A 48623-nucleotide genomic window follows, 5' to 3' on the forward strand; every position below is an offset into this window, starting at 1 on the left:
CCGAGCAGGTCTGGATCAACCGGCCCGACCAGGAAACCCAGCCCCAACCGCAAGCCGCTTAACTCCCGTTGGCCTCAATCCCTTGACACGTTCCGACCGTCGACGAGACGGCCCACCAGGTCGTCACCGCCGTTGGAGAAGGTCATCGGCAGGACGGCCGCCTTCGGCACGACACCCGCGGCGGTGCGCTTCAACGTCGTGTCGACCGGTACCCAGGAACCGCCTTGGCGTACCCGCTGCGGCTCGACGCTCTGCTCAAGCGTCCGGGTACCGTCGGCGTTGGCGAAGACCTGCGAGTTCTCGGTCCGCTCCGAGAGAATCTCCACAGGACGACCGCAAATCGCCGCCATCCGGTTCGCAGCCGTGGCGTCAGCCTGCTCCGCGACACACAGTGGAGGCGCGGCCAACGCTGGCAGCGAACCTTGAACAACCTGCAGCCCTCCCGCAGCCATTGTCGCAGCACAAAGTACGGCCACACGCTGCAAAGCCCGCAGATGGGCAGCAATCATCGTAAATCCCCCGCGGGACTAGGAGCACCCGAAGCAACCGAGAAATTGAAACAGGCAAGATCAGCGATGTAAAGAAGGCTTTCGCCGCGTCGCTCAGGCCGCACGCTGACACAGTTTCGGAGGTGAATGTCACGTCGTCGCGAGTGGCGCTGTGCCCGTTGTGGGAGTCTGGGCAGCCGGGGCCGGGCCAGCTCGGTCTACTAGGCCTGCGCCTGCTGAGGACAGCAGTGGCTGCCTACCTCAGCGGCAACAGAGTCACACGTCTCGGCAGTACGGGTTCTGGGCCGAGCTGGCTCGAGCCGCTCGCACCCAATCCACGCCTTCCGATATTGTGTCGACCACTCATGATCTTGGGAGAGGATGCGGATGCAAGTCGGGCGACTGATGGCCACGAGCGTGGCGGTACTCATGTCGGCTGCGGGAGTTGGCTGCTCCGAAGTCGCGGACAGCGGTGCCGACGTGAGCCAGGCATCCTCACCCGCCGCCACGATCCCGTCATACCCGGCGCAGGCGATCGCCGCGGCGAAGGCCCGATTGGGTACGGAGTCTGCCCGGTTCTCCCGGGACATGAACTACGAGCCGCTGGACTTCACCGGTGTAGTGAACGCGCAGACTAAGAACTGGGAGATCCGCGGCGAGGACTACACCGTCCGCCGCATCGGATCAGAGCTCTACATTCGCGTGACCGGCGAGACACTGCGCACCATGTCGATGTCACCGGCCACGTCGGTGATGTCATCGGCCACAGCCGATCGGTTCGCCGCGGGCGGCTGGATCCGAACCCGGTTGCCGAACTTCCGCGAAACCTCCGTGGTTTTCAACGACGAGTTCCCGTGGAACCTGGCCGGTCCGGCGACCCGTGCCACGGCCGTTACTGCCACCGGCGACCGCTCGTTCGCGGGCACGGTCACCGTCGCCGATCACGACAGCCTCTCGACGAGGGCCAAGGAGGTGCCGGTCAGCGTCGAGCTCGATGAGACAGGGCGCTTCTCGAAGATCACCGTCACCACGAAACCCGACCTTGCCATGGTGGTGACGTTCTCGGACTTCGGCGGGCCTTCCGACATCATGGCACCACCGGGGAGTGAGGAAAACGACCTTGATGGCCAGTTGCTCCTGCCCCTCCTCGGCCTGAGGTAACCGGCGCCGGCGAACGTGAGGTTCCTGTGGAGTTTGGCAGCGACTGCTTCACCCCAGCGGTCGGACGTCAGCGGCAGGACGGCAGCGTAGTCCTGCCGCCCGTGACGCTCGGCATGCGTACGCCCGACGCTTTCGGCCGGTGATGTAGAGCCATCGGCGGTGAGCCCGCTACCGATAGTGGGCATGCCTGCCGGCAGCCATCTCGCTTCAGCGAGAGATCCGGTCGCAGCTACCTGTGATTGAGGCTGTTGCGGAGTTGGCCTGCGAGGGTGATCGTTTCCTCGGAAGGTTCGGCGTCGAGATTCAGTAGGGCCTTTGTGAGGGCGCGTAACAGGGTTTTGATGCCGTCGGGATCGTCGAGGGCGTGGTGGGCGTGCATGGCTTTGACGTAGAGGGTTTCGTTGTAGCGGTCCTGGCGGATGGCCTTCTCAAGAACCTCGGATGCGGCTCGGGGCTCGTTGTTGTCGAGGAAGTCGTCGGCCAGCGCCAGGTGGGCTTCGGTGCTCCAGCGGCGGACCGTTTCGCGGTGGGGTGGCAGCCAGTCGTAGTCCATGCTGTCGGCGAGTGGGGCGGTGTAGAGGGCGCATGCTTCGGTGAGCAGGTCCTGGCGGCGGGAGCCGGTCGCGGCGGTGGCGTCGCGGAGCAGGTCGCGTAGATGCCAGACGTCGACGTCGACGGTGTCCGGGTTGAGGCGGTAGCGGCCGGTGTGTTTGATCAAGTGGCTGGTTGTCGCTGTGGTGGGGTCGGTGCGGCCCAGGACGTGGCGCAGGTTTGAGGCGATGGTGTGTACCCGCTGGTCGGCCTGGCTGAGCCGGGCGTCGGGGTACAGGTATTCGCCGATCTCGCGGGTGGTGGCTCCGCCGGGATGGGTGGCGAGGTAGACCGCCAGTTCCAGTGCTTTGGCCCGCAACGGTCGGCCTTCCGCGGTGATGCCTTCGATCCGCGGAGGTCCGAGTACGCGCAATCGTGCGCGGTCAGCCGTCGTGGGCGCCTTCGAAGTGGGGGTCGGCGGCACCGATGGCGTCGGATCGGGGGTGGTGCGGCTGGCGTGCAGGGGCACCATCGTGGTCGCGACGGTGGGTACGGCGGGCGGTGCCGGGGTGCCGGTCTGCGCTTCGTGGAGAGTGGTCAGGATCTGCAACGCCGTGGTGGCGTCGAGCACCGGCAGCCGCGACGCCGATGGAGTGGCCCCGGACACCATCTCGATGTCTCCGCCGGCAGCGACGTCGATGGTGGCGCCGTGTGGCCATTCGCCGAGCAGTACGGCAGATGCGCGCAGTGTTTCGCCGAGGGTGAGCGTGGCCCGGGTGCGGGTGCTGTCGACGCCGGCGGGTGCCGCGGTGATGAGCGTGATCGGCGGGAGTGGTTCCTCGTCGGGTACGGCTAGCCGCAGGGCGTCGAGGCTGTTCACGTCGTGTTCGTTCAGGAGGCGGTTGCGGTGTAGCAGCCGGGCTTCGAGTGCGGTGAGGGCGGCGTCGAAGGTGTCGGTGACCTGGAGGCGGGGCCAGGGTTGCAGCGTCCGCCAGTCGGTGCCGAACAGCGTGTGAAAGGTGCCCGCGTCGATGATGATCTCGGCGTGGCTGTCGGGTTGATGCGGGTCACCGGAGGCGAGCGCCGCGGCGAGTGCGGCGCGGGCGGCGGATGGCGCTCCGTCGCCGACCAGGCCGGTGCTGCCCGGCGGCAGCGGTGTGGTGACCGGGGCCGGGTCCGGTGAGGTGCTCTCGTCCGGGTCGGGTTTCGGTGACGCGGTGTGGTGTGCGACGGCGCGGCGGACTGCCACCACCTGGGCCGGTAGCTCGGTCAGCGGCTCGTCGTCGGGGTCGCCGGTGTAGCGGCGGCGGCGCTGGAGCCACACCCTGATCGCGGCTGCGGCGATGGCGGTGGCGAAGGCCCACGGCACCCAGTTCCCGGCGGAGATCTGCACGCCGTGCTCGTCGCTGGTCACCGGCACGTCCGGGTGGACGGCTGCAGGGGAGGAGGATTCCGGCGGGGATGGCGTGGTGGCTGCGGAGGAGGGCGCCGCTGGGACGGTGGCCGGCCTGCTCGGCACCGTGGGGCTCATGGCGTTCGGGCTGGTCGGCGGGCCGGTGGTTGTGCTCGCTTGCGGCGTGGGGACCTTGGTGGCCGACGGCGTGGGAACTGATGTCTTCGGGGGCCGCTGCGGCGTGGCCGGTTTGAGTCGGGTGGGCGGTTTGGCGTCGCCGGGCAGGCGCAGGTTCCAGCCGGGGTAGATGAGGTCGCAGTCGGTGAGTTTCGTGCCGTCGGCCTGGTGCTGATGCCGGTTCAACCTGCAGATCTCGGGCCAGCGGTTCGCATCGCCAAGCCACTTGCGGGCGATCTTGGACAGTGTGTCGCCGCGTTTCACCTCGTACTCGAAACGGGCGTCGCCGACCAGGACGGTGACCGTCCCTTGCTGCAGGACGCTGCCGCCGGGATCGCGCATCTGCGGTGCGGCCGCCGCGGGCAGGTTCGTCGTCGTCCCGGAGGGGCCGCCGCCGTGCGGGGTGGTCACGAGGGCGACCACGGCGGTGCCTGCCAGACCGAACAGCATCCGGTGCAGCGGAGCCGGCAGCCGCAGGCGGGGGACCCGCCATCCCGCGACCACGGTGAGCAGACTGCCCGCCAGCAGGATCATCATCAGCGCCCAGAGCAGCCACAACGCGGCGGCGATCGCTGCGGCGAGGATGCCTCTGGTGTTCTGCCGCTGCTGATCGCTGAGGAACGCGGTCACGGCCTCCCAGGACGGGACCAGGCCGCCGGGAGGGCCGAAGACCAGCACGAGCAACACCGGGGGTACGACGGCGAGCGCCAGCACACCCACCAGTCCGCGGACGATCGCCAGGACGCGCCCCGCGCCGGGTCTGCTGGGTTGCCGGGTGGCCGGAGCGGGCCAGACGCTGTTCTGCCGGGCGAGGACGGCGGCCTTACGCTGGGCGCCGTCGTTGTCGTCGATCATGAACCTGCCTCAGGACGCATCGAGCCCTGATCTCTACCGGCACGACCCCTCGCACGCTACGAGATTTGCGGGCGTCTATCACTATGCGAAGATCCGCTGCGCGGGGCCACGGGCGGTATCACTCTTTTGCGACACTGCCCGGCATGCCCGCGCATGATCTTCACCTGGCTGTCGAGATCGGTACCTGGTGGACCACCGCGGTCTTCGAACACGACGGACCCGGAGGTGGTCACCGGCTGGATCAGCGAGGCCCAAACCGAGCGCGCGAAAGCTGCCCGGGTGTTGAACGCCCCACAGCCGCCACGGGCTCCGCAGCTGACCCCGGCACAGATAACAGAGCTGGTCGCACAACTCGGTGACATCGGCATCGTCCTGGGTGAGGCGGATCCAGCAGACCGGGCCGCCGTCTATCAACAACTGGGGGTCCGGCTCACCTATCACCCGGATACACAGAAAGTCCGCGTCCAGGCACAGCCTGTAGCGGACTCTCATGGGGATTTAGTTTGTGTCCGAGGGGGGACTTGAACCCCCACGCCCTATACGGGCACTAGCACCTCAAGCTAGCGCGTCTGCCATTCCGCCACCCGGACCTGCTCTATACAGCTTACCGGGGCCGTCACCGGGGTTTTCACCTGGTTTCGGCTGCCCAGCGGGCCGCACAGGTCAGAACTATATACGGCTCCGGGCCGGGGCCGAAGCGGGGGTCGGGACCGTCACTGGGGGCGGGTGTGGCGCCGAGCCTGATGAGCAGGCAGCATGGCGGGCGTGTCGCAGCCGTCCCCTCTCACTCCAGCCCTCGAGCGGGCTCGTGGCTTGATCGCCTCCGGGAACCTCGACTCGGCTCAGGTGCTGCTCGAACGGGCCGTTGAGCTCGGGCGGGAGAAGCTGGGGGAGGATCAGCCGGACGTTCTCACCGCTCAGCGGGAGCTTGCCGGGGTCTATCTGCGGGTCGACGATCCGATGGGCGCCCGTCGGGTTCTGGAGGACGCCTACGCGGCCGGGCAGTGGCGGCTCGGTGACGCTGATCCACTGATGCTGAACATTTCCCATGACTTGGGTGTTGTTGCGCAAGAGCTCGGAAACCGGCATGAAGCCCGCAAAGCGTTCGGGCGTGTCGCCGAGCACGGGCCGGCGACTCTCGGCGAGGGGGACCAGTTGGTCGCCCGGGCGCGCGCTTATCTCTCCGAAGATCTTTCAACCTCGACGGTACGCACGACAGCGCCGTCTCCTCCCACCTTCACACCCGCGACGCCGACCCCCGCACCGCCTCCCGCGCCCGCCCCGGCTCCGATGCCGAGCCCTGGGCCGGGGCCTGTCGCTGTGCCTTTTCCGACCGTGCCCGGCCCGGGGCCGCTCCCCGATCCCACTCCTGGCCCCGGGCCGTCACCGGCGCCCGGCTTCGGACCCACACCCAGCCCCAGCCAGTCCCCGGCGCCCGGCTTCGGGCTCACACCCAGCCCCAGCCAGTCCCCGGCGCCCGGCTTCGGGCTCACCCCTGCTCCCGGCCCCGGGCCATCGCCGGTTCCTGGACCCGCGCCCGTCTCCCCTTCCCATCCCTCTCCCCCGCCGGACCCGTTGGGCGTGATGGAGCGGGCGACGGAGTTGTTTCCGCTGGTCCGCCCGGAGCCGGTGGCGCCCGCGGGGCCTGACCCGGTTCGGTCTCAGCCGGAGATGCCCGCCGGACCGTGGAGCGGCGCACCCGGCGCCGATCAACGGGACCCGCACGTGCACCCTGCGCCACCGCCGGGGTACGCGACGGCGAACCCCGCTGTCCCGCCCGGACCCCGACCGGACTACCCGAACGAGCCCGGTGCCGACTACGCGGCACCCCGGGACACGCACATGGGTCCCGCCCAGTCCGGCTTTCCGGATGGGATCTCCGGGCGCCCGGGTCATCCGGATCCGGCTCTCGGGCAGGCGGGGACGGCTTCGGGTCATCCGGATCCGATGGGTGGGTATGCGGGGACGCGCCCGGGTCAGCCTCAGCAGCCGGGCTATCCGGATGTGATCGCCGGGCACGGGTGGCAGGCGCCCGTGCACTCCGGAACACGACCGGGGCAGCCCGGCTACGAGCAACCAGCACCCGCACACGACGGAACACGACCCGCACAACCCAGCTACGGGCAACCAGCACCCGCACACGACGGAACACGACCCGCACAACCTCCAGCGGGGTATCCGGCGGCCTTTCAGCCGGGGCAGCCGGGGGTGTGGCAGCGGCCGCCCGGCGGGTTCTCGGGGGCGCCGGGATCTGTTCAGCCCGCGGCGGGTGCGCTCAGCCCGTACCCCGTCGAAGGGGAACGGCGCGGGGGGCGCGGCATCGCGGTGGCCCTCATGGTGCTGGCGACGGTTGTCGCGCTCGTCGGGGTCGGGGCGCTCGTTCATGTGCTGGCGGACCGGTCGCAGGAGCCGGTGGCGCAGGTGACCGGCGCGACCGTGGAGCCGAGCGTTCCCGTGCTGGGCGGGGCGCCGCCCACCGGGCTGGAGCTCGACGACCGTGGCGCCAGTGTGGGTCTGGCCTGGGATGATCCGGCCAAGGGCAAGGCGCCGTTCATCATCACGATGGCCAAGCGGGGCGAGCAGCTGAAGCCTGTCGCGAACGTGGGGCCGGGGGTCGGGGAGTTCCGGGTCTCGGGGCTCAACGCCAAGCTCGACTACTGCTTCGCGGTGGTGGCGGTGTATTCGACGAAGCAGGTGTCCAGTTCCGTGCAGGAGTGCACCAAGCGGGGGGCCGCTCGTCCACGGCGGTGAGACACGGGTACCCGCGGGCGAACGGCTTTCCCTATGATGGCCTGCGTCCTTGAGGCGGATTGACCGGAATCGACAGGAGGACAGCCGCGGTGACCAGCGCAGAGGCGGTACGGAGGCGACGCCTGCCCAGCCGGGGGCAAATGGTCACGATGGCGACGGTCCTCGTGCTCGTGGCCGGGCTCGGGTTGACGGTTCGTGGGCTCGGCACCGCCGACAAGGCGCTGGCCAGCTTCGACGCGGCCTCCTGGGTGTGGAGCAAGGGCAAGGGTGAGCTGGCCCGGATCAACGGCACGGCGGCCCGCATCGACACTCGCGCCGACGTCAACCAGGCCCGCGGGCACGCGCTGCAGGTGAGCCAGAGTGACCGGTTCGTGCTGTTGCGGGATGTCAACACCGGCGCGATCGCGTCGATGGACCTCACCGATCTGCAGGCTTACTGGAATCAGCAGTCCCAGCCGGGCATCGGCGTGAGCGTGGCCCTGCACGACGACGGCGCGTTCATCATCGACGCCGTCCAGGGCAAGGTGCAGCAGGTGGACCCGGCGAGTCTGCAGCCGGTCGGCGAGGCGTTGCAGTTCCCGCCGGGCATCAGCGGCGGTGTCTTCGACGGCGAGGGCCGCCTGTGGGTCGCCGCGCCCAGCGAGGGCACCGTCACCGCGATCGACCCGGGCGCGGCCGCGCCGGTGCGGGCCCGCACCGACACGGTGGCCGCCGCCAGCCACGACCTGGACGTCTCCGCCCTCGATGAGGGTGTCGCCGTGCTGGACCGCACCACCAACGCGCTCACCGTGATCGGGGAGTCCGGGGCGGGGCAGCCGACCACGCTGCCGCTGACCGGGCCGGGCGAGCTGCCCGAGCGCATCGAGGGCGACGTCATCGCGGTCACCGTGCCGGACGAGCGCCGTGTCTACACGGTCGGCGCCGACGGGAGCGGGGTTCGTGACGTCTCGGTTCCCGACGACGGCGGTGACCTGGGGCCGGCCGTCCCGTACGAGGGTTATCTGTATGTGCCGGAGGACGACGGCACGGTGCACGTCTTCAACGAGGAGGGCCGGCCGCAGCAGCCGATCGACATCGAACGGCCGGGTGGCGACCTGGAGCTGGACGTCCGCGAGGAGCACCTGTTCATCAACGCGCCGGGTTCCACGACGGCCCGGGTCGTCGACGGCAACCACACGGTCCGTGATGTCGACAAGGAGCGCGACGACGTCACCGGCGGCGACCCGCCGCCGGTGAAGGCGCCGCCGGCCCCGCCGAAGAAGGAGAAGCCGAAGAAGCCGGTCGCCGAGAAGCCGGGGGCGCCGCGCGGTGTCCGCGCCGCCGCCGGCAATGCCGAGGTGCGCGTCTCGTGGCAGTCGGCGCGGGACAACGGCGCCCCGATCACCCGTTACGTGGTGGCCGGTGCCGGGCGTACGTTCCCGGTCGGCGCCGACCAGCGGTCGCTGGTGATCGACGGGCTGACGAACGGGGAGACGTACCGGTTCGAGGTCCACGCCGTGAACCGCAAGGGCGACGGGCCGGGCCGGATGAGCAATCCGGTCATGCCGACCGCCGAGGTGCCGGACCCGCCGGGCACGCCGGTCGCCGAGGCGAAGGCCGACGGCACGGTCGGTGTCACCTGGCCGGCCGCCGACGGCCAGGGCCACAAGATCCAGAGGTACGCGGTGACCGCGATCTCGGAGGGCGTCAGCTCCCCGATCGGCGAGTCGGCGAGCACCACCCTCGAGGTGGGCGCCGACCAGCTGGAGTTCGGCAAGCAGTACGCGTTCACCGTCGTCGCCGTCAACGACCGGGGCGCCGGTTCGAAGGCGTCGGCGGTCAGCAACACGGTCGTGCCGTTCAGCAAACCGGCCAAGCCGGAGAACGTGGACGCCGCCACCGTGGCCGAGCAGGCCGGCGCGATCAGGGTCAGCTGGACGGCTCCGGCCGACAACGGCCGCCCCATCACCGGGTACGTGGTGAAGGCCGGCGACAAGGAGACGAAGGTGACCGAGACGTCGGTGACCTTGACCGGGCTCGGGACCGGCGCCACCGTGCAGGTCGAGGTGACCGCGGTGAACGAGGCCGGCGCCGGTGACGCGGCGACCGCGACGGCCCGCACGGTGGCCGCCCCGGCGGTCACGATGACCGGGGTGGACGCGACCTTCAACACGGCGAAGGTGACGTTCAGCGTGAACAACGGCGGTGGCACGGCCACGTGCGCGCTCACCGTCTCGGGCGGCGGCAAGGGTTCCAGCGGAAGCTGCACCAGTCTGAGCGCCACCGGGCTGAAGCCGAGCACCGCCTACACGTTCACGGTCACCGCGAAGAATGCGGCCGGCAGCGCGGATGGGGACATGGCGAAGACGACCGACGCCCTGTACGGCACGGCCACCTGCATCAACGGCGACAAAGGGGATCAGAAGACGTACTGCGACTCGGATGTGTCGGGGCGTAACGGCAACGAGATCTTTCAGGTCGCCCGGCAGGACGACGATCAGCAGGCGGGCTGGGTCGCGAACGGCACGCGGCTCCAGGCGTACTGCAAGAAGTCCGGTGAAGAGGTCTACGCGTTCGTCTACAACAAGAACAAGAGAAGCACGTGGTGGATCCAGGTGAACTACAAGGGCAAGACCTACATCCCGTGGGCGTGGCTCAACCTCGACGGCGGGGACGACCTGGCGGACCTGCCGACGTGCTGACGCCCGCACACGTACAAGGATTCGCCGAGGTCGCCGGGGAACTGGCCAACCGGATCGGCACGGTCGTCCTCGGCAAGCCCGAGGTGATCCGGATCGCCCTGACCGCGTTGTTCGCGCAGGGGCACGTCCTGCTGGAGGACGTGCCCGGTGTCGGCAAGACCACCTTGGCGCGGGCGCTGGCCTCGTCGATCCGCGGCCAGTGGCGGCGCATCCAGTTCACCCCGGACCTGCTGCCGTCCGACGTCTCCGGTGTCACCGTCTTCAACCAGGCGAGCCGGGGTTTCGAGTTCCATCCCGGTCCGGTCTTCGCCAATCTGGTGATCGCCGACGAGATCAACCGGGCGTCGCCGAAGACCCAGTCGGCGCTGCTCGAGGTGATGGAGGAGCGGCGGGTCACCGTCGACGGGGTGCCGCATCCGGTGCCGCAGCCGTTCCTGGTCGTCGCCACTCAGAACCCGGTCGAGATGGACGGCACCTACCGGCTGCCCGAGGCGCAGCTCGACCGGTTCCTGGTCAAACTGTCGGTCGGCTACCCCGACGAGGACGTCGAGATCGAGGTGCTGCGGGGCGCGGCCGTCCGGTCCCCGGACACCCTCGAACCGGTCACCGACACCACCATGATCGGCGAGATGACGCGGATGGTCGCGGCCGTCCACATCGCCGACCCCCTTTATGCGTACGCCGTACGCCTGGCCGCGGCGACCCGTAACCATCCGCAGGTCCGTGTCGGTGTCAGTCCCCGCGGCGTGATCGCCCTGACTCGTGCCGCCGGCGCCTACGCTCTCATCAACGGCCGTGCCTACGTGCTGCCCGAGGACTTCAAGGACCTGATCGAGCCGGTCTTCGCCCACCGCGTGCTGTTGTCCGCCGACGCCCAGCTCCGCGGGGTGACCGCCGCCGACGTGCTCGCCGACGCGTTGCGCGCCGTGCCGGTGCCGCTGCCCGACCGCCAGCATCTTCCGGCCTGATCCGTTGCGCCGCGCTCACGACCCCGCATCGCCTTCCGCTCCGGCCACTGTCCCGGCCGCCGGATCGGTGGCTGGAACGGCCGCCGGATCGGCCGGTGGATCAGCCGGTGGATCGACCGCCGGCTCAGGCTCGGCGACCGCCGGCTCAGGCTCGCGTCCCGGCGGGGTGAGCGGGTCTCCCGGTGACAGGCGGCGCCGCGGCGGGATGACCGCCCGCGGCATCGGGCTCCTGGTCGCCGCCGTGGTCCTGCTCGTGGCCGGCTTCCGCTACGGCTACCCCGATCTGGCGCTGCTGGGCGCCGCCGCCGGGATCGCCGTCGCCGCGGCGCTGGTCTTCGCGTTGTGGCGGCCTCGCCTCGACGTCACCCGCGTCGTCGACCCGGACCGGGTGGCCCGCGGCGAACCCGCCGACGTCACCCTCACCATCAGCAACACCAGCCGGCTGCGGGCCGCCAACCTGGTCGCCACCGACCGCTGCGGCGCCGGCGCCGTCGACGTGCCGTTGCTGCGCCTGCGGCCCGGCCACGACACCGTGGAGAGTTATCCGGTGCCCACCCACCGGCGCGGGCTGGTGCCGATCGGGCCGTTGCACGTCACCCGCCGTGATCCGCTGGGGCTGATCACGTTGAACCGGTCGTACGGCGGCGCCACGATCGTCCGCGTCCATCCGAAGGTGCACCCGATGCGGGCGGTCCCGGCCGGGCTGACCCGCAGCCTCGACGGGCGGGTCGACAAGGTGCCGCAGGGCACCATCACGTTCGACACGCTGCGGGAGTACGTTCCCGGCGACGAACTGCGGCGCGTCCACTGGCGCAGCAGCGCCAAGGTGGGCGAACTGATGGTCCGTGAACAACTCGACACCTCCGAGCCGCGGATCGTCGTCCTGCTCGACGACCGGGCCGCCGCACATCGCGGGGACAGTTTCGAGGACGCCTGCGAGGCCGCCGCGTCGATCGTCGTCGCCGCCGTCCGCGAGGACCTGCCGGTCGTCCTGCACCTGGTCGCCGGCGCCCTCGGCGGGCCGCATCTGGACGTGCTGACCGAGGCGGTCCTCGGCGACGGGGATCTCGGCGCCACCCTGCGTCACCTGCGGGCGCAGAAACTCGGGGACACGCTGATCTTCCTCACCGGACCGGGTGGGCGCGACGATCTGGGGGCGCTGAGTGGACTGCGTTCGGCGTACCCCGTCGCTCTGGCCGGAATCCTCGGTGACCGTGACTCGTCGCCTGCCGCGCCCACCGACCGCCTGTTGGTGATCGAGGCCGCCGACGGCGCCGAGTTCGCCGCCGCCTGGGACGGGGTCCGCGGATGGTGACGCGCGTGCTGCGCCGGGCCGTCGTGCCGGTCGCGCTGGCCGGCATGCTCATGCTCGCCGGTGCCGCGCTGGGTGGCATCTACGCGGACGGTCTGCTGTTCCGGCTGGTGGCGGGCGCGGCGGTGCTGTCGGTGGGTGTCGGGGTCGCGGCGCGGCGGCTGCCGTCGTGGACGGTCGCGCCGATCTCGGCCGCGCTGCTGGCCGGGTACGCGGTGCTGGCTCTGCGACTGGCCGCCGGGGACGCGGGGCTGACGTTCACGGCCGCCCGGGACGCGCTCACCAACGGCATTCCGCGGCTGCTCACCGCCATGATCCCGATCGAGGCGACGCCGGACACGGTGATCATCGCGGTCGGCGCCGTCTGGGTCGCCGGGCTCGCCGCCACCGAGGTCGCGGTGCGCGGCGGGCGGGTGCTGCTCGGTTGTCTGCCGCCGGCGCTCGTCTACGCGGGCGCGCTCTACGTGGTCGGGCCCAACGCGTCGGCGGCCACCTCCTGCACGCTGGCGTTCGCGGGGCTGGTCGTGGCCGCGCTCGCCGGCACGTCGGTGACCGCGGCCACGGCGCACGCGGCCGTGCGGGCGCGTGCGCTGGGCGGGGCGGCCGCCGGCCTGGCGGTCGTTCTCGGGCTGATCGCGGCGACCGGTCCGTGGGTCGCCGGCCGGGTCACCGCCACGCCGGTCGACCCACGACGGTACGTGCAACCGCCGCGCGTCGACAGCCTCGACGAGAGCCCGCTGAACCGGATCTCGGGGTGGGCGCTCGACCCCACCCAGCAGTTGCTGGAGTTCCGTCCCGGTTTCGTTCCGGCGGCCGCTCCGGCGCCGTCCGCCGCCGCGTCCCGTCCTTCCGGGAAGCCGTCCGCCTCGCCCGCTCAGCCGGGTGTGCGGCTGCGGCTCGCGGTGCTCTCCGACTACGACGGGGTGACCTGGCGGGTCGGTGGCGTCTACCGCAACGCCGGACGTGTGCTGCCGCCCCCCACCGTGGCGGCCGGCGCCCAGGTCAGCGAGTCGCAGCAGCAGATCACCATCACCGGGCTGACCGGCCGGCTGCTTCCGGCCGTGCCGACGCCCACCCGGATCACCGGGGCCCGGGTCGCCTACGACGCGGCGACCGGCACCCTGATCCGGCCGGAAGGGCTGACCGACGGGCTGCGCTACACGGCCGTCTCCCAGGTCGAGACCCCGGATCTGAACCTGCTGCCGGTCGCCGACGTGCCGTCCGGCGACGCCTGGGTCCGCTATCTGAAGGTCGGGCCGAACACGCCCGCGCAGATCGAGCGGCTCGCCGAGCATCTGGCCGAGGGGTACGGCGCCGCCTACGACCGGGCCGTGGTGATCGAACAGTTCCTGGGCGAGCACTACCGGCACGTGGCCGACGCGCCGAGCGGGCACGCGTACCCGAACCTCGCCCACTTCCTCTTCGGGCGCCGCGACCTCGGCGGCCAGAAGGGAACGTCCGAGCAGTTCGCGGCCGCCTACGCGCTGCTCGCCCGGATGACCGGTCTGCCCAGCCGGGTGGTGGTCGGGTTCATCGCGCCGGCCGCGGGCGGCCCGGTCACCGCGGGCGACGCGCTCGCCTGGCCGGAGGTGTATTTCGACGGGGTCGGGTGGGTGGCCTTCGACCCGCTGCCCGAGACCGACGACGTACGGCCGGTGGAGGAGGACTTCACGCCGCCGTCACCGACCCCGCCGCCGTCACCGTCGGACACGCCCGCGCCCACCGGCGAGGAGTCGTCGGCACCGCCGTCCGTGGTCGTGGCCGCGCCCGGCGCGGGTGGGCCGTCCACCGCGCTGATCGCCTCCGGCGCCTCGGGTGGGCTGGTGTTCGTGCTGGTGGGCGCCGCTGTGGCGGTGGTCGCGCTGCGGTCTTCGCAACGGCGGCGGCGGCTCACGTTCGGAGACCCGGCGCAGCGGATCACCGGGGCCTGGCTGGAGTTCACCGACACGCTGCGGTTGGCCGGGAACCCGGTCCCGGCGCATCTGTCGGCGACCGAGGCGGCCGGGCACGCGTCGGTGCCGCCACCACCCGCGAAACGAGGTGGTCTGCTCCGGCGGCCGGTGCCGCCGTCCGGCGCGGAGCCGTCGCCCGGCGCGGTGCCGCCGTCCGGCGCGGTGCCGCCGTCCGGCGCGGAGCCGCCGTCCGGCGCGGAGCCGGTGGCGGACGTGCCGGAAGCGCCGCCGCTGCCGCCGCTCGACGCGCTGGTGGACGCGATCAACACGGCCGGGTTCGCGCCGGAGGCCGCCGACGCGGGGCAGGCGGATCGGGCGGGGGAACAGGTGGTCGCTTACGCCACGGCGTTGCGGGCCCGGCGCAACTGGTGGCGGCGGGTGCTGTGGAGCGTACGCCCGGGGCCGTTGCGCTGGAACCGCAGACCGTAGGCCGCTGGAAGCACCGTTTTCAGCGACGTCGGCAGGGTTTCGCGTCACCCGCCGGCCGTTCGGGCTTCCCCGTCACCCCGCCGGCCGTTCGTGCTTCCGCTTCGTTTGCCGACCGATTCGATGGAGGTGACCCCGCGCCGGCTCGCCGGTAGGCGCAGGCGACCAGCGCCACCGCCAGAACGCCGACGGTCACGTCGCTGACGACCCCCAGCAGGGCGGACGTCGGCACATAGGCGGGCGAGAACGCGGCGCCCGCCGCGGCGGCGAGCAGTGCGGCGGACCATCCGGCCACCACATGCCGGGCCGTCCATCCCACCCGCCGGGACCAGGCTGCCACCAGGGCGACACCGGCGAGGACGGCCACCACCTGAAAACCCACGGCGGACCAGCCCGAGACGAACCACAGGCCCACGTGGACGGCGAGCACCCCCGCCCCGAACAGCAGCGGATGCGGAACCCGGCCGGTCCTCGGACGCGGCGTGCGCCGCCACCGGGGAAGCAGCGCGAGACCGGCCAGCGTCACGATCACCGCCACGGCGAGCCCCCACTGCCCCGGGGAGAGCACGAACCCCTTCCGGCCGTTCTCGTCATCGGCGAAGATCATCAGGCTGCCCAGCAGGTAGAGGACGCCGATGCCCAGCAGGCCACGACCACCCAGCCAGGGCCGGTACGGCGTACGCGAGAACGCCTCCACCAGCATGATCGGCGCACAGATGCTGAGCAGCACATGATTGCCGACGTAAATGAACGCCCGGTCGACGCCGAACCCGAACACCGTCGCGGCCGGCGCCGTCCCGGCGTACTCGGTGTCGTCGAGGAACCCCGGGTTGAACAGCGACTGATCCACCAGGCCCGCCTGCACGACCCCGAACGCCGCGGCGAGCAGCACGATCACCGGCCAGCCACCCCCGGTGCGGCGCGCGAACTCGCGGATGAGCAGCGCCGCACCGCCGTACAGCGGCCCCAGGAACAGCGCCACGAGCGGATAGTGGGTGACCGGATAGCCACCCCAGGACGCCTCAGCCGCCCACGGAGCCAGAACCAGCAGCGCCACCGGCGGCGCCCACCGCGCACGATCCATCTCGTCGCCTCCCGACCTCGATGGCCTCAACCATCACGAACCGGCCGGGAGCGCGCCGCCGACCTCAGTCCAGTCTCGACCCGACCGAAGTCGATGAAACGCTCAACCGAGGTACATGTAGGTGTAGAGCAGCGCGAACAGCCCCGCCGCCGGAAGCAGGCTGAGACCCCACCCCGTGGCCGCCGCCACCTTCGCCCCACGGAACCGGTACAGCATCGCCCCGAGGAACAACGCCAGCAGAACGGACCAGGTCAGAGCCGTCCCGATCACCGGTCCGGTGCCGTCGTCGGCGAGCCCTTCCATCCATCCCACCTCGGCTGCCGCGGCCAGGTAGAAGAACGGAAGCGCGCCCGCGACCACCAGCAACGTCCTGCCGAACACCGACGCCGTAACCCGCAAACCCCGCTCTTCGCTGATCATGGCGGCATTCTCGCTCATCCACACAACCCCGAAGATCGAGTACGCCTACGCGTACCCGCCGTGGAAGACCCGCGATCATCCGCCCCGCAAGCCTCTGCCGCGCCCGCCGGGCTGATCTGCCCGGTTCCGGACGCGCCAAGGTCGATGCGACGGACATCAGCGCTGGTTACGCTCCTAGCATGTCGATCGATGAGCATCGCATGCTGACCAACCTGCTCGACGCGTTCGACCGGCTCCACGACGGGATGATCGAGGTTACCGACCTGGCGGCCCTGATGTTCGCGACCAGCCGTGCGCTCGGTGCCTGGCCGCACGTCGAGGAACTGGCCGCCACCGAGAGAGAAGTCCGGCACATCGCGCGGCTCCAGTGGCCGGAGGACGACCGCAGGATCCGGGTGTCGGGCCTCCTCCAGCCGCTGCGCGAACACATCGCCGACGAATTGGCGGCGGCCGGCCGAAAGCCGCGGCACCGCCCCACCCGCTAGCCGTTCGCAGATGCCATGCACGGTCGATCTTGCCCGGCTGGTCGTGGGCGTCGCCTCGGAGCGTTCGAGACGGCTGCTTGATCTCCGTACGCCGGGCTCGTAGGCCGAGACCCGGTTGAGGCGGTCATCGTTGCAACCGAAGAGCCTGCTTCACCTCGGTTGCGGCGGCTTCGGGCGTACGGTCGTCAGTGGCGATCGTGATCGAGGCCAGACGACGGTACAGCTGGGAGCGTTCGTCCAGCATGGTTCTCAACAGGGAGCGCACGCCGATTCCGGCGATCTGGCCGCCGGAGGTCATTGCCGTGCGCCGCGTGACCGTGGCGAGTTGGGCGGCCAGATGGATGACGAAGTGATCCGCCAGGTATGTCTGGACATCTGGATCGAGCACCGCGCCACTGCCGAGGGCCACGACCGCGGACGGGGCGGCGAGGGCCTCGATCACCGCGGCGCGCTCCGCCGAGCGGAGCGCCGCCTCGCCCTCGTCGAACAGGATCTCGGCGATCGGCTTGCCCGCCAGGTCGGCGACCATGTCGTCCGTGTCGAGGAACGGGGCGTCGAGCGAGCCTGCGACCAGGCGCCCGACCGTCGTCTTGCCCGCGCCTGGCGGACCGACGAGGACACACAGCGGGCGATCACTCTTCACCGGGCCGACGATACAGACCGGCTCAGTGCACGCCGCCGTGGCCGACGACGGTCGCGATCTCGGCGGAGCTCATGCCCCCGCCGGGTCGATGACTGGCGCCACGCCAGAGCGGGCCGGAGAACCGGACCCGGGCCCGGCAATCGCCCAAATGATCTCGAGACACTTCGGCAGATGCTCGCGAACGATCAGGATTTGCAATAGCGGTGGGAGCGGCAGGGATCCCCATATGGGGCCGCCATTTCGAAAACCGGTCCAGGAATCGGCGTTCGGGTCTCTCAAGCCCTGATCTCCTGCCAAGTGAGACCACTCATCGCGGCCAACAACGGTAGGCTAAAGTTGCGGGCATGCCTAGCGCCCGACCGACTGTCGACGATGCCTCGACTCGCGCCGTGGCTTCGGCGGCGCCGATCGTCATCGTGGGCATGACCGCTGTCGGCAAGACCACGGTCGGCCGGGCCCTGGCCGAGTTGACCGGGCTTGATCTCGTGGACAGCGATCACGAGATCGAACGCCAGACCGGCCGAACCTGCTCGGAGATCATCGTCAACTCCGGCGAGGAGCTGTTCCGCTCGATCGAGGAGCAGGTCGTGCTCTCGCTGCTCGACCGTCACGACCACCTGATAACGCTCGGGGGCGGGGCCTGGATGCGGGCCGGCGTCCGGGCCAAGGCGAAACAGATGGGCACGTCCGTCTGGCTTCACGCCGACGAAGAACTCATCATGAAACGGGTGCGGGCGGAGGGCCGGGTCATCGCGTTGAATCCGGACGGAAGCGACCGTGTGAAGGCCATGCTCGAAATCCGCCGGCCTGTTTACGCCGAGGCGGATATCCACATTCTGCTCAAGAATGAGACACCGGCCGAGGCGGCCGCGTGGGTGTTGAGCGAGGTGGCGGAAAGGGCACGCGGCCAGCGATAGACGCTGTTCGGAGCAGCCGCCGGCCGATCCCGGAAGAGCAGGACAATGACGCATCGGCCCGGAGCACAGAGGGCACTGATCGCCGCCGTACAGGTGCTTGGTCTGGCGGTTTGGTTCTCCGCCTCCGCGGTGCTGCCGGCGCTGCGCGACTCGTGGCACCTGAGCGCCGGCGCTGCCGTCTGGCTGACCGCGTCCGTCCAACTGGGCTTCGTCGCCGGGGCGATCACCTCGACCGCGTTCAACCTGGCCGACCGGGTCAAGGCCCACCTGCTGATGGCGGTGTGCGCGGCGCTCGCGGCGGCGTGCACCGCCGCCTTCGCCATCGGCGTCGACGGGCTGGCCGGTGCCGTGCCGCTGCGTTTCCTCACCGGCGTCTTCCTCGCCGGCGTCTATCCGGTCGGCATGAAACTGACCGCGTCCTGGACTGCGTCCACCCGCCGGGGACTCGCGTTCGGCGTCATGATCGGAGCGCTCACTCTCGGCTCGGCGCTCCCCCATCTGATCCGCGGCCTGGGCGAGCTGCCGTGGCGCGGCGTGATGGGAGCCGCCGCCGCTTGCGCGGCCGTCGGCGCGCTGCTGGCGGCGGTGCTCGTCCGGGAAGGTCCGCAGTTCGCTCACGGCACGACACCACGGCCCTATCCCCGGTACGCCCTGACGATGTTCCGCGAACGCGGCCCGAGACTCGTGAACCTGGGCTATTTCGGTCACATGTGGGAGCTGTACGCGTTGTGGACCTGGCTGCCCAGCTTCCTGATCGCGGGCGCCGCGGCCCGAACGGGCCGTGCCGACACCGACGTCAGCCTCCTCGCGTTCCTCGCCATCGGCATCGCCGGCGTCCTCGGATGCCTGGCCGGTGGGTGGGCCGCGGACCGGTTCGGCAGATCACCGGCCGCGGTCGCCGCGCTCGCGGTCAGCGGCGCCTGCTGTCTGGTCTCGCCGCTGTTCTTCACCGCCGCGCCCGCCGCGGTCGTGGCGCTCGGTGTGGTGTGGGGCGCGGCGGTCATCGCCGACTCCGGTGTCTTCTCCACCTCGCTGAGCGAGGTCGCCGACAAACGTTACGTCGGCACGGCACTCACCGCGCAGACGGCCATCGGGTTCGCTCTGACCGTGGTCACCATCCAGCTCGTACCGGTGGTCGCTGACAACGTCGGCTGGCGCTGGGCGTTCTGGCTGCTGACGCCCGGCCCGCTGGTAGGGGCGTGGGCGATGCGGGCGTTCGGCCGCCGGCCGGCGGGGTGAAGCCGAAACCGTGGGCGGGCAAGGGTCAGGAGTCGACGTGCCGGGCTCGGCACAACCGGGCCCGGGGGAAGTCGTTTCCAGTGAACAAAACGCCTGATCGATACATGGTCATCATTTTGCCTGAGACCCGCATGATAGACACAAATCAATTCAATTGAACCCATTGGACATATCGCACCGAGATGGTCACGCGGAGCCGCCGTGACCTGCGACGTCCCCCATTTCACTTCCGTCCCGAACGCCTGGGCCACAGCCGGTTCGCCGGGCCTCGGTAAAGCGACCGGCCTTTCGGGTCGACCTGATCGGGCCATTCCTGGCGTCAAGAACGCGCGTTAAGTTCCGGGCGAAGCGCTACACGGGAGTCACGACCATCAATTGATCAATTCACCCGGGGGGACCATGCGCACCTACCTTCGCAGGGGGATCGTCGGCGCCGTTTCGGTGACCGCGACCCTGGCCCTGTTTCTCGCCCAGCCAACACCGGCCACCGCCGGCGGTTCGCTCGATGACGTCTTCGCCAAGGTTCTGGTCAAGCAGGTCACCGGCGCGAACGCCAAGAAGCACCTGAACGCGCTGCAGGCGATCGCCGACGCCAACGGCGGCAACCGCGCGGCCGGGACGCCCGGCTACGACGCCTCACGTGACTACGTCGCCGACAAGCTGCGCAAAGCCGGCTACAAGGTCACGCTCGACCCGATCAACTTCGTCCAGGGCTGGACGGAGAACAACCCGCCCACGCTGGAGCTGACCGCGCCGGCCGGCAAGGCCTACGTTCCCGGCACGGACTTCGTCTCCTTCGAGCCCTCCCCCGCCGGCGACGTGACCGCGCAGGTGCAGGGTGTCGACCTCGTCCTGCCGCCGACCCCGGCGCCGTCGTCGACGAGCGGCTGCGAGACCTCCGACTTCGACGGCTTCGTCGCCGGCCGGATCGCGCTGATCCAGCGTGGCACGTGCGCGTTCGCGACCAAGATTCGCAACGCGGGCTTCGCCGGGGCCTCCGGGATCATCGTCTTCAACGAGGGACAGCCGGGGCGTACGGACCCGTTCCCGCTGGACATCGGCGAGTGGCGGGCCGGGGTGCCGATGGTGTTCGCCAGTTTCGCCGTCGGCAACGAGCTGGCCGCGACTCCCGGCGCCACCGTCCGGCTCAAGGTCGACGCCACCCTGACACTCGGCACCAACCACAACGTGATCGCCGAGACCCGGGCGGGCAGCTCGAAGAACGTCGTGATGGTCGGCGCCCACCTCGACAGCGTGCCGGTCGGGCCCGGCATCAACGACAACGGCTCCGGCACCGCCGCGATCCTCGAGACCGCGCTGCAGATGCGGCACTTCCCGGTGAAGAACAAGGTCCGCTTCGCGTTCTGGGCGGCCGAGGAGATCGGGCTGCTCGGCTCCGACCAGTACGTCGAGGGCCTGTCCGCCACCGAGCGGGACCGGATCAAGCTGTACCTCAACTTCGACATGGTCGCCTCGCCCAACTACGCCTACAAGCTGTATGACGGCGACGACTCCGACGCGGTCGGCTCGCCGGCCGGGCCGCCCGGCTCCGCGCAGATCGAGAAGCAGCTCGAAGCCTTCTACGACCGCCGCGGTCTCGGCCACGTCGGCACCGACTTCGACGGCCGCTCCGACTACGGGCCGTTCATCGCGGTGGGGATCCCCGCCGGCGGCATCTTCACCGGCGCTGAGGGCATCAAGACACCGGAGGAGCAGGCCCTGTTCGGCGGGACCGCCGGCGTCGCCTATGACGTCTGCTACCACCAGGCCTGCGACACCCTCACCAACGTCGACATGACCGCGCTCGACGTCAACGCCGACGCCATCGCCGACTCGGTGGCCCGGTTCGCTTTCAACACCCGCGCCATCCCCTGACGACCGGCGTGGACGGCATGAGCCGTCGCAGGCTCATGCCGTCCACGCGGCTCACGGTGCGTGCTTCGCTTCCAGCTTCTTTTCCGGTACGCCGTCCTCGGTGGTGGAACCCCAGTGATCGCCGGTTCCTGCGCTCATGGTTGTGAGCTGTCCGGTTGCGGATCAACGTTTGCCGGCGAACCGCGCGTTGATGTACTCGACCAGCACTTTGAGTTCTTCGTCGGTGGGTACGAAAGCGCGGCCGTCGCGGGCGCGCACCGCGTATGCCTGCATGGCGAACAAGGTGTTGTCTGACACCCATTCCAGTTGCCGGTCGGTTCCGGCTTCTGCTTCGTACTTCTCCACCCGGACAGTGGTCTTTCCGGCGGTGAGGACGCTGCTGTCTTCGGTCGGCTTCGGCAGCTTCGCGGTGCCGGGGACCCGGTGGAGCACGAAGCCGGCGCGGCCAACGTCTTCGGGCAGGGTCTTGTCGACGATCACAGTGCTGTAGACGCCACGCTCGACGACTGTTTCGCCCTCGAAGACGTAGCGGTGCTCGACCGGCATGGATACCGTTCGAGAAGATGCCTCCGGTGATGGCGCAACGTCGGCCCCGGCCGGCGCGGTGTTCGGTGCTGCTGCCGGAAGTTCAGCAGGGCCGGGGTTGAACGTGGTGAACGCGCCTGCGGCGAGTACGGCGAAGGCCGCCGCCCCGCCACCGAATACGGCCAGGTTCCGGCGGGTTCTGTGACGTCGGCCCAGACGAAGAACTTCCTCAGAACAGAGCGCCTCGGTATGGACGGCAGCCTGGTTCGGAGCATCTCGCAGGTCTTCGGTGCTCGCCATCGGTAACTCCATGAAGGTTTGATCGGGAGTCGGCCGAGGGTCGACTCCGTCCGTGACGGGATGAACACCACCGCAGTAGAGGAAGTCATTACGCCCCCGCGCTGCCCTCGGGGAGTTTCACGTTCCCACGTGGTTTACGCACAGTAACCAGCTGTATTCAGCTTGATCAAGGTCCGTCTAGTATCGACGCCCCCGTCCGGTTCGGCCCTTCCGGTTCCCGGCCACGTGATGTAAGCAATCGTCAGGGCTTCTGCCGCAACGCCGAGATATGCCGGTTCAGGCTGAGCCCGAGGGCTCACCTGGCACGGCTCGCAGATCGGACTCTGCGCCGCGAGGAACAATCCGGCTCTGCGCCACGAGAAGCAATCGTGGTCCGCACCGCGAGGAACACGCCGCGGCTGCACTTCCAGCGGCGCAATTCGTAGGTGGCGCTGACGATCACACCGAGGTGCACACGCCGAGACTGCTGCTGATCCGCGATCAGCCGAACTCAATGTGGTGGACGGCATCCCGGAGGAGTCCCCGCGCATGAACAGCGGCTACCGGATGACGCCGGAGCAGCGCGCCAAAGGGAAGGCCCGAATCCGCTCGCTCTACGACGGCACGGTGTGTGGTTTCGGGCTCGCCACGCGTCGGAACCCAACTGGGCTCTGATAGTCATCACGCCGGCCGAGGCGAAGCTGATCGATGTCGAGACGACGCTGCCCACGCCGGTCGAGGAGCCGATCGCGGCGCGGGCAGCGGGTGGGGCGCCCACCGCGAGATGAGCGCCCCAGGGGCCTACTTGTAGGTGATGTCGCTCTGGGTGACCTTGCAGTTGGCGTCGTTCCAGCCCTCGCCGAGGTACTTGGGCTCGCTGCCCTTGGCGACGCCCTGGTACTTGCCGCAGACCGTGGCGCCGGAGGCGTTGGTGATGGTGACGCGAGTGATGGTGGCCGTGTCACCCCAGTTGCTGTTGATGCCGGCGACCATGTCGATGTCGTTCAGCAGCACGTTGTCGATCTTCACGTGACGCTGGTACGACGTGGTGCAGTTGCCGCAGCCGCGGTACAGCTTGCCGGAGCCGCTGAGGTAGAAGCCGGAGATACTGACGGTGCCGTTGCCGTTGTGCTGGAACGTCTTGTCGCTGCCGGACCGCGCGCCGCCGCCGATGACGTAGCTGGTGCCGCCGCCGGTGCCCTTGAACGTGGCGGCGTCCTCGCCGATGTCGTTCCACCACACGTTGCGGATGGTGCAGGTGCCCTCGCAGTGGACGCCGTCGCCGGCCGGGGAACCGATGATGACGTTCTGCAGGGTGCCGCCGTTGGCGATCTTGAACATCGGGTCCTGGGACTCGCTCTGCGAACCGTCACCGATGCAGCAGTAGGTCTTCATGCCACCGTCGAAGGTCCCCGAGACGGAGACCGTGCCGGAGATCGACACGTTGCCGGCCGAGGACGGCCACGCGCCGGTCGGCGTGCCGGTGCCGCTGGTCGGGCTCACCGTCGGGCTGGTCGTGGGGCCGGCGGTGGGGCTGGTCGTCGGGGTGCCGCCACCGCTGGAGTAGGTCTCGAACTCGGCGACCCGCGGCGCGCTGGACGCCGCGGTGATCTCGAAGGTGAGCTTCTTCAGCGACGTCGAGGAGAACGAGATGGTGCTCGGGCTGCCGCTGCCGCTGGCCAGGACCGCGCTGTTGTCGGCGTTGAGCAGACGCCAGGAGCTGATCGAGCCGCCGCCCGAGGCCTGCTTGATGACGGCCGAGGACACCGTCGTGGCGCTGCCCCATTTGACCGAGACGTAGCCGGTCGAGCCGGCCGGCGACCAGTAGGTGCCGGTGTTCCCGTCGCGGACGTTGCCGTAGCTGGTGCCGCTGGCCTTGCTGGAGCCGTCGGCGCCCGCGCCGAGGCTGAGGTTGTCGGCGGCCATGGCCTGCGCCGTCGGCAGCGCCAGGGCGATCGCGGTGCTGGCGGCCGCGGTGGCCCCGACTGCCATCCACCGTATGGCGACTGATCGTTTCATCGCTTTCTCACCTTCGTGTGGGGATCAGGTCGCGCCTTCAAGCGGGGGGAAAGCGCTTTCCTGGGCACGATAGAGACTGATCGATGCAAAGACAAGACGTGGCGTGCGGGACCACCGGTCTCAGCCCGGCGGGGCGCGGCACAGATGCGCGCAGGCGGAGCGATCACTAACGGACCGACAGAGCACGCGCACCAGGAAACGCACGTCGGCGGGCGCAACCCCACAACCGGACCGAACCAGGTCAGGAACCTCAGAAAGCCGACGCCGGCCGCCGGAACCAGCGGTACAAGGTCTGCCAAGGCGCGTACGCCTCGGGCACGTCCCGCCAGGGTGTCCCGGTCCGAACCCGCCACCGGATCCCATCGATGATCTGCCGTTTCGTCCACTTGGGCGGCCGTCCACGACCCGGCTCCGCTGGCAGGACAGCCTTCAGCCGGGCCCACTGCACGTCGGTGAGATCGTGCCGCCTCGCTGCCGCTACCCTGGGCACGAGGTCTCCGGTAGATCGGTTTGCTTGGTCGCTAACCGATCTACCGGAGACCTCTTCTCTTATCGATCACCGCCACGCGCGGTCTGGCTCACTGGCCACAGCAGACGCTTACGAAACACGACCTGGAAAGCAGACACCGACCGAGCAGAACGATCAGAAGTGGACGGGATGAGGTCCGCGTACCACGGAAGATCTGCTATCGGGCGCTGGGGCGGCGTTGGGCGGTGACCAGGCCGGACTCGTAGGCGGTGATCACCAGCTGGGCGCGGTCCCGGGCGGCGAGCTTGTGCAGCAGACGGCCGATGTGGGTCTTCACGGTGCCCACACCGAGGTGCAGGTGCTCTGCGATCTCGGTGTTCGAGAGGCCGTGCGCGATCAGGGTGAGGACCTCGCGTTCGCGGTCCGTGATGGTGTCGAGGCCGCGCGGCGCACCGGGAGCAGGGTTGATCTGCCCGGTGAAGGCGTCGATCAGCCGCCGGGTGGCCCGGGGTGCGAGGAGCGCCTCGCCGGCGGCGACCAACTGGATGCCGTTGAGCAGGTCGACCGCGGTGGTGTCCTTGACCAGGAAGCCGCTGGCACCGGCGTGAAGGGCCGCATACACATATTCGTCGAGATCGAACGTCGTCAGGATGAGCACCCGCACGGAGGAGGTCGCGCAGATCTGACGGGTCGCCTCGATGCCGTCCATCTCGGGCATCCGGACGTCCATGAGGACCACGTCGGGTTGCAGCTCTCGGGCCAACCGGACGGCTTCGGCCCCGGTGCCGGCCTCGCCGACCGGGTCGAATCCGGACGATGCGTCGAGCAGTGCCCGGAAGCTTTCGCGCATCAGCGGGTGATCGTCGGCGAGAAGCACTCTGATGTCCGAATCGGTCACGCGGTCTCCTCCACTGCGGTGTACGGAATCGCGGCGGACACCTCGAACCCGCCGTCCGGCCGGGTCCGCGTGACGAGCCTGCCGCGATACATCGTCACACGCTCGCGCATACCGATCAGCCCCTGTCCGACGCGACGACGGCGGGCCGGCTGCCGCCCGCGGCCGTCGTCGGTCACGTCGATGCGCACCTCGCCGCCGGCGGCCCGCACCGACACCCGGCACCGGCTGGCGCCCGCGTGTTTGATCACATTGGTCAGCGACTCCTGGACGATGCGGTAGACGGTGAGGCCGATCGCGGTCGGCAGCTCCGCCGTGCCGTCGAGCTCCAGATCGATGTGGAAGGAGCCGGACCGCAGCCGCTCGACCAGGTCGGGCAGGTCGGCGGGGCCGGGCGCGGGCGCCAGCTCGGCGGACGCCGGATCGTCGTCGGCCCGCAGCACGTCGAGCAGCCGCCGGATCTCGGTGAGCGCCGACCGGCTGGTCTTCTCGATCGTCAGAAGCGCGGCCCGGGTCTCGGCCGGTTTCTCCTCGGCGATGTGGTTGGCCACGGTCGCCTTCACCGCGATGAGGCTCAGGCTGTGCCCGACGATGTCGTGCAGCTCGCGGGCGATCCGCAGCCGTTCACCGGCGACCGCGTCGCGGGCGAGCCGGCGGGCCGCGTCGGTCTGGAGGGCCCGCCGCCAGCGGATCAGGCCGCCGATCGACCACGCGGCGGTCAGCAGGACGACGGTCACGCCGAGCTCGACCTGCCACCACAGCGGCACCTCGCTGCCCGGCGCGTCGGCGGTGGTGACACCGGTGCGCAGGTAGAGCCACGGGACGGTGACGGCGGGCGCGGCCAGGGCGCCGGCCAGGGCGATTGCGGACGCCCTCCGGGCGGCCGCGGTGGCCGCGGTGTAGAGGGCGAACGCGACCGGGAACCAGGTCACCACGATCACCCCGAGGCCGACGACGCCGGTGGCGGTGGCGATCGCGGCGGCCGCGGTCACGACGGCGAGCACCGGCAGCGGCCATCGGCGGCGCACCACGAGCGGCAGCGCCACCGCCAGGCCGGACAGCCATGCCACCGCGGCGGGGCCGGCATACGCCGGACCCGGCGGGTCGAGGACCGCGCCGGCGATCAGATAGGCGAGGAGGGCGGCGACAACCCCGTCGAATGCGTAGGCCCTTGTCACGCGATCACGCTATACGCGGCTGCCGGACGCCGCGTCTGACCCAGGTCATACCTGAACTCGAGACCTCGGTCAGACGCCCGGCGCCCGCCCCGCCGACACCATGGGACGCATGATCGAGCTACGAGAGCTGACCAAACGGTACGGGGCAACGACGGCCGTCGACCGGTTGTCGTTCGAGGTCCGCCCCGGTGTGGTGACCGGCTTCCTCGGGCCCAACGGCGCCGGCAAGTCCACCACGATGCGGATGATGCTCGGCCTGCACCGTCCCACCTCCGGCGAGGCCCTGATCGGCGGCCGGCGGTATGCCGAGATCCGCCACCCGCTGCACGAGGTCGGCGCGGTCCTGGACGCCGACGCCGCCCACCCGGGCCGCAGCGCCTTCACCCACCTGGCCTGTCTGGCCCGGAGCAACGGCATCGGCCACGCGCGGGTGCACGCGGTACTCGAGCGGGTCGGCCTGTCGGGTGTGGCCGGCAAGCGGGTCGGCGGCTTCTCGCTCGGCATGCGGCAGCGGCTCGGCATCGCCGGCGCCCTGCTCGGCGACCCGGCCGTGGTGCTGCTCGACGAGCCGGTCAACGGTCTCGACGCGGCCGGCATCCGGTGGATCCGGTCGACGCTGCGCTCGCTGGCCGCCGAGGGCCGGACGGTGCTGCTCTCCAGCCACCTGATGAGCGAGATGGCGGCGACCGTCGACCGGGTCCTGATCATCGGCAGGGGCCGCCTGATCGAGGACACCTCGGTGACCGAGATGCGGGAGAGGTTCGAACGCGACGTGGTCGTCCGCACCCCCCCGGCCCGCCGAGCTGACCGGTGCCCTGACCCGGCTCGGCGCCACGGTGACCCGTAACGGCGACGGCGACCTGGTCGCGGTGGGTGTGGACGCGCCGGCCATCGGTGACGCCGCCGCAGCCGCGTCGATCCCGATCCACGGGCTCACCCCGCGCAGCGCCACGCTCGAGGACGTCTATCTGGAAATGACCGGAGAGGCCGCGGAGTACCGGGCCACCGCTGTGAAGGAGCATCAGGATGCGTGACGCCGTGGCCGCCGAGTGGATGAAGGTGCGCACCCTCCGGTCGACCTGGTGGTTCCTGACCGGTGGCGTGATCGCGACAGCGCTCGGCGCGCTGATCCTGTTCTTCCTGGTCCAGTCGTACGACGCGGCCACCCCGGCGGACCGGGCCGGCTACGAGACGGCCGACCCGACCGTGGTGACCATGCCGTTCGTGATGTTCTTCGTCGGCGCGATCGGCGCGATGCTGATCACCAGCGAGTACACCACCCGTTCGATCGGCCCGGCCCTGCTGGCGGTGCCGCGGCGGCGCCTGCTGCTCGGGGCGAAGGCCATCGTCGCCGGGCTGACCGGGCTGGGCTGCGGCGCGCTGTTCGCACTGCTCGCCTTCGCCGACGCACGACTGCTGCTCGGCGACCGTCCGAAACCGATCAATCCATGGCCGCAGTGGACCGACGCGATCCCGACGGTTCTCTGCGCCACCCTGATCGTGCTGGTCACCTGCCTGGTGGCGATGGGCCTGGGCGCGGTCGTCCGGTCCACCGCGGCGGCGCTGACCACGCTCGGGGCGCTGGTGCTGGTGGCCCCGATCTTCGCCCACTTCCTGCCGACGGTGTGGCAGCTGCGCCTCGCCTCGGTGCTGCTGCCCAACCTGACCCCCCAACTGGCCGGCGGCAACCACCCCTATCTGCTCTCACAGGGTGGCGCGGCGGCGGTGGCCGTCGGGTACGTGCTCCTGGCCCTCATCGCCGGAGCGATCGGCTTCAGCCGCCGCGACGCCTGATTCCCCGCACACTTCCTAAGGAGAAACGCACTGATGTTCGAGCTCTCGACGATCGCCGGTATCGCCTTCTGGACCGTCCTGGTGGCCGCCGGTGTGGCACTGTTCGGCGCCACGCTCGTCAGCATCTCGCGGGCGCCGCTGGAGCGGCGATCGCGTACCCGGTGGATCTGGTTCGTGGTCCTGCTGCCCGGTGTCGGCATCATCATGTGGTTCGTGAGCGGCCGCAGACAGATCCTCAGCAACTGACCGGCACGCGGAAGGGCCCCGGGAACGGGTCCCTTCCGCGTGCCCCGGCTCAGGCCGGCGGGGTCACCGGGTAGTCGAGCCCGTCAGCGCGGCCATGGCGGTTTCCGGCCGCCATGGCCGCGGCGAGGGTCGCCGGCACTGTGGGGGCGATCCCGATCTCAGTTCGCTGTGCAGGCCGTGCCGTTGAGGGTGAAGGAGGTGGGCGCCGGGTTGGAGCCGGTGTGGGTGGCGTTGAAGCCGAAGCTCACCGTGCCGCCGGCGGGCAGGTTTCCGTTCCAGCCGGCGTTCGTGGCGGTGACCTGGGTGCCGGACTGGGTGACCGTGGCCGACCAGGCCTGCGAGATCTTCTGCCCGGCGGTGTAGGGGAAGGTCAGCGTCCATCCGTTGACCGCGGTGGACCCGTTGGTGACGGTCACGTTGGCGGTGAAGCCACTGCCCCAGTCGTTCGTGGTGTAGGCGACCCGGCAACCGGCGGGCGGCGTGGACACCGACGGCGAGACCGAAGCCGACGCGGACACGGACGCCGACGGAGAGACGGACGGGGAGACCGAGACCGACGGGGAGACCGAGACCGACGGAGACACCGAGACGGACGGCGACGGTGACGGGTTCGTGCCGTCCGGCACCGCGCCCCACACCAGCGCAGCCCCGTCGAACAGCGGCACTCCGGTGTTCGGCCCGGCGGCGGCCCGGTACGACGGATCGTCCGCCGGGTCCCACACGCCGCCCTCCGCGACACCGATCTTGAGCTGGACCTCCATCCGGTGCGCGGACTGTCCGGCCGGCGCGATCGGGTATCCGGTGCAGTCCACCTCGACGTACCAGACGTCGCCGGAATGCTGCTTGGCCGTGGTCGGGCCGGGGCAGCCCTGGGTGTAGGGCGAGCTGATCTGCAGTGCCGAGGCGTCATCACGGGTGAAGTAGTAGCGGAATCTCCCGGCGGTCAGTTTCCGGGCCGGGAACGCCGACTTGTTGTAGACGATCACCTTCACACCGGTCGACCGGGTCTCGTTCTGCATGATCGTCGTCTCGACGGAGAGTTCCGGGATGTCCGGCGTCTCGGCGACCGGGAAGCCGGTCAGGGCCGCGCCGCCGTATTCGCCGTAGAGCCGCGCCACGGCGGAGGTGAACCCGGCGTTGTAGTCGGTCGCCACCTCGTTCATCACGTAGTCGCCGCGACTGTCGGTGTAGGCGTCGTCCGGGGAGGACGGTCCGCCGACCAGCGCGCCGTACAGGGTGTGACGGGTCTGCTCGGGCACCAGCTGGCTGTCCCACCAGCTGCCGTGCGCCGTACGGTGATGGGGGTTCTTCGGGGAGTTGTCGCCGAACCCGATCACGTAGCTGGAGTTGCGCGGGTTGTCGCCGAGGGCGTAGTTGATCTGCCGCACCGCGAAGTCGTGGTAACGCTGCTTACGGGTGGCGTCGCTGAGGTGGTCGCTGTGCACGAGCGCGACGAACGCGGTGTTGGCGGCGTAACGCAGCGCGCCCCACGAGTCGACGACCACCATGCCACCCGGTGAGGTGCGCACCTTCTCTCCGTTGACGCCGACGGTGAACCAGTCGAGCCAGCGGTTCGCGTCGTCGAGGTACTTCTGCTTGCCGGTCAGCCGGGCGAGCAGCACGTAGTTGCCGTACTGCTTGTTGTCCCAGGAGATCGTCCACTTGTACATCTTGGTGCTGGTCTGGTTCTCGTTGCCCTGCGCGTCGTAGCCGGCCTCGGCCTTGGCGAGGTAGCCGGCGTCGCCGGTGGCCCGGTGCAGCCAGATCGCGCCCCACACCAGCTCGTCGGCGTAACCGCTCCACGACCGGTAGAACGACGTCGCGTCGGTGATGCACTCGTGGTAGTTCTTGCGCACCCGGTCGGCGAACGAGTAGAGCTGCTTGGCGTGGGTGAGCAGGGTGTCCGCGTAGGCCGCGTCGGTCGGGCGGAAGACCATCGAGCTCGCTGCCATCGCGGCCGCCGTCTCCGCCGCCAGCTCGCTGCCACCACAGGTCGCATCGATCTTGTACGCGGGACGCGCCATCGGCATCACCTCGGCCGGACCCCACCATTTGTGGTCGTCGTCGCCCTTGCCGACCTGCCCGTAGAGCACGTCGGCGGACGGGTGCGCCTTGATGAAGTAGTCGTTGGGCACGCGCAGGTTGTTCAGCAGGTGGGTCAACTGGCCGGAGTCGGCGTAGGCCTGCCGGTTCTCCACGGCGCCCCAGGCCAGCATGGTGGTGGTGAACGCCATCGGCAGGCCGAACTTGACGTGGTCGCCGGCGTCGTACCAGCCGCCGGTCAGGTCCAGGCCGACGTCGGCGCCGTCGGTCATGGCCGAGTCTCCGCGCCAGGACACCCGGTTCCAGGCCGGCTTCTTGCCGGACACCTGGGCCTCGTAGAACAGCAGTGATTTCTGGAGGGCTTCACCGTACCGGTGAGGCGCGGCGGCGGCGTCGGACGGCACGGCTGTCCAGAGCAGGCCGGCGGTGAGCGCGGTGGCTGTCAGGACGGTGGCGAGTTTCTTCAGCATGGCGGGTCCCACTTCGTAAGACAGTGAGCGCCATCGTTACATGGGAGCGCTCCCATTACAAGATTGTGTCGATGGCGTTAGCATCTGCGCACCCTCCGGTGGCGCGCTCACCGCCTTCACCACCGACAGTCCGACCTCGGCCTCGGCTGACGCGCTCTCAGTACGCCCCCGGCGCCCCGGCGCCGCGGGCCTGCCGTGAACGGGCGTAGGCGCTGGCCACCAGATGCGTCAGGTCGAGCAGACCCGCGAAGATCACCCAGAACCACTCCCAGCCCACCAGGCCGACACCCGGGGTGTAGAGGACCACGTAGATCAGCGTGGCGAACGGGAAGAAGATCAGACCCAGCAGGGGCCAGATCCAACCCTCGAAAGCGGCGTCGACCAGCCTCGGCCGCACCAGCCAGATGATGAACAGAGCCAACCGCGGGAAGACTCCGGCGAAGAGAGCGAACAGGCAACCCATGCGGCACAGACTGCGGGGAACACCGGAGGCCCCGCCTCATGCGCGGCGGATGATTCACCCCGGCCGGATGATCCCGGCCGAGGTGGGGCCGGATGTCATGGCTGCATGACGGTCTCTGCGACAGCGGTGCTCATTGCGGTGGTGGGCGCGCGGTTCCTCGTGCCCCTGCTGATTCCGCGGTTCCCGCTGCCCGCGATCGTCGCGGCACTGATCCTCGACGGCGTCGACCAGACGATCTTCCAGTCGTTCGGCTTCGACCCGCCCGGCTACCAGGGCTACGACAAGGCGATGGACGTCTACTACCTGGCGATCGCCTACCTGACGACCCTGCGGAACTGGGCGAGCAGACCGGCCGTACGGGTGGCAGGCTTCCTCTACTTCTACCGTCTCGTCGGGGTGGTCGCGTTCGAGCTGACCGAATGGCGGCCGCTGCTGCTGATCTTCCCGAACACGTTCGAGTACTTCTTCATCGCGTACGAGGTGTACCGCCTGTTCTGGAACCCGGCCCGCGTCACCCTGCGGAACTGGGTCATCACGGCGGCCGCGATCTGGATCTTCGTGAAGCTGCCGCAGGAGTGGTGGATCCACATCGCACAACTCGACTTCACCGAGACGGTCGCCGAAGTGCCGTGGTTCGGGCCGGCGGTGATCGCCGCACTGGTCCTGCTCGGCCTGATCTACTGGTTCGCGGTGCGCCCGCGCCAGCCCGCACCGGACTGGCAGTGGCATGTCGCCGCCGACGCGCTGCCCGACGGCGCCGTCACCGTGACCGACCGGAGCCGGTGGATCGCCGCACACGGCCGGCTCTGGTCCGCCGCGACGCTGGAGAAGGTGGCGCTCGTCGGGCTGCTGTGGGTCATCTACGCCCAGGTCCTGCCGAACACCGGAGCGACACCGTTCCAGCTGCTCGTCGGCACCAGCGTGTTCGTCGTCCTCAACGCCGCCATCAGTCTCGCCGTCGCCCGGTCGGCGCGCAGCATGGAGCGTACGTTGCCGGCGTTCGGCGTACGCGTCCTGATGAATGTGGGTTTGATGGTCCTGGCCGAACGCATCCTCGGCGACGCGGGCCAGGCGTTCGACTCGGCCGGGGCGTTGTTCTTCGTCCTGCTGCTCAGCCTGCTCACGCTGCTCGACGACCGGTACCGGCCGATCTACGAGATCCGCTTCTCCACGGCCGTCGCCGACGGGCCCGCCGCTACGCGGGAACCGGGGTCACGCGCCGCCCGCTGAGCGCGGGCGCCTCGCTCGTGTCATCTAGCGAAACGGCGTTTCCCGCGGGTAGGGTGCCCGCATGATCGGCCGGGATCCCGACCTCGGCGACGCGGTGCCCCGCCAGACATCCGCAGAGGAGCGACCATCATGGCCCTCACCGACGAATCCGGGCACATCAAAGAGGTGACGGCCTACCCGGGCCGCCCACCGGTGCCGGTCCGCCGGGGCGCGGGCGCGCCTTTCGGCTGGTGGCCCGCCATCTGCGTGGCCCTCGTCGCCGCCATCGACCGGATCGAGTACAACCTGCTGGCCGGCGCGCTGCCGACGATCCAGAAGGAGTTCGGCTTCAGCGACAGCGCGGGCGGGGCGATCGCCACGGCCGGCGCCCTGGCCGCGATCGTCCTGCTCCTGCCGGCCGGCAAACTCGCCGACACCGGCAAACGCACCTGGACCATCTCCGCGATCGTCGCCGTCTGGGCGCTGCTCACCATCGGCACCGGCCTGGCCGGCTCCTACGCCACCCTCTTCGCGGTACGGGTGCTGCTCGGCGCCGCCGGCCAGCTCTACAACCCGCCGTCGTCGAGCCTCCTCGGCGACCTCTACCCCGGCCCCGGCCGGGCCCGCGCCTACGGCTACGAACGCATGGCCTACTTCGCCGGCCTGCCGGTCGGGGTCATCGCGGGCGGCGCGCTCGCCCAGACCGTGGGCTGGCGCACCGGCTTCTTCCTGGTCGCCGTCCCCGGCGTGATCATCGCCGCGCTCGTGCTCACCGTCCGCGAACCGATCCGCGGCGTCGGCGACCAGCTCTCCCGCTGGTACGCCGACAACACCACCGTCGAGCAGCCCCAACCCGAGCCGACGGCCCCGATGCGGACACAGCTGGCAACGCTGCTCCGCATCCGGACCCTACGCTCGGTGATCATCGGCTTGAGCATCCTCTTCTTCGGGCTGGGCGGGCTCTTCTTCTGGATGCCGTCGTTCTACGCCCGCGAGTTCGCCCTCTCCGAAGCCTCCGCGGCGGCCGTCGGCGGTGGCGCCGGCCTGGTCGGCATCGTCGCCGGCATTCTCGCCGGAAGCCGGCTCGGCGACCGCCACCACCAGCAGCGGGTCACCATCGGCGGCTGGTCGCTGCTGTTCGGCACCGTCTTCCTGGCCGGCGCCGTCAGCGTGCCGGTCCTCGCACCCCAGGTGATCTGCTTCACCCTCGCCAACGTCGGCTTCGCCGCGGCCATCGCCAACCTGACCGCCGCCAACGCCGACGTCGTCGCCGCACACCGCCGCGGCCTCGGCTTCGCCGTGCTGCAGATGCTCGTCACCCTCGGCGGAGCCCTCGGCCCGTGGCTGATCGGCCTGGCCTCCGACGCCACCGGCTCACTGCGCCTGGCCTACACCGTCGTGCTCCTCCCGCTGGTCATCGGCAGCCTCGTCGTCTTCCGCGGCCAGCGCACCTACCGCGAGGACGCGGCCGCCGCCCTCGGCACGCACCGATAAAGATCAACTCCACTGCCCGCCTGGCTGCCTGGTCACCCGGACGTCAGTCGCGGTCTCGGCGGCGCAGCAATGCCGCCACCTCGAACTTGAACGGGAACGGCTCGTCGGCGACAAGCGTCTGACCGGGGCGCACAACCTCGGCAGGGGCGTAGTGGCCGTCAACCAGCCTCTGAAGGTGCAGTTCGACGGTGTCCTGCGGCTGCTCGACCCGCAGGTACCACGCGATTCCCGCTGCCGCGTACAGCTGGGGCTTGAGGAGCCGATCCGTTCCGGCGTTGCTCGGTGAGACCACCTCGACGACGAGCTTGGCCTCGCCTGCCTCGACCGTCGTGCCGAGGTCATCGGTATCGGCCACAACAATGTCAGGCTGGAGGATGCGCCCAGCGGCCAGGCACAGGTCGACATCCCGCAACACCAGAAGTCCCGCCTGCTCAGCCGCCGCATCAGCCCTACTGGTCATCCGGCGTCCCACGCCGGCCCGGGGCCAAGGGCCGCGACGGACCCCAGCCGTCCACCGAAGGACGGCTGGAGCCTCGATCCGCGGGTAGCGGGCCGCCCGGAGGGACGCTCAGGGTTTCAGCGCGGTGGCGTAGGCCGCCGAACCGATCAGCTCGAGCGACACCTGGAGCCGTTCCAGGCTGATGTTCTTGGCGATGGTGTCCTCCGGGCTGTGGTAGGGCGGTTCCAGCAGCGCCGGCGACGCCTCGCCGCGCCAGGAGAAGTTGGCGGCCGCGATGCCGACCTCCTGGAACGACTGGTGGTCGCTGGCCCCGCGCAGGGTGACCGGGGAGATCCGCGGGTCGTAGCCGAGCCGGACGGCGGCCGCGGCGACCTCGTCGGTGGCCCGGTTGGCGAGGCCGGTGAAGGAGAGCAGCCAGTAGCGGGTGGCCGGGTCCCAGCTGGTGGCGACCATGTCGTTCTGGTAGACGCAGACGATCCGGTCGCGTTCCTCCTGCGGCAGCTGGGCCACGTAGTAACGGGAGCCGATCAGGCCCTGCTCCTCGGAGCCCCACAGCGCGAAGCGCAACGGCGCCTCGGTACGCAGACCGCGCAGCGCCCGGGCCAGCTCGAGGTTGAGAACGGTGCCGGAGCCGTCGTCGTTGGCGCCCGGGGACCCGATCACCGAGTCGTAGTGGGCGCTCACCATGACGACCTTGCCGGTGCTCTTGCGGCGGCTGTCGGCGAGCACGTTGTGCGAGGTCAGACCGCGGTGGGCGGTGGTGCTGACGGTCAGCTTGAGGCGGCCGGCGGCGAGCAGTTCACGCAGCCGGTGCTTCTGCGCCTGGGCGACGCCGACGACCGGGATCGGCACCGGGTTCTCCGCGTAGCCGGGCAGCTGAGGGCTGAACGCGGACGCACGGCGCGGTTCGACCAGGTCGGCCGGGAGGAAGATGACGGCCGCGGCGCCGCGGGCGACGGCGGTGGCGACCAGGGTCTCCCGGTCGGCGAGCACGTAGTCGACCAGCACGATCTTGCCGGTGACGTCCTCCGGGTAGTCGGTGGCGGCGCCGGCGTGCACGTCCACCACCGTGCCGCGGACCCGGGTGTCGAGAGCGGCCTGCGGGGAGGCGCCGGCCTGCCAGATGAGGTCGTTCGGCAGGCCGTGGGGCGAGTCGAGCTGGGCGATGAACTTGTCGGCGACCGGGAACGGCTGCAACGTCACGTGGTATCCGAGGCGGTCGAGCACCCCGGCGATGTAGTTGGCCGCGATCTTCTCGGAGCGGGTTCCGCCGATGCGCGGGCCGATGTCCCGGGAGAGCACTTTGAGGTGTTGCAGCGCGCGCTCGGCGGAGACCCGCCTCGCCACCTGGTGATCGCCGCCGGTCAGGGTGGGTGGGCGGACCGCCCCCGGACGCTGGTCGGTGACCGCCCAGGCGGGTACGGGCAGCGCGACGGTGGCCGCGCCGCCGAGCGCGACGGTGAGCATGCGGCGACGGCTCAGTGAGGTCTTTGGTGTGTCCAAGGCTCCCCCTCGTTGCGGGGGACCGGCGCTCCGGTCGGAAGGCCGATCCACATTAGGGGGAAGACTAGGATCTATATAGCTCAGTTTCAATGACGTGCGGGTCCACCCCAATCTCCGGACCGTACATCGCCGTCGCATCGAGCCGCGCAAGATCCCCTGATTGATCCACCTTTCGGGCACGTCAATTCATTGACAGTTGTCGATTGCAGCGCTTACCGTCAGCCGAGGAAAGCGCTTACCCGCAGCTTGCGGCACGGACCACCGACCGAGCCGCGAGCCACCGTCGCCTACCCCGGGCGGCACCGTCATCCGTCCCCAACGGAGGAATCCCCATGTCCCCGTCACGTCGTACCGTCCTCTCCACACTGTCCGCCGGTGTCCTGGCCGCGTCCGGCCTCGCCGTCGCCGGCCCGGCCTCCCCCGCCTGGGCCGCCGAGTCCAGCCCCGTCGGATACGCCGCCATGAACGGCGGCACCCCCGGCGGCTCGGCCTCGACCGTGGTCACCGTGACCTCGGCGTCCGCCCTCAAGTCGGCGCTCAGCTCCGGCACCTCGCAGACCGTTCGGGTGTCCGGGCTGATCAGCATCTCCGGCATGTACAGCGTCGCCTCGAACAAGACGATCATCGGCGTCGGCTCGGGCTCCGGCATCACCGGCGGCGGCCTCAACCTCTCCGGCGTCCGGAACGTGATCATCCGCAACATGCTGTTCCGCAACGCGGGCGACGACTCGATCAACGTCCAAGAGGGCACCACGAACGTCTGGATCGACCACAACGACCTGGCCAGCGGCTACGACGGCCTGATCGACATCAAGCGCGGCTCCGACTTCATCACCGTCTCCTGGAACCGGCTGCACAACCACGACAAGTCGATGCTGCTCGGCCACAGCGACGACAACGCCTCCCAGGACACCGGAAAGCTGCGCGTCACCTACAAGCACAACTGGTTCGAGGGCACCGGCCAGCGGCACCCGCGCGTCCGCTTCGCCAACCCGGTGCACGTGCTCAACAACTACTACAGCAACATCGGCTCCTACGGCGTCGCCTCGACCATGAACGCCGGCGTCTTCGTCGAGCGCAACTACTTCGAGAACGTCGCCAAACCCACGGTCACCCAGACCGGCGACTCCGACCCGGGCAACATCAAGGTCCTCAACAACTACCGGGTCAACTCCGGCGCCGAGCAGGTCCGCAACGGCGCCAGCGTCGCGGCGATCCCCTACTCCTACACCCCGCAGGCCAACAACACGGTCAAGGCCACCGTCGTGGCCGGCGCGGGCGTCGGCAAGATCTGACGAACACCGGCCCCGATGGCGCTCACCCTCACCGGGTGGGCGCCATCTCCGTGTCCTTTTCCCGGTACGCCTACCCGAACCCGATCCGGAAGACCCGCGAGCCGGCGGCGACTCCGGCCCGCGGCGCGACCGCCGGGCTGAGCGAGGTGGCACAGGCGCGGGTGAACCCGATCCGCCGCCACGGCGTAGCCGGAGGAAAGGCCACCGGCAGATGGGGGACGGAATGAAGGCGCTCGCGAGTCCGCAGTCCGTCTGGCGCGTCCTGATCATCGTGGTCGCGGTGGCCGGCCTGTACGGCGACCACCACCGGATCATGGAGTACACGACCCAGAGCGCTCTCCTCGTGATCGGCTACCACGTGGCCGCCCTGTACTGGATGGGCCACCGCTCGACGACCGACGCCCCCGCGCACCGCCTGCGCACCGCGGTCCTGTCCTGGATCCTGCTCGACGCCGCGATGCTCCAGGTCCTGACCGGCGGCTACAACCCCCTGCCCGGCCTGGCCCACGCCGAGGCCCCCGACTACTTCGGCAGCGCGGCCACCGTCCTGATCGCCAACTGGTCCTTCTTCCTGCTGCGCTACGTCCTGCCGCTGATGGTGCTGGCCGACTGGCTGGCGTTCCGCCCCTACGGCGGAACCCGCTGGCGCGACCTGCCGCTGTGGCTGCTCTATCCGCTGGGCTGGGCAGGCGTCGCGGTGGGCCGCAGCGCCCTGCTGCCCCTGGCCGAACACTCGGCCCCGTACCGTTTCCTGGACCTCGACCGCGGCCTCCCCGCGGTGGCCTCGTGGATCCTGACGCTGAGCCTTGCCTATGTGGCCGGCAGCGCCATGCTCATCGCCGTCGACCACTCCCGCGCCCCGCGCCCGCCCGTTCCGGAGCCACCGACCGCCTGGCAGCCGAGCCCCGAAGACGCGTGGCACCCCCGCGACGCCGACGCCGCCTGGCGGCACACACCCGACCCGGATGCCGGTCGGCGGCCGACCGCCGATTCCGGCGCTCCGTGGCAGCCCTCCACGGGCTCACCCGATCCGGGGCGGCCGCCGGTCCGTGACCCGCGTGCCCCGGCTCAGGCCGCCCCTGGACACCGCGACCACGGATCGCCCGCCCGAGGACCACACCGTCCGGAAGGACCGGTCCCAGGACAGCCGGTGCCCGGACAATCGATCCCCGGATCGCGTGTTCCGGGAGAGCCGATCCCAGGACAGCCGGTTCTCGGATCGCGTGTTCCGGGAGAGCCGATCCCAGGACAGCCGGTTCTCGGATCGCGTGTTCCGGGAGAGCCGGGCCGGAAACCGCGAAGCGGAGGCGAGCGCACCCCCGGACCGCAGGCCCCAGGAGAGTTCGTTCCAGGACCGCGCACCCGAGATGACGCCGGCCCCGCATCGCGCGGCCCACGGACGCCGGCAGCCGATTCAGGTGAGCCACGGGAGAGCATCGTCGAACTGCTCGGCCGGCGGCGGACGCCGGTCGAACCCACCGCCGAGCGGCGAAGCGCCCCGGCCGGGCCCGGACCCGCCTGGGCGGCCCCTCCGGCCGGCGCGGCTCGTCCGGCCGAGCCGGCACAGCCCCGCCCGAGCGGCAGAACGGCACCCGAGACCCGTCTGCCGGGCGGCGGCGGGGACAGCCGAGGCCGCTGGCCGAGCCGCCGACAGGACGATGACGGCCCCTGGCCGGAACGCCGCGCGAGGGACGACAGCCCCTGGCCGGACCGCCCAGCGGGGAACGAGAGCCCTTGGCCCGACTGGCCGGCGGCATCGGAATCGGGCCGGACCGGCGAACCGGCGGAGGAGCCGACGCACCGGCGACCGGGAACGGAGCCGGCGGACGAGCGCACGGACCGGCGACGGGGATCGGGATCGGCCTGGCGCCGTTGAAAGCCGCCCCGGCGGGTGTGCGGGTTGTGGCCGCGCCCGCCGGTGGCCCTGAGTCACCGGATCAGCCCGGCGGGCGCGTCGCCTGCTGGAGTGGGCAGCGCGTCGCGGGGTGCTCCGGGTTCGCCGGTGGTGCGGTTGAGGGCGGCTCAGCCCGTACCGGAGATCGGTTGTTATTTTTTCGTCACCTCGTGTGGAGAACCGGGGTGGGTGAACGCGCATCGCAACGAGAGTCGAAGGTTGCGGGACTTCAGAGAATGAGGAACGTGTGATGCGTAAGGTACGGCTGGCTACGGCGATCGTGGTGACGGCTGTTGTGGCCGGTGGCTGTGCACAGGGTGTGGAGCGGGTCGGCGGGGCCGCCGCTCCGGACGGGGTCCTGTCCACCTCGCCGTCGGTGTCCGCCACGGCTTCGGCCTCGCCGTCCGTCTCGTCGTCTGCGTCGGCGTCCTCGTCCCCGACGCCGCGGACGTCGAAGAGTTCGGCGACGGCGCTGGTGCTGGGACCGAACGGGATGGGAAAGATCGAACTGGGTATGACCGTGGCGGAGGCCGAGGCGACCGGATTGATCACCGGGTACCACGTCGAGAACTATCTGCACAACTGCGGCGTCGCGGATTTCAAGGCCGGCGCCGACGGCAAGGGCGGCGTCTATTTCACGCCGAACGGGGTGGGGCTGTCGAACATCTACGCCTACGGGAAGATCAGCACACCGCAGGGGATCCGGCTGGGGAGCGGCTACAAGGCGGTGATGAAGGCCTACCCGGATTTCCGCTTCTCCGTCGACGACCAGGCGACCGAGGGCAACGGAGTCGCCGACACGCCCGGCAACAGGATGGCCCACTACTCCATCACCATCGACGACGGCTTGGTCACCGTGCTGGGGCTGGCCGCGAACAATCAGCTCTGCGAGGAGTGATCAGCGGCGCGGGCGGCGCCACTCGTTCGTAGGACCGGCCCCGTTCGGGCACGCTCCGCCAGCGGGCGAAACGCACAGCGTCGCTCGTTCGGGGTGTTGACCTCATGTTGGCATCCGTCGATTCTGTGCGGCGTCACGGCAGGCGACGAAGCGCGGCGGAGGCGGCATGGGAAAGGGCGGGCACACGATCCGCGGGCGCATCGTACGGATGCTGGCCCTCCCGGTCGCGGCCATGCTGTTGCTGCTCTCGGTCGTGGTGGCGGAGGAGTTCGGCACCTACCGGCTGGCGGCACGCACCGACCGGGCGATCACCCTGGATCTGGCGATGCAGGCGATCTCCCAGCAGGTGCAGGACGAGCGTGGCGTGACCCTCGGGCTGCTCGCCGGCAACGAGGGCTTCCGTGCCGAGATCGTGGCGGCACGGCAGCGGGTCGACGAGCAGGTGGCCTCGGTACGGCGGATCGTCGCCGAGGGCGGTGACCTGGACGGCCAGGTGACCGAGGCGCTGGAGCAGACCGGGGTGCTGGCCGGGATCCGTGACGAGGTGGACGGCGGCACCGCCGAGCGGGGCGAGGTCTTCGAGGAGTACAACGAGGTCGTCGAGGAACTGCGTGAGGTCTACTTCGCGCTGGACAACGCGGCCGACACCACGATGCGGCTGGGCTCCGAGTCGCTGGCCATGCTGAACCTGGCCAAGGAGGCCACCTCCCAGCAGCGGGCCTTCCTGAACGGGGTGTTCTCGGCCGGCGGTTTCCGGGAGGGCGAGTACCTCCGCTACGTGCAGTTGCGCGCCGACCTGAACGCCGCCATCGCCGAGTTCGAGGAGTACGCCACCCCGGAGGCGCTCGCCGCGAAGGACCGGTTGTTCGGCACCGCGCAGGCCCAGCGGGCGGCGCAGCTGGAGGCGCGTGCGCTGCGTTCCGGCGACGGGCAGACGCTGCGGGTCGATCCGCAGGGCTACTGGGCCGCCATGTCCACCGTCCTCGACGACATGTCGGAGCTGGCGCAGAGCATCGGCGCCGCGTTGCGGGCCCGCGCCGAGGTGCTGCTCGACGAGGCGAACCTGCGGTTGGCCGGCCTCGCCGCGGTGGTCCTGATCTGCGTCGGGATCGCCGTCTACATGGGTACGATCGCCGCGCACTCGGTCGCCGGCCCCCTGGCCGAGCTGGCGAACGAGGCGAACCGGCTGGCCGGCGAACGGCTGCCGGAGGCGGTGCGCCGGACCGCGGCCGGGGAGGCGACCGGGCCGCCGGGTCCGGTGCGGGTGGCCGAGCGCGCCAGTGCCGAGATGCGCCGGGTGGCGGACGCGTTCGAGCGGGTGCAGGACACGGCGTACGCGCTGGCCACCGAGCAGGCCGAGCTGCGCCGGGCCTCCGCCGAGTCGCTGGCCAACCTGGGCCGCCGCAACCAGAACCTGCTGCGCCGCCAACTGGGCTTCATCACCAAGCTGGAGCGGGAGGAGTCCAGCCCCACCGGCCTGGCCAACCTGTTCGAGCTGGACCACCTGGCCACCCGCATGCGCCGCAACGCGGAAAGCCTGCTCGTCCTGGTCGGGGCGGCCAGCCCCCGGCAGTGGTCGAGGCCGCTGCCGCTGACCGATGTGATCCGGGCGGCGGTGTCGGAGGTGGAGGAGTACCGGCGGGTGTCGCTGCGGCGGCTGGACGAGGCGCTGGTCGCCGGTTCGGTGGTCAGCGGCCTGGCGCACATGCTGGCCGAGCTGATCGAGAACGGGCTGGCGTTCTCGCCGCCGGATCTGGACGTGGAGATCCACGGCCGGCTGGTCGACGCCGGCTATCTGATCGCCATCTGCGACCAGGGTGTCGGGATGAGCGAGGACGAGCTGGACCGGGCCAACCGGCGGCTGCGCGGCGAGGGGGACTTCCTCACCGCCCCGGCCCGGTTCCTCGGTCACTACGTGGTCGGCCGGCTGGCCGCCGAGATGGGTATCGACGTGCAACTGGCCCGGTCGGCAGTGACCGGTGTGACGGCCCGGGTGTCGCTGCCGGTGGGCCTGCTGGGCGGTGCCGCGGCCCTCGACGAGCCGGCGCCGGTGAGCCCGGCCGCGGCCCTTCCCGCCGCCGCCGTCCCGGAGAACGCCGCCGCGCTGGAGGACTTCGCCGGGCCCGGGACCGCTGCCCGCCCTGAGACGGCCGCGCCGCCGGTCGACTGGCCCTCCCTGCGCCCGCCGGAGCCGGGGCCGCACGCCGTGGAGGTCGACTACGTGATCCTCGACCAGCGGCCGGCGGTGCCCGCGCCGCGCCGCCCCAGCCATACCGACAACGGGCACACCGTGAACGGTCTGCGGCGGCGTACGCCGAGGTCGCAGCGGCCACGCACCGAGCCGGCGCCGGCACCGCGGCCGGAACCGCCGGCCCCGGTCCCGGATTCGCCGGAGGCGGTCCGGAGCCGCCTGACCGCCCTGCGCGCGGGCATCCAGCGCGGCGCCGGCCGGGACCGGCGCCGCAGTCAGTGAGGAGCTTGTTGATGAGCGTCGAGGCGACGGCTGACCGGCACCAGTTCAACTGGTTGCTGGGTAACTTCGTCCATCAGACCGACGGGGTACGCGACGCGGTGGCGGTCTCCTCGGACGGCCTGCTGATCGCCAGTTCGGAGGGGCTGAGCCGGGCGGAGGCCGACCAGTTGGGCGCGATCGTGTCCAGCATGGCGAGCCTGGCCCGCAGCGCGTCGCGCCGGTACGACTTCGAGGGACTGAAACTGATCATGATCGAGATGCACCGGGGCTTCCTGGTGATCTCGGTGATCCCCGGTGGCAGCTGCCTGGGCGTGGTGGCCGGCGGGGACAGCGACCTGGGCCTGGTCGGTTACGAGATCTCGCTGCTCGCGGACCGGTTCGGCGACCTGCTGACGCCGGCCCTGATCGCCGAATCGCGGCAGCATCTTCCCCGATGACCGAGGAGCCGCTCGTTCGCCCGTTCATGCTCACCAACGGGCGCACCCAGCCTCTGCACGACGGGCTGCGGATCGAGACCCAGCTGTACGCCGAACCGGCCGCCCTGTCCGCGCCCCTGCGGTTCGAGTCGCGCCGGATCGTCGAGCTGTGCCAGCGGCCGCGGTCGATCGCCGACCTGTCGTCCGCGCTCGGCGCCCCGTTGGGCGTCGTCCGGGTGATCGTCGCCGACATGCTCACCCAGGGGCTGCTCCGGGCCGGCGAGGCCCCCGGGGAACTGACCACCGCGTTGATCGAGAGGATCAGGGATCGTGTTCGGGCGCTCTAACCCGATGGCGCCGTCTTCGCCGATGGCCGTCAAGATCGTCATCAGTGGCGGGTTCGGGGTCGGCAAGACGACCTTCGTGAGCGCCATCTCGGAGATCGAGCCGCTGGTCACCGAGGCGGAGATGACCGAGAAGTCGATCGGGGTGGACGACACCTCGGCGGTCGCCGCGAAGACCACCACCACGGTGGCGCTCGACTTCGGCCGGATCACCCTGGACGAGGCGCTGCTGCTCTACCTGTTCGGCACGCCCGGGCAGGACCGGTTCGCGTTTCTCTGGGACGACCTGGTGACCGGTGCGCTCGGCGCGATCGTGCTGGTCGACACCCGCCGGATCGAGGACTGTTTCCCGGCGATCGACTACTTCGAGGAGCACGACATCCCGTTCATCATCGGGGTCAACGCCTTCGACGGGGCACGCCGCTTCGAGCTGACCGAGGTGCGGGACGCGCTCGGCGTGGCGGAGAGCATGCCGATGCTGGAGTGTGACGCCCGTCAGCGGGAGTCGGTCAAGGCGGTGCTGGTCGCGCTGACCGAGCGGGTGCTGGCCCGCCGCCTGGACCGGCTGGCGGGGTGAGGTCCGGCTGGTTGCGGGGGCTGCCCCCGCAACCGGCCGAACCCTCATCGTGGGGTCAGGACGCCGTCGTGTTCGGTGTACTTCTCGCCGGTCTCCGGGCACACCCAGACGCCGTCGTCCTCGGCGGTCAGCGGGCGCCCGGCCCGGCCGACCCAGCCCACCCGGCGTGCCGGCACCCCGACGACCAGGGCGAAATCGGGGACGTCCTTGGTGACCACGGCACCGGCCGCGACCAGCGCCCACCGGCCCACCGCCACCGGCGCCACGCACACGGCCCGCGCGCCGATCGACGCGCCCGCGCCGACGGTGACGCCGACCGCCGTCCAGTCGTCGCCGGTCTTGAGCCGGCCGTCCGGGGTGACCGCCCGCGGGTACTCGTCGTTGGTCAGCACCGCGGCCGGGCCGACGAACACGCCGTCGCCGAGCCGCGCCGGCTCGTAGACCAGGGCGTGGTTCTGGAGTTTGCAGTTGTCGCCGAGGACCACGCCCGGACCCACGTACGCCCCGCGGCCGATGTTGCAGTCCCGGCCGATCGTGGCGCCCTCACGGATCTGGGCCAGGTGCCAGATCCGGGTGCCGGCGCCGATCTCGGCCCGCTCGTCCACATCGGCTGTCGGTGCGACGGTCATCGTGAGCCTTCCTCGTGATCGGACCGGGACAGGGTAGAGGCCCGTGCCCGCGAGCGTTGTCGGCAAGCCGACGCTTCCGTCCAATATGGCCCGTTGAGGGGTCCCCCGATCGGCCGAAGGGTTCGGGTCGGCCCCCGGCTCCGCCGTAAATCCGTCACGGATCTGGCGTCCAGCCACAAGGGATAGATAGCTTTCCCGACGGACGCGCCCGCCACTTCGACGAACGGAATCCTGTGACCTCTCACGCGCCCGGCGAGCCGATCGGTGTGGCCGTCATCGGGGCCGGCTACTGGGGCCCCAACCTCGTCCGCAATTTCCAGGGCAGCAGTGCCTTCCACCTGCGGTGGCTCTGCGACCTCGACGTCGACCGGGCCCACCGGGTGCTCGGCGGCTACTCCACCGTCGGGGTGTCCGCCGACCTCGACGAGGTGCTCGCGGACCCGGCCGTGCGGGCCGTCGCCATCGCCACCCCGGCCGGCACCCACCTGCCGGTCGCCATGGCCGCACTGCGCGCCGGCAAGCACGTCCTGGTGGAGAAGCCGCTCGCGGCCACCTTCGAGGAGGGCCGGCAGCTGGTCGAGGAGGCCGACCGGCGCGGGCTGACCCTGATGTGCGACCACACGTACTGCTACACCCCGGCGGTGCTGCGCATCCGCGACCTGCTGGCCGCCGGCGAGCTGGGTGAGCTGCACTTCCTCGACTCGGTGCGGATCAACCTGGGCCTGGTGCAGCGGGACATCGACGTGGTGTGGGACCTGGCGCCGCACGACCTGTCGATCCTCGACTTCGTGCTGCCGCCGGCGGTCCGGCCGATCGCGGTGGCGGCGCACGGCGCGGACGGGATCGGCGCCGGGCGGGCCTGCGTGGCGTATCTGACGTTGCAGCTCAGCAACGGGGCGATCGCGCACATCCACGTGAACTGGCTGTCCCCGGTGAAGGTGCGCACCGCGATCTTCGGCGGGTCGAAGCGGACCCTGGTGTGGGACGACCTGAACCCCAGCCAGCGGCTGTCGATCTACGACCGCGGGGTGGACGTGGCCTCCCCCGAGGAACTCGGCGACGAGCAGCGGAGGGACATCCTCGTGTCGTACCGGTCCGGCGACATGGTCGCGCCCGCGCTCACCGAGCGGGAGGCGCTGCGAACCATGGTCGACGAGTACGCGCGGGCCATCACCACCGGGACTCCCGCACTGACCGACGGCCGGTCCGGGCTGCGGGTGCTGGAGATCCTCCAGGCGGCCTCGCGCAGCCTGGCCGAGGGCGGAACCATGATCAAGCTGGATGAAGGGCACATGCGGTGACTGGGGTACAGATCGAGGGCGCCCGCGCTCTCGTGACCGGCGGTGCGGGCACGATCGGATCACACGTCGTCGACGAACTGGTGCGCGGGGGCGCGTCGGAGATCGTCGTTCTCGACAACTTCGTCCGCGGACGGCGCGACAACCTCGCGTGGGCCCTGGACAACGGGCCGGTGAAGCTGGTCGACGGTGACATCCGGGACGTGGCGCTGGTGCGGTCGCTCACCGAGGGCCAGGACCTGGTGTTCCACCTGGCCGCGATCCGGATCACCCAGTGTGCCGAGGAGCCCCGGCTCGCCAACGAGGTACTCGTCGACGGCACCTTCAACGTCATCGAGGCGGCCGCCGACGCGGGCGTGAAGAAGGTGATCGCGTCGTCGTCGGCGTCGGTCTACGGGCTCGCCGAGCAGTTCCCGACCACGGAGCGGCACCACCCGTACAACAACGACACGTTCTACGGGGCGGCGAAGGCGTTCAACGAGGCGATGCTGCGCAGCTTCAAGGCCATGAAGGACCTGGACTACGTGGCCCTGCGGTACTTCAACGTGTACGGGCCGCGGATGGACATCCACGGTCTCTACACCGAGGTGCTGATCCGCTGGATGGAGCGAATCGAGGCCGGCTCTCCCCCGCTGATCCTCGGCGACGGCCTGGCCACCATGGACTTCGTGCACGTGGCCGACATCGCCCGCGCCAACATCCTGGCCGCCCGGGCGGACGTCACCGACGAGGTGTTCAACATCGCCAGCAACGAGGAGACCAGCCTCAAGGAGCTGGCGGCCGCGCTCAGCGCCGTCATGAAGTCGGACCTGGCGCCGGAGCACGGGCCCGCCCGTGCGGTCAACGGCGTCACCCGCCGCCTGGCCGACATCTCCCTGGCCGAGCGGAAACTCGGGTGGAAGCCGCAGCTCACCCTCACCGAAGGTCTCCAGGGTCTGGTCGACTGGTGGCGGTCGTCCAAGTGATCCCGGTGATGATCCCCGACCTCGGGGAGGAGGAGGCGCTGGCCGCCGCCGAGGCGGTCCGCTCCGGCTGGGTCGCCCAGGGCCCGCGGGTCGCGCGGTTCGAGCAGGAGTTCGCGGCCGCGGTCGGCGCCGGTCACGGTGTGGCGGTGTCGTCCTGCACGACCGGGCTGCACCTGGCGCTGGTGCTGCTCGGTATCAAGCCCGGTGACGAGGTCGTCGTGCCGTCGCTGTCGTTCATCGCGACCGCCAACGCGGTCCGCTACGTGGGCGCCATCCCGGTCTTCGCCGACGTCGAGCTGGCCACCGGCAACGTGACGGTGGAGACGGTCGACGCGGTGCGCACGCCGCGGACGCGGGCGGTCATCGCGGTGCATCAGGGTGGCGTGCCGTTCGACACCGTCGCGCTGCGCAAGGCCGCCGACGAGTGGGGCGTGGGCCTCGTCGAGGACGCGGCCTGCGCGGCGGGTTCGACGGCCTACGGCGCCCCGGCCGGTGCCGGCGCGCGGGTCGCCGCCTGGTCGTTCCACCCGCGCAAGCTCATCACCACCGGTGAGGGCGGCATGGTCACGGTCGATGACGCGGAGGCGGCGGCCCGGCTGCGGCGGCTTCGTGAACACGGCATGAACGTGTCCGCGGCTGATCGGCACGCGTCGAAGCAGCCGGTGCTGGAGGCGTACCTGGAGACCGCCTACAACTACCGGATGACCGACATCCAGGCGGCGGTCGGCCTGGTGCAGCTCGGCAAGCTGGCCGGGCTGGTGGCGCAGCGCCGCGAACTCGCGGCCCGCTACCGGGAGCTGCTCGCCGGCGTCGACGGGCTGGTCCCGGTGCGCGACCCGGCCTACGGGCAGACGAACTACCAGTCGTTCTGGGTGCTGCTCGACGGCTTCCCGGTGAGCCGGGACGAGGTGCTCGCCGAGCTTGCCGCCAAGGGCGTCTCGGCGCGGCGGGGCATCATGGCGGCGCATCTGGAGCCGGCCTACGCGGACGTGACGCCGGGGCCGCTGCCGGTGACCGAGCGGATCACCCGGGAGTCGCTGATCCTGCCGCTGCACCATCGCCTGACCGAATCGGATCAGGACCACATCGTCGGGGTGTTGCGCGACCTCGCACGCTGACGGGACCGTCAACGGCCGCCATCCCACTCGGGTGGCGGCCGTTGTCGTGCGGGGCCCACCCGAAACAAGCAGGCGACCCACCGGACAGGCACACGGCCTGCCGAGCAAGCGCCGCCCACGGAACGAGCGCCGCCCACGGAACGAGCGCCGCCCACCGAACAGGCGCAGCCCACCGAACAGGCGCAGCCCACCGAACAGGCGCAGCGCCCCGGACAAGCGCAGCGCCCCGGACAAGCGCAGCGCCCCGGACAAGCGCAGCGCCCCGGACAAGCGCAGCGCCCCGGACAAGCGCAGCGCCCCGGACAAGCGCA

The 48623-nt window shown here is 70.6% G+C and carries 41 protein-coding genes, 1 tRNA gene and 3 pseudogenes; 29 read left to right on the plus strand and 16 right to left on the minus strand.

The genetic code is table 11. The features are described 5' to 3' along the window. Window positions 1–74: 74 nt before the first annotated feature. Window positions 75–326, minus strand: a complete 252-nt coding sequence (locus AB0I88_RS24080; protein ID WP_361028566.1) for a hypothetical protein — start codon at window positions 324–326, stop codon at window positions 75–77. A 642-nt stretch (window positions 327–968) separates the two neighbouring features. On the opposite strand from AB0I88_RS24080, the gene AB0I88_RS24085 reads away from it, so the two are divergent. Beyond that, a complete protein-coding gene (locus AB0I88_RS24085; RefSeq protein WP_361028569.1) occupies window positions 969–1649 on the plus strand; it encodes a hypothetical protein in 681 nt (226 codons plus the stop codon). A 229-nt stretch (window positions 1650–1878) separates the two neighbouring features. Here the strand turns inward: AB0I88_RS24085 and AB0I88_RS24090 are convergent, their stop codons facing one another. Then, a complete protein-coding gene (locus AB0I88_RS24090) occupies window positions 1879–4605 on the minus strand; it encodes a BTAD domain-containing putative transcriptional regulator (RefSeq protein ID WP_361028572.1) in 2727 nt (908 codons plus the stop codon). 506 nt (window positions 4606–5111) lie between these two features. Further along, window positions 5112–5195, minus strand: a tRNA-Leu gene (locus AB0I88_RS24095). 166 nt (window positions 5196–5361) lie between these two features. On the opposite strand from AB0I88_RS24095, the pseudogene AB0I88_RS24100 reads away from it, so the two are divergent. The 6 genes and pseudogenes from AB0I88_RS24100 to AB0I88_RS24125 form a co-directional block, all read left to right on the plus strand. Continuing rightward, window positions 5362–5592, plus strand: a pseudogene (locus tag AB0I88_RS24100) (tetratricopeptide repeat protein); the annotation flags it as partial. Window positions 5593–6939: 1347 nt separating this feature from the next. Continuing rightward, window positions 6940–7356 (plus strand): fibronectin type III domain-containing protein, encoded by a 417-nt coding sequence (locus AB0I88_RS24105; protein ID WP_361028763.1) that lies wholly within the window; start codon window positions 6940–6942, stop codon window positions 7354–7356. 149 nt (window positions 7357–7505) lie between these two features. Next, the gene (locus AB0I88_RS24110) at window positions 7506–10037 is read left to right on the plus strand and encodes a fibronectin type III domain-containing protein (RefSeq protein ID WP_361028575.1); all 2532 of its coding nucleotides are present in this window, start codon (window positions 7506–7508) and stop codon (window positions 10035–10037) included. Next, window positions 10031–11005: a MoxR family ATPase gene (locus AB0I88_RS24115; RefSeq protein WP_361028578.1), complete on the plus strand. Its 975-nt coding sequence runs from the start codon at window positions 10031–10033 to the stop codon at window positions 11003–11005. Before AB0I88_RS24110 ends, AB0I88_RS24115 begins: the two co-directional genes overlap by 7 nt. Window positions 11006–11210: 205 nt before the next feature. After that, window positions 11211–12320, plus strand: a complete 1110-nt coding sequence (locus AB0I88_RS24120; RefSeq protein WP_361028581.1) for a DUF58 domain-containing protein — start codon at window positions 11211–11213, stop codon at window positions 12318–12320. Further along, window positions 12314–14698 (plus strand): transglutaminaseTgpA domain-containing protein, encoded by a 2385-nt coding sequence (locus tag AB0I88_RS24125; RefSeq protein WP_361028584.1) that lies wholly within the window; start codon window positions 12314–12316, stop codon window positions 14696–14698. Before AB0I88_RS24120 ends, AB0I88_RS24125 begins: the two co-directional genes overlap by 7 nt. 19 nt (window positions 14699–14717) lie before the next feature. Here the strand turns inward: AB0I88_RS24125 and AB0I88_RS24130 are convergent, their stop codons facing one another. Then, a complete protein-coding gene (locus tag AB0I88_RS24130; RefSeq protein WP_361028586.1) occupies window positions 14718–15779 on the minus strand; it encodes a hypothetical protein in 1062 nt (353 codons plus the stop codon). A gap of 102 nt (window positions 15780–15881) precedes the next feature. Then, entirely contained in the window at window positions 15882–16217 is a 336-nt protein-coding gene (locus tag AB0I88_RS24135; protein WP_361028589.1) for a hypothetical protein, read from the minus strand. Window positions 16218–16378: 161 nt separating this feature from the next. Here AB0I88_RS24135 and AB0I88_RS24140 point away from each other — a divergent pair, with 161 nt between their 5' ends. Next, window positions 16379–16684 (plus strand): hypothetical protein, encoded by a 306-nt coding sequence (locus AB0I88_RS24140; protein ID WP_361028592.1) that lies wholly within the window; start codon window positions 16379–16381, stop codon window positions 16682–16684. A gap of 124 nt (window positions 16685–16808) precedes the next feature. On the opposite strand, the gene AB0I88_RS24145 is transcribed toward AB0I88_RS24140, so the two are convergent. After that, on the minus strand, window positions 16809–17327 hold the full coding sequence (locus AB0I88_RS24145; RefSeq protein WP_361028595.1) for a shikimate kinase: 519 nt from the start codon (window positions 17325–17327) through the stop codon (window positions 16809–16811). A 344-nt stretch (window positions 17328–17671) separates the two neighbouring features. Here AB0I88_RS24145 and AB0I88_RS24150 point away from each other — a divergent pair, with 344 nt between their 5' ends. From AB0I88_RS24150 to AB0I88_RS24160, 3 genes are all read left to right on the plus strand, one after another. Further along, window positions 17672–18244, plus strand: coding sequence for a shikimate kinase (locus AB0I88_RS24150; protein WP_361028598.1), 573 nt, complete (start codon window positions 17672–17674; stop codon window positions 18242–18244). Window positions 18245–18289: 45 nt separating this feature from the next. After that, window positions 18290–19483, plus strand: a complete 1194-nt coding sequence (locus AB0I88_RS24155; protein WP_361028601.1) for an MFS transporter — start codon at window positions 18290–18292, stop codon at window positions 19481–19483. Window positions 19484–19882: 399 nt separating this feature from the next. Next, entirely contained in the window at window positions 19883–21358 is a 1476-nt protein-coding gene (locus AB0I88_RS24160) for a M28 family metallopeptidase (RefSeq protein ID WP_361028604.1), read from the plus strand. Window positions 21359–21520: 162 nt separating this feature from the next. Here the strand turns inward: AB0I88_RS24160 and AB0I88_RS24165 are convergent, their stop codons facing one another. Further along, window positions 21521–22183: a hypothetical protein gene (locus AB0I88_RS24165; protein ID WP_361028607.1), complete on the minus strand. Its 663-nt coding sequence runs from the start codon at window positions 22181–22183 to the stop codon at window positions 21521–21523. A 528-nt stretch (window positions 22184–22711) separates the two neighbouring features. Here AB0I88_RS24165 and AB0I88_RS24170 point away from each other — a divergent pair. After that, window positions 22712–22837: a hypothetical protein gene (locus AB0I88_RS24170; RefSeq protein WP_361028610.1), complete on the plus strand. Its 126-nt coding sequence runs from the start codon at window positions 22712–22714 to the stop codon at window positions 22835–22837. Window positions 22838–22963: 126 nt separating this feature from the next. Here the strand turns inward: AB0I88_RS24170 and AB0I88_RS24175 are convergent, their stop codons facing one another. The 4 genes and pseudogenes from AB0I88_RS24175 to AB0I88_RS24190 form a co-directional block, all read right to left on the minus strand. Then, window positions 22964–24154, minus strand: a complete 1191-nt coding sequence (locus AB0I88_RS24175) for a pectate lyase (protein ID WP_361028613.1) — start codon at window positions 24152–24154, stop codon at window positions 22964–22966. 295 nt (window positions 24155–24449) lie between these two features. Further along, window positions 24450–24671 (minus strand): annotated as a pseudogene (locus AB0I88_RS24180) (transposase); the annotation flags it as partial. 196 nt (window positions 24672–24867) lie between these two features. Then, window positions 24868–25548: a response regulator transcription factor gene (locus AB0I88_RS24185; protein WP_361028616.1), complete on the minus strand. Its 681-nt coding sequence runs from the start codon at window positions 25546–25548 to the stop codon at window positions 24868–24870. Beyond that, the gene (locus AB0I88_RS24190) at window positions 25545–26723 is read right to left on the minus strand and encodes a sensor histidine kinase (RefSeq protein WP_361028619.1); all 1179 of its coding nucleotides are present in this window, start codon (window positions 26721–26723) and stop codon (window positions 25545–25547) included. The genes AB0I88_RS24185 and AB0I88_RS24190 overlap by 4 nt, the downstream gene beginning before the upstream one ends. A 109-nt stretch (window positions 26724–26832) precedes the next feature. Here AB0I88_RS24190 and AB0I88_RS24195 point away from each other — a divergent pair. The 3 genes and pseudogenes from AB0I88_RS24195 (at window position 26833) to AB0I88_RS24205 (ending at window position 28763) form a co-directional block, all read left to right on the plus strand. Continuing rightward, window positions 26833–27757, plus strand: a pseudogene (locus AB0I88_RS24195) (ATP-binding cassette domain-containing protein). Then, a complete protein-coding gene (locus tag AB0I88_RS24200) occupies window positions 27750–28517 on the plus strand; it encodes an ABC transporter permease (protein WP_361028622.1) in 768 nt (255 codons plus the stop codon). The pseudogene AB0I88_RS24195 and the gene AB0I88_RS24200 overlap by 8 nt, the downstream one beginning before the upstream one ends. 33 nt (window positions 28518–28550) lie before the next feature. Further along, complete coding sequence (locus AB0I88_RS24205; protein ID WP_361028625.1) at window positions 28551–28763, plus strand: PLDc N-terminal domain-containing protein; 213 nt, start codon at window positions 28551–28553, stop codon at window positions 28761–28763. Window positions 28764–28921: 158 nt separating this feature from the next. On the opposite strand, the gene AB0I88_RS24210 is transcribed toward AB0I88_RS24205, so the two are convergent. Both AB0I88_RS24210 and AB0I88_RS24215 read right to left on the minus strand, forming a co-directional pair. After that, entirely contained in the window at window positions 28922–31276 is a 2355-nt protein-coding gene (locus tag AB0I88_RS24210) for a glycoside hydrolase family 9 protein (protein WP_361028628.1), read from the minus strand. A gap of 157 nt (window positions 31277–31433) precedes the next feature. Further along, complete coding sequence (locus tag AB0I88_RS24215; protein WP_361028631.1) at window positions 31434–31739, minus strand: hypothetical protein; 306 nt, start codon at window positions 31737–31739, stop codon at window positions 31434–31436. 105 nt (window positions 31740–31844) lie between these two features. Here AB0I88_RS24215 and AB0I88_RS24220 point away from each other — a divergent pair, with 105 nt between their 5' ends. Further along, a complete protein-coding gene (locus AB0I88_RS24220) occupies window positions 31845–32969 on the plus strand; it encodes a hypothetical protein (RefSeq protein WP_361028634.1) in 1125 nt (374 codons plus the stop codon). A gap of 129 nt (window positions 32970–33098) precedes the next feature. After that, complete coding sequence (locus AB0I88_RS24225; protein ID WP_361028637.1) at window positions 33099–34442, plus strand: MFS transporter; 1344 nt, start codon at window positions 33099–33101, stop codon at window positions 34440–34442. A gap of 43 nt (window positions 34443–34485) precedes the next feature. On the opposite strand, the gene AB0I88_RS24230 is transcribed toward AB0I88_RS24225, so the two are convergent. Together AB0I88_RS24230 and AB0I88_RS24235 are read right to left on the minus strand one after the other, a co-directional pair. Next, entirely contained in the window at window positions 34486–34902 is a 417-nt protein-coding gene (locus AB0I88_RS24230; RefSeq protein ID WP_361028640.1) for a Uma2 family endonuclease, read from the minus strand. A 108-nt stretch (window positions 34903–35010) separates the two neighbouring features. After that, window positions 35011–36405 (minus strand): M28 family peptidase, encoded by a 1395-nt coding sequence (locus tag AB0I88_RS24235; protein ID WP_361028642.1) that lies wholly within the window; start codon window positions 36403–36405, stop codon window positions 35011–35013. Window positions 36406–36737: 332 nt separating this feature from the next. Between AB0I88_RS24235 and AB0I88_RS24240 the strand changes: the two genes are divergently transcribed. The 8 genes from AB0I88_RS24240 (at window position 36738) to AB0I88_RS24275 (ending at window position 44302) form a co-directional block, all read left to right on the plus strand. Then, window positions 36738–37700: a pectate lyase gene (locus AB0I88_RS24240; protein WP_361028645.1), complete on the plus strand. Its 963-nt coding sequence runs from the start codon at window positions 36738–36740 to the stop codon at window positions 37698–37700. Between the two features lie 35 nt (window positions 37701–37735). Continuing rightward, window positions 37736–37927, plus strand: coding sequence for a hypothetical protein (locus AB0I88_RS24245; RefSeq protein ID WP_361028648.1), 192 nt, complete (start codon window positions 37736–37738; stop codon window positions 37925–37927). Beyond that, the gene (locus tag AB0I88_RS24250) at window positions 37924–39576 is read left to right on the plus strand and encodes a Pr6Pr family membrane protein (RefSeq protein WP_361028651.1); all 1653 of its coding nucleotides are present in this window, start codon (window positions 37924–37926) and stop codon (window positions 39574–39576) included. The genes AB0I88_RS24245 and AB0I88_RS24250 overlap by 4 nt, the downstream gene beginning before the upstream one ends. Window positions 39577–39844: 268 nt before the next feature. Continuing rightward, entirely contained in the window at window positions 39845–40492 is a 648-nt protein-coding gene (locus AB0I88_RS24255) for a hypothetical protein (RefSeq protein WP_361028654.1), read from the plus strand. A 166-nt stretch (window positions 40493–40658) separates the two neighbouring features. Next, complete coding sequence (locus AB0I88_RS24260; protein WP_361028657.1) at window positions 40659–42965, plus strand: nitrate- and nitrite sensing domain-containing protein; 2307 nt, start codon at window positions 40659–40661, stop codon at window positions 42963–42965. An 11-nt stretch (window positions 42966–42976) separates the two neighbouring features. Further along, window positions 42977–43402: a roadblock/LC7 domain-containing protein gene (locus tag AB0I88_RS24265; protein ID WP_361028660.1), complete on the plus strand. Its 426-nt coding sequence runs from the start codon at window positions 42977–42979 to the stop codon at window positions 43400–43402. Next, window positions 43399–43728, plus strand: coding sequence for a DUF742 domain-containing protein (locus tag AB0I88_RS24270; protein WP_361028663.1), 330 nt, complete (start codon window positions 43399–43401; stop codon window positions 43726–43728). Before AB0I88_RS24265 ends, AB0I88_RS24270 begins: the two co-directional genes overlap by 4 nt. Window positions 43729–43732: 4 nt before the next feature. After that, window positions 43733–44302, plus strand: coding sequence for an ATP/GTP-binding protein (locus tag AB0I88_RS24275; RefSeq protein WP_361028760.1), 570 nt, complete (start codon window positions 43733–43735; stop codon window positions 44300–44302). A gap of 44 nt (window positions 44303–44346) precedes the next feature. Here the strand turns inward: AB0I88_RS24275 and AB0I88_RS24280 are convergent, their stop codons facing one another. After that, entirely contained in the window at window positions 44347–44931 is a 585-nt protein-coding gene (locus tag AB0I88_RS24280; protein WP_361028666.1) for an acyltransferase, read from the minus strand. Between the two features lie 233 nt (window positions 44932–45164). Here AB0I88_RS24280 and AB0I88_RS24285 point away from each other — a divergent pair, with 233 nt between their 5' ends. From AB0I88_RS24285 to AB0I88_RS24300, 4 genes are all read left to right on the plus strand, one after another. Continuing rightward, on the plus strand, window positions 45165–46232 hold the full coding sequence (locus AB0I88_RS24285) for a Gfo/Idh/MocA family oxidoreductase (protein WP_361028669.1): 1068 nt from the start codon (window positions 45165–45167) through the stop codon (window positions 46230–46232). Next, a complete protein-coding gene (locus AB0I88_RS24290; protein ID WP_361028672.1) occupies window positions 46229–47194 on the plus strand; it encodes an NAD-dependent epimerase/dehydratase family protein in 966 nt (321 codons plus the stop codon). The genes AB0I88_RS24285 and AB0I88_RS24290 overlap by 4 nt, the downstream gene beginning before the upstream one ends. Beyond that, a complete protein-coding gene (locus tag AB0I88_RS24295; protein WP_361028675.1) occupies window positions 47176–48312 on the plus strand; it encodes a DegT/DnrJ/EryC1/StrS family aminotransferase in 1137 nt (378 codons plus the stop codon). Before AB0I88_RS24290 ends, AB0I88_RS24295 begins: the two co-directional genes overlap by 19 nt. Window positions 48313–48343: 31 nt before the next feature. Then, the coding region (locus AB0I88_RS24300) for a hypothetical protein (RefSeq protein WP_361028678.1) at window positions 48344–48623 on the plus strand (280 nt) is incomplete at its 3' end.

It is taken from the genome of Actinoplanes sp. NPDC049802 (assembly GCF_040656595.1).
GTDB lineage: Bacteria > Actinomycetota > Actinomycetes > Mycobacteriales > Micromonosporaceae > Actinoplanes.

Excerpts from the sequence above, each read along its gene's own strand:
- AB0I88_RS24255 (WP_361028654.1), top strand. The coding sequence starts at position 39,845 with ATGCGTAAGGTACGGCTGGCTACGGCGATCGTGGTGACGGCTGTTGTG.
- AB0I88_RS24170 (WP_361028610.1), top strand. The coding sequence starts at position 22,712 with ATGAACAGCGGCTACCGGATGACGCCGGAGCAGCGCGCCAAAGGGAAG.
- AB0I88_RS24275 (WP_361028760.1), top strand. The coding sequence starts at position 43,733 with ATGGCGCCGTCTTCGCCGATGGCCGTCAAGATCGTCATCAGTGGCGGG.
- AB0I88_RS24155 (WP_361028601.1), top strand. The coding sequence starts at position 18,290 with ATGACGCATCGGCCCGGAGCACAGAGGGCACTGATCGCCGCCGTACAG.
- AB0I88_RS24260 (WP_361028657.1), top strand. The coding sequence starts at position 40,659 with ATGGGAAAGGGCGGGCACACGATCCGCGGGCGCATCGTACGGATGCTG.
- AB0I88_RS24230 (WP_361028640.1), bottom strand. The coding sequence starts at position 34,902 with ATGACCAGTAGGGCTGATGCGGCGGCTGAGCAGGCGGGACTTCTGGTG.
- AB0I88_RS24150 (WP_361028598.1), top strand. The coding sequence starts at position 17,672 with ATGCCTAGCGCCCGACCGACTGTCGACGATGCCTCGACTCGCGCCGTG.
- AB0I88_RS24130 (WP_361028586.1), bottom strand. The coding sequence starts at position 15,779 with ATGGATCGTGCGCGGTGGGCGCCGCCGGTGGCGCTGCTGGTTCTGGCT.
- AB0I88_RS24205 (WP_361028625.1), top strand. The coding sequence starts at position 28,551 with ATGTTCGAGCTCTCGACGATCGCCGGTATCGCCTTCTGGACCGTCCTG.
- AB0I88_RS24280 (WP_361028666.1), bottom strand. The coding sequence starts at position 44,931 with ATGACCGTCGCACCGACAGCCGATGTGGACGAGCGGGCCGAGATCGGC.
- AB0I88_RS24210 (WP_361028628.1), bottom strand. The coding sequence starts at position 31,276 with ATGCTGAAGAAACTCGCCACCGTCCTGACAGCCACCGCGCTCACCGCC.
- AB0I88_RS24135 (WP_361028589.1), bottom strand. The coding sequence starts at position 16,217 with ATGAGCGAGAATGCCGCCATGATCAGCGAAGAGCGGGGTTTGCGGGTT.
- AB0I88_RS24160 (WP_361028604.1), top strand. The coding sequence starts at position 19,883 with ATGCGCACCTACCTTCGCAGGGGGATCGTCGGCGCCGTTTCGGTGACC.
- AB0I88_RS24175 (WP_361028613.1), bottom strand. The coding sequence starts at position 24,154 with ATGGCAGTCGGGGCCACCGCGGCCGCCAGCACCGCGATCGCCCTGGCG.
- AB0I88_RS24090 (WP_361028572.1), bottom strand. The coding sequence starts at position 4,605 with ATGATCGACGACAACGACGGCGCCCAGCGTAAGGCCGCCGTCCTCGCC.
- AB0I88_RS24105 (WP_361028763.1), top strand. The coding sequence starts at position 6,940 with ATGGTGCTGGCGACGGTTGTCGCGCTCGTCGGGGTCGGGGCGCTCGTT.
- AB0I88_RS24220 (WP_361028634.1), top strand. The coding sequence starts at position 31,845 with ATGACGGTCTCTGCGACAGCGGTGCTCATTGCGGTGGTGGGCGCGCGG.
- AB0I88_RS24125 (WP_361028584.1), top strand. The coding sequence starts at position 12,314 with ATGGTGACGCGCGTGCTGCGCCGGGCCGTCGTGCCGGTCGCGCTGGCC.
- AB0I88_RS24140 (WP_361028592.1), top strand. The coding sequence starts at position 16,379 with ATGTCGATCGATGAGCATCGCATGCTGACCAACCTGCTCGACGCGTTC.
- AB0I88_RS24165 (WP_361028607.1), bottom strand. The coding sequence starts at position 22,183 with ATGGCGAGCACCGAAGACCTGCGAGATGCTCCGAACCAGGCTGCCGTC.
- AB0I88_RS24200 (WP_361028622.1), top strand. The coding sequence starts at position 27,750 with ATGCGTGACGCCGTGGCCGCCGAGTGGATGAAGGTGCGCACCCTCCGG.
- AB0I88_RS24265 (WP_361028660.1), top strand. The coding sequence starts at position 42,977 with ATGAGCGTCGAGGCGACGGCTGACCGGCACCAGTTCAACTGGTTGCTG.
- AB0I88_RS24225 (WP_361028637.1), top strand. The coding sequence starts at position 33,099 with ATGGCCCTCACCGACGAATCCGGGCACATCAAAGAGGTGACGGCCTAC.
- AB0I88_RS24250 (WP_361028651.1), top strand. The coding sequence starts at position 37,924 with ATGAAGGCGCTCGCGAGTCCGCAGTCCGTCTGGCGCGTCCTGATCATC.
- AB0I88_RS24270 (WP_361028663.1), top strand. The coding sequence starts at position 43,399 with ATGACCGAGGAGCCGCTCGTTCGCCCGTTCATGCTCACCAACGGGCGC.
- AB0I88_RS24120 (WP_361028581.1), top strand. The coding sequence starts at position 11,211 with ATGACCGCCCGCGGCATCGGGCTCCTGGTCGCCGCCGTGGTCCTGCTC.
- AB0I88_RS24110 (WP_361028575.1), top strand. The coding sequence starts at position 7,506 with ATGGCGACGGTCCTCGTGCTCGTGGCCGGGCTCGGGTTGACGGTTCGT.
- AB0I88_RS24240 (WP_361028645.1), top strand. The coding sequence starts at position 36,738 with ATGTCCCCGTCACGTCGTACCGTCCTCTCCACACTGTCCGCCGGTGTC.
- AB0I88_RS24215 (WP_361028631.1), bottom strand. The coding sequence starts at position 31,739 with ATGGGTTGCCTGTTCGCTCTCTTCGCCGGAGTCTTCCCGCGGTTGGCT.